Below are 54,363 nucleotides of genomic sequence, written 5' to 3'. Positions count from 1 at the left end.
TGGAGACCCAGCTGGCTCCGACCCTGTCGCACGGCGACGTCGTGATCCTCGACAATCTTCCGGCACACAAGAGTGCGAAAGCCGAGATGGCCGTCCGGGCCCGTGGCGCGTGGCTCCTGTTTCTGCCGCCCTACAGTCCGGACTTGAATCCGATTGAGCAGGTCTTCTCGCAGATCAAAGCGCACTTGCGCAAAGCCGAAGCCCGAACCATCGAGGCACTCTGGCGCGCCATCGGCGACATCTGCGATCTCGTGAAGCCTGAGGCGTGCCGCAACTACTTTACCGCCGCCGGATATGGATTCGTTTGAATGACCGCCGCTCTAGCGTTGAACTACGCATCCGAAGCTGTTGCGCAGCCCACGAAGAGCCCGATCCCGTCCCATGCAGAACAAATCGATGGATATCCCTTCCCTAAAAGCATTGCAGGGCTCTTGAGGGGACAGCGAACCGACTACGATGAGCCAGGACTGGGTTTCAGCGTTCGCTACGAAAGGCCGGGGGAAACCTGGGCCGATATCTTCATCTACGATTTGGGTGAGAGCCTGAGCTCTGTGAATGCGCGCAAGATGTCCCTCGATCAGAGGGATGCGGCCCTGCGGGACATCGATCATGGCGTCTCCTCAGGCTCCTACCAGAATGCAGCCCTCGTCGCGAAGTCGGAGACTACCTCTTACGCGAAGGCCCATGTGGCCATTACGCAAGGCGGCAAGACCCGAGACTCCTACGTGTTCGTCACCATCCACAAAGGCAATTTTATAAAGATTCGCCTTACCACGGCCGCCGATAACGCGGATGAGTTGGCGAGCAGGTTTGCCTCGGAATACGCCCGCATAATCGGCAGAAAATAAAGAGAAAGGGCGCCTTTGGCGCCCTTTTCATTGTTATTGAAACTCTCGCAAAGGTGGGGGCTACTCTTCCGCAGCCTCGCCGTCTTCGGCGACATCACCCTCGGCTCCATCGTCCTCTTCACCCTCGATATGCTCGACGGAGACGACCTTTTCCTTGTCCCTGGTCGAGAAGACGGTGACGCCCTGCGAGTTGCGGCCGACGATGCGGATGTCATCGACCGGCACGCGGATCAGCTGGCCGCCATCGGTGACGAGCATGATCTGGTCGGCGTTCTCGACGGGGAAGGAGGCCACCAGCTTGCCGTTGCGGCTGTTGACCGCCATGGCCGTGATGCCTTTGCCGCCGCGCCCGGTGATGCGATACTCGTAGGAAAGCGTCCGCTTGCCGTAACCGTTCTCGGAGAGCGTGAGGATGCACTGCTCCAATGCGCTCATCTCCGCGTAGCGTTCCTGCGACAACGCGAAGTTTCCGGCCTCGGTCTCCTCCGCATCGTCGGCCGCCGCATCGGCATCGGCCTGCTCGCCCATGACGGCGCGGCGCATCTTGAGATAGGCGGCGCGCTCTTCGCCGGTCGCCTCCACATGGCGCAGGATCGCCATGGAGATGATGTCGTCTCCCTCGGCGAGATTGATGCCGCGAACGCCCATGGAGTCGCGCCCCTTGAAGACGCGCACGTCCGTGACGGGGAAGCGGATGCACTGGCCCTTGGCCGTGGTGAGCAGTACGTCGTCGTTTTCCGAGCAGATCTGCACGTCGACGATGGAGTCGCCCTCATCAAGCTTCATGGCGATCTTGCCGCCCCGGTTGACCTGCACGAAGTCCGACAGCTTGTTGCGGCGGACCGTGCCCCGCGAGGTCGCGAACATCACGTCGAGCCTGTCCCAGGACGCCTCGTCCTCGGGCAGCGGCATGATGGTGGTGATGCGTTCGCCCTGCTTGAGCGGCAGCATGTTCACAAGGGCCTTGCCCTTGGCGTTCGGAGCGGCGAGCGGCAGGCGCCACACCTTCTCCTTGTAGGCCTGGCCTTCAGACGAGAAGAAGATGACCGGCGTATGCGTGTTCGCCACGAAGAGGCGGGTCACGAAATCCTCGTCGCGCGTCGCCATGCCGGAGCGGCCCTTGCCACCGCGGCGCTGAGCCCGGTAGGTCGACAGCGGCACGCGCTTGATGTAGCCGGCATGGGACACGGTGACGACCATGTCCTCGCGGGCAATCAGGTCCTCGTCGTCCACATCCGAATCCCAGTCGACGATCTGGGTCTTGCGCGGCGTGGCGAAGGCGTCGCGGACTTCCGTGAGTTCGTCCTTGATGATGCCCATGATGCGGGCGCGCGAGCGCAGGATCTCGAGGTAATCCGAGATTTCGGCCGCGAGCTTGGAAAGCTCGTCGCCGATCTCGTCCCGGCCGAGAGCCGTGAGGCGCTGGAGGCGCAGGTCGAGGATGGCGCGGGCCTGCGTCTCCGAGAGACGATAGGTGCCGTCGTCGTTGATCTTATGGCGCGGATCGTCCACGAGCGCGATCAGCGGCGCGATGTCCTGCGCCGGCCAGTCGCGGCCCATGAGGGCCTCGCGGGCGGCGTTCGGATCCGGCGCCGTGCGGATGAGGCGGATGACCTCGTCGATATTGGCGACGGCGGTGGCCAGGCCGCACAGCACGTGGGCGCGCTCGCGGGCCTTGTTGAGGAGGAACTTGGTGCGGCGGGAGACGACTTCCTCGCGGAAATCCACGAAGGCCTTGATCAGGTCCTTCAGGGTCATCTGCTCGGGACGACCGCCGTTGAGCGCCACCATGTTCGCACCGAAGCTCGTCTGGAGCGGCGTGTAGCGGTAGAGCTGGTTCAGCACCACATCGGGCATGGCGTCGCGCTTGATCTCGACCACGATGCGCATGCCGTCGCGGTCGGACTCGTCGCGCAGGTCGGCGATGCCTTCGATCTTCTTCTCGCGCACGAGTTCCGCGATCTTCTCGATCAGCGAGGCCTTGTTCACCTGATACGGGATCTCGGTGAAGATCAGCGCCTCGCGGTCCTTGCGGATCTCCTCGACCTCGGACTTCGCCCGCATGACGATGGAGCCGCGGCCCGTGGTGTAGGCGGACTTGATGCCCGAACGGCCGAGGATCAGCGCGCCGGTCGGGAAATCCGGGCCGGGGATGTGCTCCATCAGCTCCTCGGCGGAGATGTTCGGATCGTCGATAAAGGCCAGGCAGCCGTTGATGACCTCGCCCAGGTTGTGGGGAGGCATGTTGGTGGCCATGCCGACCGCGATGCCGCCAGCGCCGTTGACGAGCAGGTTCGGATAGCGCGCGGGCAGAACGGACGGCTCGTCCTTGGACTCGTCGTAGTTGGGAGTGAAGTCGACCGTGTCCTTGTCGATGTCGTCGAGGAGCGGCATCGCCGCCTTGGTGAGGCGGGACTCGGTGTAGCGCATGGCCGCCGGCGGGTCGCCGTCGACCGAGCCGAAATTGCCCTGCCCGTCCACGAGCATGAGACGCAGCGAGAAATCCTGCGCCATGCGCACCAAGGCATCGTAGATCGCGCTGTCGCCGTGAGGGTGATATTGACCCATCACGTCACCGACGATGCGGGCTGATTTCACGTATTTCTTGTCCGGCGTGTAGCCGTTCTCGTGCATCGAGTAGAGAATGCGCCGGTGGACGGGCTTCAGGCCGTCGCGCGCATCGGGCAGCGCGCGGCTCACGATCACGCTCATGGCGTAATCGAGATACGAGCGCTTCATCTCATCGACGATGGAAATCAGCTTGATGTCGCTGGCCGGCTGGTCCCCGCCGGGGCCGCCGGAGCGGATATCGTTCGGATCTGTCAAGGTTGGTCTTTCTTAAAACGGTCTGCCCTTTCGCGAGAGGCGGTTTCATATGCCGCTTCGTCAAGCCATCCGGCAGGCCCGCGAATCCAATTGAAATCAGGTTCTTAAATGGCGGTTTTTCGTTCTCTTTTCAAGGTTTAGCCAAGGTTTTCCAAAGGCTGGGGATCCCCTTCGCCGGGCGCATACTGCCGCATCGGACCGGAAGCGGCAAATGCCAGGGGCGGCAACACGATAACTTGCCCGGAAAGCATGGCCATGGCATTGCTTCCTTAAAGAAAACGAGGATTTTCAACCATGGATTGGGTTGTCTGGGGGATCGTGGCCCTCGTCGCGCTCTATGCGGTTTCCGCCTATAACGGCCTCGTCAGCCTGCGGGCCCGCGTCGCCCAGGCCTTTGCGGATATCGACGTCCAGCTCAAGCAACGCCACGACCTGATTCCGAACCTGATCGAGACCGTGAAGGGCTATGTGAGCCATGAACGGGAAACCCTCCAGGCCGTGGTCGAGACCCGCAATGCGGCCCTCAGGGCGCAGGGCCCCGCCGATCAGGCGGCCGCCGAAGGCGCCCTTTCGGGTGCGCTGGGGCGTCTTCTGGCGCTCGGCGAGGCCTATCCCGACCTCAAGGCGAGCACCAATTTCCAGCAGTTGCAGACGGATCTCGCCGCCATCGAGGACAAGCTCGCCGCCGCCCGTCGTTTCTTCAACAACGGCGTCGCTGAATACAACGCCGCCATCCAACACTTCCCGGCCGTTCTCTTCGCCGGTCTGATGGGCTTCAGGCCGCAGACCTTCTTCGACCTGGGCGAGGCCCAGCGTCAGGCTCTCGAAACGCCGCCGAAGGTTGCGTTCTAAAGCGGCTCCCGTGCTCTCCGCTTTCGGTCTCTACACCCATATCCAGGCCAATCGCCGGCGGTCCGCCCTGCTGATCGCCGGGCTTTTCCTGCTGTTCTACCTGATGACCTTCGGTCTCGCCCTCCTCTGGCAGGTCGCCCCCTGGCTGGAGGGCGGAACCGATTCCTTCGAGCCCCTGCTCCGGGCGGCAATGCGGGACAGCCTCTGGATCGCGCCGGCGGCGACGGCCCTGGCGGGGCTGTGGGTCTGGTGCGGTCTGCGCTTCAACACCTTCCTCCTCAATCTCACGACCGGCTCGTCTAGCCTCGAGCGGGCACAGGCTCCCCGCCTCTACGATCTCCTTGAGAACCTTTGCATCTCTCGAGGCATGACGCCTCCCCGGCTGCGGATCCTGGAGACCGAGGCTCCCAACGCCTTCGCCTCGGGAACCCGTGCCGAGCAGTACACGATCACCGTCACCCGGGGGCTTATCGACCTCCTGGACGACCGCGAAATGGAAGCCGTGCTGGCCCATGAGCTGACCCATATCCGCAACGAGGATGTGCGCACGATGGTCATCGCCGTGCTCGTGGTCGGGATCTTCTCCTTCATCGGCGAATTCGCCTATCGCTGGCTGCGGGACAGCTCGGGCTACTGGGGCTTCTGGGACCTCTCGACCCGTAGGAAGAGCCGTTTCGACACGGGCGGAACCGACAAGGAAACCAAGGAAAAGGGCGGACGTCTGGCGATCCTTCTGATCGCTGCCCTGTGCATCGCGGTCGCTTGGCAGCTGTCGCTCCTTGTCCGCTTCGCCCTCTCCCGCCGCCGGGAATATCTGGCCGATGCCGGCGCGGTCGAGCTGACCAAGAACCCGGACGCCATGATCGGCGCGCTCACGAAGATCCAGGGCAAGGGCGAACTCGCGAATGTCCCCTCGGGCGTCATGGAGCTGTGCCTGGACAATCCCCGCTCCGGATGGGCCGATCTCTTCGCTACCCATCCTTCCATCGAGAAGCGGATCGATGCGCTGGTGCGGTATGCGGGTGGACACACTGCTCTCGCGCCTAAGGCGGGCGAGGCTGCATAGCAGGAACCTCGCCCAGTACTCAGTCGCTCTCTCGTCTAACGAGAAACACTATCCACGCGGAGCTATACGCCAAGTCACATTGACGGAAGCTGTGAACTCCAGGGTCGCAGGTGGCACGATCTGCACCGTATAGGACCCTGCGGGCGAAGCGCGTTTTGCGGGCAAATCTGCATATCCGCCTGGAGCCTCGGCATCACCGTCCGTAACGGTAACGATTTCCTTCAATTCCAGATCGACGGGCTCCGCATAGGCCAGCGCCTGTTCCTTTGCATCAAGCATGGCGGCGCGACGGGCTTGATTGAGAGCCGCACGCTCCTGGCTAGCCTGGAACCTGACGGATTCGATCTGGAACAGACTGGCGTCGGCAAGTCTGGTAACGACCTCGTTCAGCTTATCCAGGGTCGAGGACTTCAGGGAGAACGTGGTCGTTGCCATGTAGCCGTCAACCACGGCTTCGTATCGCTGTGCCGGTCCCTGCGGGATAGGCCGCTGAACGCGGCGCTCATCCACCCTGAAACTGCTTCTCTCGACCTCTACCCCGAGGGTCTCAACGTCCTGAAGAACCTTGAAAGCTCGTGTCGCACGCACCTGATGGGGATTGCCGACGCTCTCGAGCGTCTTGCCCTCCGTCGTCACTGTGACTGTCACTCGAGCCAGATCAGGCTTTACTTCATAGCGCCCTTTCCCGAGTACGGTCATGACTGGATCGCGCCGTGAATCCTGTGGCGCACTCTGTGAGTAAGCAGAAGTCACTATGGCCGAGGCAGCCAGAGCCAATAAAAGACGGCGAACATACATGCTGTATCCTATGGGCACGCTTGGGATGCAGAAGAATCAAGTTATTATAACATTACTTTAAATAACCAGCCCCTTTGAAGTTCTCTTTCCTATTGGGCTCTCAGCAAAATCGCCGTCGTATCGTCGCTCTGCTTGAAGCGGGGATAGAGCTTTCCATCAGGATCGGCCTGGGTCTCGATCTCCCGGGCCTTGGCCGCCAGCGGCTCGAGGCCGATCGTGAGGGCGGCGTCCATCAGGCCCTTGGCGTCCATGGCCCCATAGAGATCCACCAGGGCGGAAAATCCGTCGCTGGCGAGCAGGATCGCGGAGCCCGCCTCGCACGGCGCGCTCTCGTGCCTGAGGCGGCCGACGGCCTCCGGGTTGAAGCTGAGCAACGCCGCCGGGACGCCGCTTCTTTTCTGCCGCTCGCGGCGCTCGCTGAGCCAGGCGAGGAAGACGGGTTCGGCGAGAATGTCGTTGGGCCGGGAGCCCGAGGCTTGCATCAGCTCGGCGGCCTTGGCGGATTCCGCCTCACGCAGGCCGGGGGCATCGCCGAGCGTCAGGACCGTTCCGTCGGGCCGGCGCACGTAAGCGGTGGTGTCGCCGAAGGTCCAGGCGTCGAGGATATCCCCGCTCCGCCGAACGAGGGTCATGGCGCCAAGCGGCCAGGAGACGAAATCCTCGTGCCGCTCCTGCGGAGCGACCGCCCGGTAGGCGGTGCGGGCCTCCTCCATCACATGGCGGAGCAGGGCCGGCCCGTCCTCGGCATGGGGCGCGAGATCGGACAGGCGCTCACTGGCGAAGGCGGCGAGCCAAGCGGCGTCGCTCTTGGGATGAACCACCGGCGCGGTGCCGGGAAAGATCGAGGTATCGATCACCCAGGCCCAGTCTCCGCACGCGCCGCAGATGTCCTCGTTGGGCTTGTCCGGGTGCCCCGGCCAGCTGATCCGATCCAAAACCGTGAACATCGTTGCCCTGCCCCTCGCCAAATCGGCCCCATGACCCCATAAAGCAAAGCTTGCAACAAGGTAAAGCCGATGCTGTTCGACTATATCTCCGCCGCCCTCGTGACCCTGCTCGTCACGCTCGACCCGGTGGCGCTCGCGCCGATTTTCGTCTCGCTGACCCGCGGAATGAACGCGGAGGAGCGCCGTCGCGTTGCCGTTCGGGCAAGCATGATCGCCTTCGGCATCCTGGCTTTCTTCGGCCTCGGCGGCGAGGTGCTGCTGCGTCTGCTCGGCGTCGGCATCCCGGCCTTCCGCATCTCCGGCGGTCTGCTGCTGTTCTGGATCGCCTTCGAGATGGTCTTCGAGCGCCGTAACGAGCGCAAGAAACACACTGCCGACGTGGCAATCACCGAGGATCACATCCGCAACGTCGCGGCCTTTCCCCTCGCCATTCCGCTCATGGCGGGTCCCGGCGCCATCACCGCCGTAATCCTGCTGGCGGGCCGCGCCAACGGAAACCTCCTGCACCTGAGCTCTCTGCTGGTCCTGATCGCTCTCGGAATCCTGAGCTGCCTCGTGGTGTTCTCCGCCGCCGAGCGCGTGGCCCGCTGGCTCGGCGTGACCGGCAATGTGGTGCTGACGCGCCTCCTCGGCGTGATCCTGGCAGGCCTCGCCGTGCAGTTCGTCATCGACGGCATGCTCGCCCTGGTGCGCCAGCCCTGAGCTTGCGCGCTACGCCTCTGTCGCAAAGGGGAGAAACGCCCGGGCTACGTGCTCGTAGACCGTGCGCTTGAACGGAACCACCAGTGCCGGCAGCCGCTCGAGCCGCTCCCAGCGCCACTCGCTGAATTCCGGCACCGCACCGCCGCGAATGCCCGCGACCTCTATTTCGCTCTCCTCGCCCAGGAAGCGGAAAGCCACCCATCGCTGGCGCTGGCCGCGAAAGGGAGACAACCGGTGCGGCAGCCCGGAATAGGGCGGGAAATCATACGTTACCCATTCGGACGTCTGCCCGAGCACATCCGCCTGAGTGACGCTCGTCTCCTCCCAGAGTTCGCGACGGGCAGCGGCCAGGAGATCCTCGCCCTCGTCGACGCCACCCTGGGGCATCTGCCATTCATGGCCTGGCGCGATGACCTCCGGGCCGTCGTCGCGCAGGCGCCGGGCAATCAGAACGAGGCCGGCCCGGTTGAAGAGCGCGATTCCCACATTGGGCCGGTAGCGCGGGGCGGGAGCAAGGTTCATGCCGGGACGTCCTCCTCGGCATTCCGTATCATGATGGACATTCCGTCCTCGAGTGTCTCGAAGAGCGACCATCCCTGTCTCTCGTAGAATGCCCGCCTGTGCGGGCCGGACAGCAGGTAAACCCGGCCAATCCCAGTCGCAAAGGCGAAGGCGCAAGCCCTTTCGACCAAGCTCGCCCCGATACCGTGCCGCCGGACTTCCGGCTCGACCCAGAGCGCCGCGATCCAGGGCGTGCAATGCGGCCTCGTCTCTTCGTCACAGGCGATGATGGACACGGTGCCGAGGAACCTCTCGCCCTCATGGGCGACCAGGGCCGTGGGGATAGAACCGGGTCCGAAACTCTCAGCCACGAGGCCTGTCAGAAGGCTCAAAGGATGCCCCTTGTCCTTCCAGAAAGCGCGCCAGACGCGGTCCGCAACCGCATCGGCGAATTCCGGACGATCGCGCAGATCGCTGAGCGTGACGGTGCTCAGGGCAGGAGGTCCAACGAACTGTTCAAGGATCGAATCGAACAACAGTTTAGGACAAAAACACTAAGCATCATCCATGAAAGCTCATGGATGATGCCGAAGCTTTTCTACTTCATGACGCCCATGGCTTTTTCCATGTGCATCATGCAGCCCTTCTCATCTTTCTTCATCATCATATCTTTCGCCATGGCCATCTCCTTCATGGCCATGTCTTTCTTGGATGCGTCCGTCATCTTCATCACGGAATCGTTGGCCATTTTCATGCCGGCTTCGTCGCATTTAGGCATCATGGCTCCCGACTGAGCGTATGCCGGCGGCATGAACAACAAAGCACCCGAGATCGCAAAAAGTATCTGCTTATTCATAGGCGTCCTCCTGACATTTCAGATCGATCTCTCATCGATAGAGGTCGCAAGCATGTGCGATGCACTGCGGCAGAATACATCTATAGCAATATCGGACTCTTTAGAACGATATTAAGTTCAAATTATCTTGATATCCCTCAAGGGAACAAACATGAATCAACTTCATCTCAGTAAAGATGATAGGCGATTTTACAAAGTCTCCAGCAGGCGCATCATGAGTTTTTGACGCGGCGCGATGGACGAGATCAGGCCGTATTCCTGAAGCGTATGAGCGCCGTCGCCGTCGATGCCGAGACCATCAAGGGTCGGGATGCCGAGCGCGGCCGTGAAATTGCCGTCCGAGCCACCGCCGGCGCGGGGAGCGGAGACGAGATCGAAACCGATCTCGGCGGCCAGGGCCTTGGCGTGGTCGAAAAGCTTCGAGGTTGCTTCCGTGCGCTCATAGGGCGGCCGGTTCATGCCGCCGGTGACGGTGACCTTGAAATCCGGATGCTGGGGCTTCAGGCCGAGAAGAGCCGCCGTCACCGCCTCGCCATCGGCTACGGTTTCCACCCGCAGGTCCACGGGGAAACGGCAATGCTGGGGAATGGTGTTCACCGCCGTGCCGCCGGAAACCATGCCGACGGTGGTGGTGATGCCCTTGGCGTAATCCGTCATGGCCTCGACGGCGAGGATCTGACGGGCCGCCTCGTAGATGGCGTTGCGCCCATCCTTGTGGCGCGAACCGGCATGGGCGGGCCTTCCCTCCACATGCACGTCGAAGCGTCCTACCCCCTTGCGGGCCGTGACGATCTGCCCGTTGTCACGAGCGGGCTCGGTGACGAGGGCATAGGCTGAGCGGCGGCCGAAATCCTCGATCATCGGACGGGTGATCGGCGAGCCAATTTCCTCGTCCGGCGTCACCAGGAAGACGAGAGGACGGGCCGCCGTGCCCTTCCGCGCCACGTCCTTGAAGGCCTCGAGGCAGAACCAGGCGCCGCCCTTCATGTCGTAGACGCCCGGTCCGTAAAGCCTGTCGCCCTCGACGCGCAGGGGCAGATCCTTCTCGATGGTGCCGACGGGATGCACCGTGTCGAGATGCGACATGATCAGGATAGCGGGCTCGTCGGTCCGGGGACCCGCCCGCAGCACGAGCACGTCGCCCAGCCCCTCCGTGCCCGGCACCCGCTCGACAGCCACAGGCGCGTCCTGCATCTGCGCAACCACGAGGTCCATCATCAGGTTGACCCCGGCCCGGTCGCCGGTCGGGCTTTCGGTGCGGATCCAGGTGAAGAGCGTGTCGAGAGATGCGGGGGTCATGAGAGGCTCGGGTCCAGGCGGCATGGAAAAGGCGGCTCAAGCCGCCTTTTCCACTCATACCACCCCTGGCCGGAGAGTCACGCGGTCAGGACGCATGACAGCCTTCCGCCATCGTCGTCGCCCCCATGATGAAGTCGTATTCAGATGATGAAATTCTTATCCCGCTGAGCCAACTTCAGCCGTATGGCCAGGGTAGCCGTCTTACTTTAGATGGCATACATATGAGTGCCCGGTTGGAGCCGTCGCCGCCAACGAGCATGTCGGCGGCAAATCCGCAAAATCTTGCCGGATGTCAGTGTTGCGGCGTATCCAAGGGAATGGACAACAGGACTTTTCCCGTGTCGTCCGTCACATCCAGCTGCCAGCCGCGCCAGTCGACCGCGTCGGCCTCGCCTTCCTGGCGCAACTCCTGGATCGCCTTGACCGCCTGGTAATGAGCCGCTTCGAGATCCGAGACTTCTATGCCTGTCTCATCCAGGATCCGGTCATGCATGTGCACGAGATGAAAATAACAATGCACGCAAAGCAACCTTGGTAGAATTTCTCAAAACTGAGCCCTGGCCCACTCCATGTCCGCGCCTAAAGGAGCAGTTTCCGTGCAGGGACGCAAGGTAAGTTTTCCGTTTTGCGGATCAATCCAGCCCTGCACCAAGAGCATATTCTCTCATATACAAGCGAAGCCATAACATTCTGTTAAGGATCAGAAGCCGCCTAACTACCAAGATTTCCCAATACTTACCTGAAAACGTTGACTTTTATAGCTGGGACAATCAGACAGGGCACCGGACATTGCGTGCCGCGTATCATGCAGAAAAGGCCGCCAACCATAGCGGCCCTTTCCCCATGTGCCCGGTCGCGCAATCGCTAGAAGGGAATGTCGTCGTCCAGGTCGTTGTAGCGGGAGCCGCCCCCGCTTCCTCCGCTGCTGCCACCGCCGAAGGACGGCGCCGGGCGTCGGTCCTGGGAGGGAGAGCGCCCGAAATCGCCGCCGCTTCTGATCTGGCCGGGCTCCTCGTCGGCATAGTCCGAGCCGCCGCCGCTCCCGCGGCTGTCCAGAATCGTCAGCTCGCCGCGGAAGCGCTGCAGCACCACCTCGGTGGTGTACTTCTCCTGGCCGCTCTGGTCGGTCCACTTGCGCGTCTGCAGCTGGCCCTCGACATACACCTTCGAGCCCTTCTTCAGGTACTGCTCAGCCACCCGCGCCAGGTTCTCGTTGAAAATCACCACCGAGTGCCACTCGGTCTTCTCTTTGCGCTCGCCCGTCGCCTTGTCCTTCCAGGTCTCCGACGTGGCAATCCGCAGGTTCACCACAGGCTCCCCGTTCGACAGACGACGCACCTCCGGGTCGCGCCCCAGATTGCCCACCAAGATCACCTTGTTCACACTGCCCGCCATCGGAGCCACTCCTCGTTCTCAGGAGGCTGTTCTGAAGCCGAAGGAGCCCCGGGGCAAGCTAAGGGCAGAGTTCTGCACAGGCCTGTCCCCAACTCATGGCGCCTAGTTTCTGAAAAGTCAGCCACACCAGTTTCGCGAAGATTTTACAGATTATGCAATCAATGATTGATAATAATATAATAACATGTCATTCACTTGCCATAATCTGGAGGACCGAATGACTACCTACCGCATCACCAAGAAACAGAAGACTCTTAAGGGGAGCAAGACGGACGATTTCTTCTTCGGCTCGAAATTCAAGGACAATTTCGATGGCCGCGACGGAGATGACTACATCTATGGAGGCGACGGCAGCGACAACCTGACCGGTGGCGATGGCAACGACGCCATCTATGGCGGACTCGGATCGGATAAGGCACTCGGCGGCCTAGGAAACGACGATCTTTATGGCAGCCTCGGCAATGACAAGCTCTATGGCGGCGTGGGCAAGGATTTCCTTATTGGCGACGAGGGCAATGACGCTCTTTATGGAGAGTTGGGCAACGACGTGCTCAATGGTGGAGAGGGCAACGACAAGCTCTACGGCGGAGACGAAAATGATGATCTGTCCGGGCACGAGGGTAACGACCGTCTCGACGGCGGCAAAGGTGATGACGACCTGATCGGCGGAGCCGGCAACGACTATCTGTCTGGTGGCGATGGCGACGACTTCCTCGACGGCACCGACCCCATTCCCAGCACGGACCCCACAATACCGTATGTGTCGAGCAAGGATAGGCTGCTGGGTGGCAACGGCAATGATACGGTCATAGTCGACGTCGGGGACAACGCGATAGGCGGTAAGGGCGTCGACACGCTCCGACTGAACCTCAGTGCGAGGTCGACCGATAACACTGTTCATTCGTTCAACTTCTCGAAAGTCACTGGCAATAGTGCCGCCGATATCGGCTTCCTAGGCATTAAAGCCGGGCAGTTCGAGAAGGTCAGCGCTTCTATCCTTGATATGGATGTCGGGAGCGTCGTCACGGGCTCAAAAGGCAATGACACGATCAATGGCTATGGCAAGTCCGGCGTGATCAACGGCGGCAAGGGTAACGACAATCTTCATGCTTTCGGATTCAACTTAGAAAATCCGGCTAATGGGATCGTCGTCAATGGCGGCGCAGGGGACGACAAACTGAGCGGCTCCGGCGACGTGACTCTCATCGGCGGCAAGGGAGACGACCAATTCATACTGACACAAGGCTCGGCAAGCACGATTGCAGACTTTTACGGGAAAGACGACGTCTTCTTCATACGCGCTAACAACTTCACTTACTACGATTCCAATCTGCAAAAAACTGTCTCTGCCACCTTCGATCCGACAAATCCGCTCATCGTCGGAACCGACCCCAAAGCCACCTCGGCTCTGGCGCAGTTTCTCTACGACACTGACGACGGCAAGCTTTACGTCGACGCCGATGGTTTAGGCGTGAATTCCGATCTCGAACTCGTAGCGACCCTGGCCAATAAGGTGTCTCTCAAGGCAGCAGACTTCGTTTTCGTGATCTGAGCTTGGCTCGCTCCCCCAAGGCCCGCCGATAGCGGGCCTTGGGCTGCCGCCCCCGATTATTGCTGGGGGATTTGATTCCGTGGGCTATGCTGAATCGCCGACTTCCGAACAGGCCGCAATCAAGGTGCTGGTTTCTCGTGCGACCATCTGCGATCTCAACGACTGCTTTTGCTTTATCCTCGATCTCAATGTGCCCTTTCATTGAATGGACAATGGCGGCGCGCAGCTCGACCCGAGCTTTATCTCACGCAACACCGGCATCCCGAACGTACCCCGAGAAGACGCCGACGAAAAGCGCCTTGACGATCAAGGTAATCTTCGCCTCCCCTAATTAGCCCAAACTCATCGAGAAGGGGTTCGAAGCCTCGCCTCCCCGAGCTAATTCCGACGCTGGCACTACCAGAACGAAACGATTGCGCAGGACATCCTTGCAGGGTCGTAGAGACAAGTCAGCCTTATCGCCAATACCCTCGTGACGCCCATGAGTGTACACGACAGGTTCCTATCTTACCTGCCTTGACTAGGACGCATCCGTTTCGGCTTATCGTTACGACAATGGAGCTCGATGCCGGCTACGCCGCCTCAGCTTAGAATCAAAACACGACGGAAATTGTTAGAAGTCTGAGGAGCGGGATACAAAGGCATTCGCTCCTTTTTCCAGTGCATCGTGCGGCCCCAGAGGTCCGCTCTCAACGATGCGCTTATATAAGAAAGGAGCAGCGGATCGATTCCAAAAGAGCCTATCTACTTTTGAGCCCGATGCTATAAATTCTACTCAGATAATGAAGAAGTCCTTGTAGGTCATATTGAGGTTCTTGGAGAGGGTGGCGACCTCTACCGCCTTGCCTTTTCCGGAGCCGTCGGCGTCATAGTACAGGAAGCCCTTGGCCTTGTCGTAGACGAGGTAGTCGTTCTTGTCCTTGGCCTTGGCGCCGACGGTGAAGAAGTCCTTCTTCAGCTGCGCGGGCTTCGTCTCGGAGCCTGCCTTGCCGAGCTTGGTGAAGACCTTGTTGTCGAGCCAGATCGCGTCGTCCTTCACCTTGAAGTCCGCGATCTTGTCCTTGTTGGAGCTTCCGTTCGGCTTGGTATCGAACACGAAGGCATCTCTCCCAGCGTCACCCTGCAGGGTATCGTTCCCCAAGCCTCCCCAAAGCGTGTCATTGCCTGCCCCGCCCTTGAATGCATCTCTCCCGGAGCCGCCTTTCAGCAGATCGGAGCCGGAACTTCCGCTGACTCTCTCAGAAGCAACATCGCGAACGGAAACGCTGAGCCATGTTTTATAGGAGCTTCCCCACGAATCCTTCACCTCGACAAGGATGCTGTGAGAGGCAGCCTGTTCGTAATCGAGGCGCACCCCATCCTTCACGCTCAGCACGCCCTTGCTGCTGAGGGAGAACCGACCGCCTGCGCTGTCGAGCAGAGAATAGGTCAAGCCTGGATCCGTCACGTATGACTGGACGACAAGCTGACCGATCTGAGTTGCCGCGGCCGCGCACTCGTTCACGGCGTTTCCGGACAGGCTCAGACCCGTGGGCGTCGTCGGCCCGACGGCCTGACCGGCGGCGGTAAAACGCTGCTGATATGTGCCCCAGCCGGCACCGTCCTGATCCATGGACTGCCAAGCGACGATCCAGCTTCCATCCTTCAGGGCCGTGACCGAGGTTGCGATCTGGTTACCGGCCGTGAAGGTATTCACGAGCCTTTCACCCTGAATCTTCGCGCCGTTTGCCGCAAAACGCTGTTGGTAGACATCGGCAGTTGCGTCACCGGTGGAACCGGATGTCCATGTGACGACCCAGCCGCCATCGGCGAGCGCCGTGACGAAGGAGGCACTTTGGTTTCCGGCTGTCGTTGTGTTGACCAGGATTTCGCCGCCGACCTTCTGGCCGTTAACGGCGTAGCGCTGCAGATAAATCCCGTTATCGGAGCCGTCCTGCCCGAATGAAGTCCAGGTCACGACCCAACCGCCATCCTTCAGAGCGGTCACCCTTGAGGACACCTGATCTCCCTCGATGGGAATGTTGACCCTGGTCTCATCATCAACCGTCCAGCCATCTGCATCATAGCGCTGTTGCTTGATGTCGAACCTGTTGGCAATAGTCCCTAGTTGTTCCCATGTTACGATCCAGCCCCCGTCGGCAAGCGCCGTGACAGAGGGCTTCCACTGAGTGTCGAGCGTGACTGTGTTTACAAGCTTTTCCGTTCCAATGGGGTAACCGTTCGCGCCATAACGCTGCTGGTAAACGCCAAAACCAGACCCATCTTGAAATTCTGAAGCCCACGTGACCACCCACCCTCCGCCGACGAGAGCCGTAACTGTCGGCTCCTGCTGATTGTTGGCCGTCGTGGTGTTGACGCGGGTCTCGGGGCCGACCTTGAGGCCATACTGGTTGTAGCGCTGCTGATAGATGCCGGAGCCGGCGCCATCGGGGCTCTCCCAGACCACGAGCCAGCCACCATCCGACAACCCGGTCACCTTGGGTACGGTCTGATTGTTCGCCGTCGTCCTGTTGACGAGGATCTCGCCCCCGATTGCGAGACCGTTCGCCGCGTAGCGCTGCTGGTAAATCCCGGTTCCGGAGCCATCCTGGCTCTCGGAGCGCCATGTAACGACCCAGCCCCCATCGCTCAACGAGGCAATGACAGGCTGGTCCTGGTTATTGGAAGTCGTTGTATTGATGCGGGTTTCGCCTGTGGGGGCAACAACAAGGGTCATCTTATCCTCATCATCTGGACAGACCATCCTGCTAACGCAACGTTATATGATTTGACAAGACGCATTCTTTGAGACCATCCCGCACATGGCAGGGTCACATCGGCAGCCCGAGAGGTGTAGATGGACCGGTCACGCCATCTCATGCACCGTTGATCCCGTACCCTCTTTGTTCTAGGATTCGAGACCTGGAATCATCCGCCGCATTGCGCTGGCGGACGGGTCGTCACATATCCGGGGGCCGGCCGCTCAGGGCCGATCTTCCTCACTTAAGGCTAAGCTGGCCATGGCTAAACTCGACGAATTGTTCAACCGCGCCAAGGCGGGCGATCCGGATGCGCGCGTGATCTCCGTGCGCGGGGCGCGGGAGCACAATCTCAAGAACGTCGACCTCATGGTCCCGCGGGACAAGTTCGTGGTGTTCACGGGGCTGTCCGGCTCCGGCAAGTCGTCGCTCGCCTTCGACACGATCTATGCCGAGGGGCAGCGGCGCTACGTGGAGTCCCTCTCCGCTTACGCCCGCCAGTTCCTTGAGATGATGCAGAAGCCGGACGTGGACCAGATCGACGGCCTCTCGCCCGCCATCTCCATCGAGCAGAAGACCACCTCGAAGAACCCGCGCTCGACGGTCGGCACCGTCACCGAGATCTACGACTACATGCGCCTGCTCTGGGCGCGCGTCGGCATTCCCTATTCCCCCGCGACGGGCCTGCCCATCGAGAGCCAGACCGTGAGCCAGATGGTGGACCGGGTGCTGGAGCTGCCGGAAAAGACCCGCCTCTATCTGCTGGCCCCCGTGGTGCGCGGCCGCAAGGGCGAGTACCGCAAGGAAATCGCCGAGTTCCAGAAGAAGGGCTTTCAGCGCCTGAAGATCGACGGCGAGTACTACGCCATCGACGAGGCCCCTGCCCTCGACAAGAAGTTCAAGCATGACATCGACGTGGTGGTGGACCGCATCGTGGTGCGCGCCGACATTGCCGCGCGCCTGGCGGATTCCTTCGAGACGGCGCTCGAGTTGACCGACGGCATCGCCGTCATCGAATATGCCGACGAGAAGGACGAGAAGGGACAGGCGAAGCGCATCGTCTTCTCCTCCAAGTTCGCCTGCCCGGTTTCCGGCTTCACGATCCCCGAGATCGAGCCGCGCCTGTTCTCGTTCAACAATCCCTTCGGCGCCTGCCCGACCTGCGGAGGCATCGGGCACGAGATGCGCATCGATCCCGCGCTCGTGGTGGACGAGAGCTTGTCCCTCAAGCGCGGCGCCATCCTGCCCTGGGCGAAATCCAGCTCCCCCTATTACGGCCAGACGCTGGAGGCGATCACCAAGCACTACAAGGCGTCCATGACGAAGCCCTGGGAGGAGCTGCCGGAAAAGGTGCGCGAGGTCATCCTCTACGGTTCTGACGGCGAGGCGATCCGTATGGCCTATGACGACGGCTTGCGGGCCTATGAAGTGCGCAAGCCCTTCGAGGGCGTGATCCCCAACCTCGAACGCCGCTACAAGGAAACCGAGAGCGACTGGGCGCGCGAGGAGATCGGCCGCTTCATGAGCGAGACGCCCTGCGACGCCTGCGGCGGCAAGCGCCTGAAGCCCGAGGCGCTGGCGGTGAAGATCGCAGGGTCCGACATCGGCGACGCCACGGCGCTGTCCGTGAAGGACGCGCACGAATGGTTCGGTGCGCTCTCGAAGAAGCTCACCAAGAAGCAGAACGAGATCGCCGGCCGCATCCTGAAGGAAATCCGCGAGCGTCTCACCTTCCTGGTCGATGTGGGCCTGGAATACCTCACTCTCGCCCGCTCCTCCGGCACCCTGTCGGGCGGCGAGAGCCAGCGCATCCGTCTGGCCTCGCAGATCGGCTCGGGCCTGACCGGCGTTCTCTATGTGCTCGACGAGCCGTCCATCGGCCTGCATCAGCGCGACAACGAGCGGCTGCTCGGCACATTGAAGCGCCTGCGCGACCTCGGCAACACGGTGATCGTGGTGGAGCACGACGAGGATGCGATCCTCCAGGCCGATTACGTGTTCGACATCGGCCCCGGCGCGGGCATCCACGGCGGCAAGATCGTCGCCGAGGGAACGCCGGACGAGATCATGGCGAATCCGAAATCCCTGACAGGGAAGTATCTCACGGGCGAGATGTCCGTGAAGGTGCCGGAAAAGCGCCGCAAGCGCGATCCGAAGCGCATGCTGAGAGTGGTCGGCGCGAAGGGCAACAACCTGAAAAACGTGACGGCGGAGATTCCGCTCGGCACCTTCACCTGCATCACCGGCGTTTCCGGCGGCGGCAAGTCCACACTCGTTATCGACACGCTCTACAAGGCCGTGGCGCGCAAGCTCAACGGCGCGCTGGAGCATCCGGCCCCGCACGAGCGCCTCGACGGCCTGGAGCACCTCGACAAGGTCATCGACATCGACCAGTCGCCCATCGGCCGCACGCCGCGCTCGAACCCGGCGACCTATGTCGGCGCCTTCACGCCGATCCGCGAATGGTTCGCAGGCCTTCCCGAAGCGAAGGCACGCGGCTACCAGGCGGGCCGCTTCTCCTTCAATGTGAAGGGTGGGCGCTGCGAGGCCTGCACCGGCGACGGCGTGATCAAGATCGAGATGCACTTCCTGCCCGATGTCTACGTCACCTGCGACGTGTGCAAGGGCAAACGCTACGATCGCGAGACGCTGGAGGTGAAGTACCGCGAGAAATCCATCGCCGATGTGCTCGATATGACGGTGGAGGAAGCCCGCGAGCTGTTCAAGGCCGTTCCGTCGATCCGCGAGAAGATGCAGACGCTGGCCCGCGTGGGCCTCGACTACGTGCATGTGGGACAGCAGGCTACGACGCTCTCCGGCGGCGAGGCGCAGCGCGTGAAGCTGTCGAAGGAGCTGTCAAAGCGCGCCACCGGCCGCACGCTCTACATCCTCGACGAGCCCACCACGGGCCTGCACTTCCACGACGTGGCGAAGCTTCTGGAAGTGCTGCACGAGCTCGTCGACCAGGGCAACACGGTGGTAGTGATCGAGCACAACCTCGAGGTCATCAAGACCGCCGACTGGGTCATCGACATGGGCCCCGAGGGCGGCGACGGCGGCGGCCGGATCGTCGCGCAGGGCACGCCCGAGGACATCGCCGCCTCCAAGGCCAGCCACACCGGCCGCTTCCTCAAGGAGGTTCTGGAGCGCAGGCCCTTGAAGAAGAACGCGGGCACGAAGGAAGCGTCCAAGAAGGAGCCGGCGAAAAAGAAGGTGACGCGGCAGGCGGCGGAATAAGCCTGCCGCGTTCTCAACGGGACGAGAGGCGCCCTAAAGTCTCCTCGGCCAGCAGCTTCGTCAACTCGCCGGCGGAAAGTTCACGGCTCAGGGGAGCCGCCTGCCCCGCCCACAGAGGCATGAAGTCTCCCGAACCGAGAGGCTCCGATTTCTGACGCAAGGGGGCGACCGCGCCGCCCGCGAGCGGGAATTCCGGCGCAAGCTCGGAGAGAGGGCCCGCCTCCCGCATGAGCCGGTTGACGATGCCGCGTGCCGGGCGACCGGTAAAAAGGTTCGTCAGCGCCGTCTTCTCCACCTCGGCGCTTTTCAAAGCCTGCCTGTGAACCGGGGATATCGTGGCCTCCGGGGTGAGCAGGTAGGCGGTGCCGATCTGCACCGCCGATGCTCCCAAGGCGAAAGCCGCCACGATGCCTCGTGAATCGGCAATTCCTCCGGCCGCGATGACGGGCACCTTCACCGCATCGGCCACCTGCGGCACCAGGGCCATGGTGCCGACCTGGGTCGACAGGTCGTCGCTCAGAAAGATGCCGCGATGGCCGCCGGCTTCGAAGCCCTGCGCGATGATGGCATCACATCCCTCGTCTTCGAGCCAGCGCGCCTCGTCGACCGTCGTCGCCGAGGACAGGACCCTGGCGCCCGTCTTCTTCACGCGTTCCAGCAAACCCCGCTGCGGCAAACCGAAGTGAAAGCTCACGACCTCCGGCCTGAACTCCTCGACCAGGCCTAGAAAAGCCTCATCGAAGGGCGCACGCGTCGAAGGGGGCGTCGGCATGTCCGGATCGAGCCCAAGCTCCAGATAATAATCCTTCAGGCGCCGTTTCCAGGCCGCCTCCCGTCCGGCATCGACGGCGGGCGAGCGATGGCAGAAGAAATTGACGTTGATGGGTTTCGACGTCTTCAACCGGATCCGGGAGAGTTCTTCCCTGGCCTTGTCGAGGCTGAGCATAGCGCAGGGCAGAGAGCCCAATCCACCGGCTTCCGAGACCGCAATGGCCATGTCGGACAAATTAGCTCCGGCCATGGGAGCCTGAATGATCGGAAGTTCGATTCTCAAGAGATCGAGAATTCGCCGGTCCTTCCACATGGCGGCTGCCTTTCCGTCGAGAGAGGGGCGCAACGGTGACGCCGATCGTCACCGCCGACACCCGCTTTGTGAAAGTCAGTGCTAAGCCATCCCCGGCGATATGAGAATACGCTTTCGGGGCATATGGGAGCGGGCCTCAGGCAGGCTCGAGCTTAGCGCCGGTCCGCTGCTCTCCGTCGAACCGCAGAGCGACGGCACCGATCCGCTTATCGCCCGGGCGTCTCGACGAGAGCCCCGACGATCCTCCGGACGACCGGCATCACGAGAAGGGCCGTCGGAAACGCAATTGCATAGGACAGCCCCCAGGCTTGAAGGATTCTCGGAACGATTCCTGCCTCCAGCCCGACTGCCTTGAGCGTTGCGATCGTCGAAACGACACCGGACATGAGCAGCGAGAGGATCAACGGGAACATGATGGCGTGGGTCTTTGCCGGGAGCTTCCGGAAGCCACGCTTGCGAACGATGGAGACAGACATGATTTCAGCCTTTCGTTAAGACATCCACGCCGGATCGATAGGCTTCACGGAGGCCGCCAGGCCAAGGCTGAAGAACTTCTGCGTATGGGGAAGCTTCATGTGCTCCTCCAGAGCCGCGGCATTGGCAAAGTCCTCGACGAGGAGGAACAACCCCGGATTGTCGAGAGCCTGGAAAAACATGAACTCGCGGCATCCCGGCTCCGGCCGGGTGGCCCGTTCCAGTTCGAGCAGCGCCGCGCGCATCTGGTCCGCAAGGCCGGCCTTGGCCTCGATGCGGACGATTTTGCGGATATTCGGTATGGAAGCGTGATGGGACATTCTCTCCTCCTTGAGGGTTTCTCTCTTTGCCCCGAGCGAGGCCTGTGCGAAATTCCGCAAAACTTCCCCCTGACTGTGAGAAAATCGGGAATGATCGACTGGGACGACCTTCGGCACTTCATCGCCCTCGCCGACGAAGGATCCTTGTCGGCCGCCGCACGGCGCCTGCGGATCGAACATGCGACGGTGGCCCGACGCGTGGCGGCTCTGGAAGCCGCTATCGGCGTCAAACTGGTCGACCGGAGGTCCGGGCGCTACACCCTGACCCCTGACGGGGAGCAGGTCGCAGAACATGCGCGGCGCATGGAGGCCGAGGCTTTCGCCATGGAGCGAACGGTCCACGCCCGCCAAGACGAGACCTTTACCGAGATCTCCGTGAGTGCGCCGCCGGTCATTGCCTCTCACGTGATCGCTCCGCATCTTGCGAAATTCATGTCGTCAAACCCGCGCCTGCACCTGCGCCTGATGGGCGAGAGCCGAACCGTTTCGCTGCCGCGACGCGAAGCCGACCTGGCCGTGCGATTGTCGCGTCCGGGCGAGATGTCGCTCGTCGCGCGGAAAATCGGGACGATCACCTACCGGCTTTACGGCTCGCCGGAATACCTCGCCTCAAGACAGGAGGATCGGTTCGGCTTCATCGGATTCGACGAAAGCTTGGAGGATGCGCCCCATCAGGTCTGGCTCAAGAAACTCGCCGGACCGCGCCCGATCGTCTTTCGAACGAACGAGATGGCGATCCAGCATGCCGCTGCCGTGGCGCATGTGGGCATCGCAGCCCTGCCGAGCTTCATGGGCAAGGTCGGCAACCTTCAGGATGCCGATCCCGAGGGAAGGTCCATCGCGCGGGATGTGTGGCTGACCTTTCACAAGGATCTGCGGGGCAACGCCGCCGTATCGGCCGTCGCGACCTTCCTCGCCGAATGCCTGCGGGCGGAAAAAGCCGAAGCCTGAGAGACCGGGAACGAGACCGCCAACGAAACTTCGCTTCTGCCATTAAGGGCCACGGCGTTTTCGCTTGTTCACCGACGATTTTGGGGCGATCATTGTGTCTTTAGCGATGGAGGGAACGATGACCGCCTCCGATGCTGCCTTTTCAGGCTCAATTCCCGAACTCTACGAACGCTATCTCGGCCCCCTGTTCTTCGAACCCTATGCGGAGGACATGGCTGCGCGGGTGAAAGACATCGCGCAGGGCCGCATCCTGGAGACGGCAGCGGGAACCGGCATCGTCACCCGCGCCCTCGCAAAGGTCCTGACGCCGCGTGTCGAAATCGTCGCAACCGATCTCAACCAGGCGATGCTCGACCACGCGCGCACGAAGCTGCAGGCTGCCAACGTCGCGTGGCGACAGGCCGATGCCCAGGCGCTGCCCTTCGAGGACAACAGCTTCGATGCGGTGGTCTGCCAGTTCGGCGTGATGTTCTTGCCCGACAAGCTCGCAGGCTATCGCGAGGCGCTGCGGCTGCTCAAGCCCGGCGGCCGCTTCCTGTTCAGCGTTTGGAACTCCCTCGACCGGAATGCCGTAAGCCGCGTCGTCTCGGATGCGGTCGCGCAGTTTTTTCCCGATGACCCGCCCCGCTTCATCGAACGGGTGCCGTTCGGTTATTTCGACCCCGACCGGATTCTCGGCGAAGTTCAGCAGGCAGGTTTCGAGACGGTCGACATCGATGTCGTCGACAAGATCAACCACGCTCCGTCCGCCCGGGAGCCGGCGACGGGTCTCTGTCAGGGCTCGCCGCTGCGCAACGAAATCGAGGCACGCGCCCCGAACCGTCTCGACGAAGTCACCGCCAAGGTTACAGATGCCCTCGCGCGCACGTTCGGGTCTGCATCTATCGAGAACCGCATGAGCGCCCTCGTGGTGACGGCCTATCGTTAAGGTGAAGCCCAGAGACCCTCAGGCACGACGCGAATTGCTTCCTCGGGCGCGTTCAATGCACCGTTTCGACGAGCGGCAGGGAATGGAGCAGCGTCCCAAGGGAGCAGACGATGTCGAGACGCCAGCCTGACCAGTCCTGCGCATCCTCGCCGATTTCCTGACGCAATTCCTTGATGGCAACGAGCGCCTGGGTCTTGGCGTTCTCGAGATCGCTCACATCGATCCCGGTATTGTCGACGATCTCTTCGTGATCGTTCACGAGGTGGAAGAAACACCGCATTTCAGAACCATCCACCCCGTTGCCCCAATGAATCAGCTACCGGGTTTCGGACGCGAAGTGAAGCGACCTTCCGGCTTGGCAGATCATTCGTCTTTAGGAGCAGCCCCCTCCTCCAAGGGGTGAAGCCCCTCCAAAGAGACCCAGCCGATATCCGGACGAGGCAGTGGGACCAGATAGGCCCGACCGGCTTCGATGCGGGCAACAGTGCAGGCGACCGCCCGTTGATCGCCCGGCGGACGGTAGACCACGGTCGCGCCTTCCTGGATCCGGTCGGGCTCTCCGGTGGGTTCCCCGGTGCTTCGCGGCCGCGTTTCCGACGATGCCGCAGCAGCAGCCATCCCAGCCCTCACCCGATCAAGGGCTGCAATCGCCAGCCTTGCCCGGTCCCGGTAACGTTCGCTGACGGGCCTCAGGAGCGCGCCGCGCGTGCGGCCCGGATACCAGGATGTGCCTCCGGCTTTGGCCAGTTCCTCCGCGACGGCTTCGATCTCTTCCTCTGTCATGACCGCCCCGACCCTACTTCCCTTGTAAACGATGACATACTCTGCCTGCGAGAACTTAACGCAGAGTAATGCGCAAATCGCATCTTGGGGATCCTTTTTCTCGAACGCGCCTTCCTCTTACAGGAAGGAGATGTGAACGAGACGGTCCTCTCGTCGGTCGCCGAAGAGAGCCAAAGCGTAGGCAGCCACTTGGCTTGGCCGGCGCCTTTTCAGCAGCTCCGCAAGCCATGTGGCGAGCAATTCGGCCTCTAGGGTGACGACAACTACGTTGGCACAGGCTTTTAGCCTCAGTCCGAACATGCTCAGACACGGCCACGGCTCCAAACAGAAAATTATCTTAAAATGGAAAATAATATCAATAAATAAAACATCATTATAAATATTCATATCTCAAATTTTGGCAATACCGTGCAATTATTATGCACATTGAGGCCATATCGAGAAAATAAACTGAAATAATACTTTTATTCGGAACAATTCGCGGCCCAAAAAATTCGTGTCTGGACAAAAGCATCGGAATAAACGTGGCCGCAAACCGCGATGCTCTCGATGTTTTTTGTTTGCCGTGCGTAGCTATTCACATGTTTACGAAAGGACCGAGAAGATGGCGACCTTCAATGGGACAGCGGAAGCCGACAGACTCGTTGGCACCAACAATGCGGATGTGATCAACGGCCTCGGCGGAAACGATATCCTTCTGGGCCGCGACGGTCGGGACAATATCTTTGGCGGAGCCGATAACGATTGGATTGCCGGGAATGACGGCAACGACGCCTTGCAAGGCGGCAACGGCATCGACTTCATCACAGGCGGCGACGGCCGCGATCTGATCCGAGGCGATGCCGACAACGACATACTGTTCGGCAACGACGGCAGGGATACGATCTATGGCGGGCTTGGAGACGACGCCGCTGCGGGAGACGCAGGCAACGACCAGCTCTATGGTGGCGACGGCACCGATTTTCTGTATGGAAATAGCGGCCAGGATCTCCTCAATGGACAGGCCGGCAACGACTTCCTCTCCGGCGGCGCCGACAACGACAGGATCATCGGCGGCGACGGGAATGACGCTCTCGATGGGAATGCCGGCAACGACCGTCTGAGCGGCAACGCCGGTGATGATCTTCTTTATGGCTCCAACGGAGCCGATGCGATCAACGGAGGTGCCGGTCAGGACGATCTCTGGGGCGGCAACGGAGCGGACCGGTTCATCTTCCAGTCCGTTACGGATACGGGCAGCACCAATGCCACCGCCGATTACATCGGCGACTTCTCGTTTGCCGATGGCGATCGCGTGGACCTGAGACGCATCGACGCCGATACCGACACGGCGGGCAACCAGACCTTCGACTTCATTGGGACAAGCGCCTTTTCCGAAGCCGGTCAGGTCAGGATCGCAACCAGCAACGGCGATACCTACGTTGCTCTGAACACCGACTCGGACACGGATGCGGAAGGCATCATCCACATCGAGCAGGTCGGCGTGACAGCCGATTGGTTCCTGCTCTGAAGGCTTCAAACGGCCTAGGCGGCTGCGCCATGACGGCGTGACGGCCGAACGCACTCGCGGGAGCCTCGCCTATAGGGTGAGGCTCCTGTCCTATAAAGGGAAAGGGGAGACACCGGCAATATCCTCAGTTTGTGTTGAACGCGATCCTCATGACTTTCCATTGAGGATAGCGGGAGACGATGTTTTGAGGGATGGCGAAAGGCGTGCATCGCTTGACGGCGTTTAATGCCGCCTGTGCCTGTGCGGAATCTGCCTGACCATGCAGCACCTTCGGCGACTGTTCCAAGGACCCGTCCTTGTTGAGCCTCACCTCGAGGGTGACACCTTCCCCACCTATGGCCGCCGCGGGAAGTAGGTAGCAATGCTTGATCTGCGTCATGAAGATCATCACGAGGTCCGACCGCTTGTCGGCCGTAGTGACACAACCCGCCAGGCCCAAGCCCAGCGCACCCAAAGCAAGAGCGAGAACCGGGGCACGAAACATGGAACGCTTCATCGCACCTTCCCTGCCGCTCTCCACACAATGAGCGTGTCGTCTCGAGCGAGCGAATACTGCACGATGTGCTATCATTAACGTCGGACTTATAGCAATATCATTTCATGTCTCCCGGCTATGCTCTTCCTTCGGCATCTCCGACGCCGGAGTGATATTCGCTCAGGCCGCCACTACAAGGTTCCGGCCTCTTTCCTTGGCCCGATAGAGCGCACGATCGGCCCGTTGCAGCAGGGCTTCGACGGTGGCGCCTGAGGCGGTTGCGCAGCCTGCGCTGACCGTCACCTCCTGATCCGATCCGAGCACCGCTCCTCCGGCCTGCGCGAAGGCATCGCGGATCCTCTCCGCCAGCACAGCGGCCTCTTGGGACCCGACCGCGAGGACGGCGGCAAACTCCTCCCCACCGAGACGGCCGAAGGTGTTCTTCGGCATGTGCTCCTCCAAGATCCGGGCGAAGAGTGACAGTATACGGTCGCCGGCATCGTGGCCGTGGCGGTCGTTGATCGCCTTGAAGTTGTCGAGGTCGAACAGGAGGCAGCTCGCAGGCTTTCCACCCAGCCGGTCGAGCAGGATAGAGGCGTTCTGGAAGAAGGCGCGACGGTTTGCGATGCCCGTCAAGGAATCGATGAGGGCCGCATTCTTGTACTCGAGCTTCAGCCGCTCCTTCGTCATGGACAACAACATAAAGGCCAGGGCCGGCCCGAAAACCACCAAGAACAGTGCCAGTTCCGACGACCAGCGCCTGGCAAAGCTGTCGATCCAGGCAACGGACGTGACGGAGAAGCCCAGCAGTGCCCTCAGGAAACTGAAAAACGAAAGGCAGGCGAGAAGAAGGACCACGATGCGCTGGGAAGAGGTCAGCGTCTGCTCTCTACGGCGTCCCAGCTCCCAGGCGGACAGGGCGGAATAGACCCCCGTCACGATGGAGACGAGAATGACGCGATAGCCGAGAGAATCGAAGATGAAGGGAAAGACGGCAATCCAGACGATTGCTCCGGTCAGCAGCGGAAGGAAGATGCCGCTGCGATTGTTGAAGATCCGGCAGCCGACATACAGGGCCCCATAGGACGATATCGTGAGCGTATTGGCCAGGAGCAGAACCGTGTAGCTGGGCTGCCCTCGTCCGAGATTGGCCCAGCCGACGGAGACCGTCAGCAGCCAGAAGCTGCTTCCCCACCAGATCATCGGATTCATTTTGGGAGGCTGCAGTCCCGAGAGGATCAGGAGCGTGCCTAGCACGGCCGACAGCAGAAGGAAGGCAACCGTCAGGGTGGCAGGATCAAGAACCATCGAAGATGCTGGCCTGTATGCGATCGGACTGCCGCAGAGGCTCCTCCCACGAAGAATTCCGTTACGGAACTTTCGCTAGGCTATCCCCTATCCCAGACCCGATGTCCAGCGGCATCTTCATCGCCGCTCCGTCGACGGAACGAAGGCTTGGCTGGAGCATTTTCCCTGGAAGCACCGCGGGAGAATCTGGGTCATGGGCATGTATCACCGTCACGGGGTTCAGAGCACGGCGGCCATTGCCGGCCACCCGCTTCATCACATGCTGGTCGCATTCCCCATTGCCTTCCTGATCGGTGCATTCGGGACCGATATCGCCTTCACGCTGACCCAGGACCCCTTCTGGGCCCAGGGGGCTTACTGGCTGCTGATCGCAGGCATCGTCACAGCGGTCGTCGCGGCAATTCCCGGCATGGTCGACTTCGTCACGATCGATCGCGTCCGCAACCTCTGGATCTCGTGGGCCCATATGGCGGTCAATCTCACGGTCGTCGCTCTGGCTCTCGTGAATGTCGGGGTTCGCCTCTACAATCCCATCGGGGGATTGCAGGAATGGGGAATCTGGCTGTCCGGCGCGCAAACGGCGCTGCTGCTGTTCAGCGGCTGGCTCGGGGGTGAGATGTCTTATCGCTATGGCATCGGCGCCATCCGCGACTACAGCCTCAAGGCCGAGCAATTCCATGTGGAGATCGACCGCCCGGATGTTGCTGCGGCCTATGGACGGCGGACCGGAACGGACAACGCGCAGAGCCGCTAGGCCCATGGCCTTGCCATTGGAGGCATGGCCGCTAAACTTGCGGCCGTTATGAAGCGCAGCGTTTTCGCCCTTATCGTTTCCGGCCTCGGGCTGGCAGGCCCGGCCCAGGCGGCCTCGCCCTGCCCGCCCGGCTTCGCCGTGCTTCAGGCCTCCGATACCTGCGTGCGGGTCAGCGGTACGGTCCGCGCGGATTCCCTCGTCACTTCGTCCCGCATGCGCGCGGCGGACAACTTCAGCACCCATGCGGGCGGACGGGTGCAACTCGACGTGCGGAAGCAGACCGAATACGGCCCCCTCCGCGCCGTCATCGCCGTCGGAAACCTGCGTCGGTAAACCCGGAACCATCCATTCCCCCCTTTTGTTGGCTGGAAGGACCGATAGGCATCCCGCCTATGCCCCGATCCCACCTACAGGAGGTTTTCATGCACGCGCATGAGATGATCGGCACCCATCCGCACGTGAAGGGCAAGACCAACGACGCCCTGATCCGCTGCATCGAGGAATGCTTCGACTGCGCCCAGACCTGCACGTCCTGCGCCGATGCCTGCCTGGGCGAGCCGATGGTGGCGCAACTCATCCAATGCATCCGCCTCAACATGGACTGCGCGGATATCTGCATGGCCACCGGCGCGATTGCCACACGGCGGACCGGCTCCAACGAGGAGGTGATCCGCCAGATGCTCCATGCTTGCATGACAGCCTGCCGCATCTGCGGCGAGGAATGCGGACGTCATGCAGGCATGCACGAGCATTGCCGCATCTGTGCCGATGCCTGCCGCCGTTGCGAGCAGGCGTGCCGACAAGCGATGGACAGCATAGGAGCGCGTCACTGAGGCAGCGGGTCTGGATCGCCGCATCATCGCCGGAGCGCGAGAGGGGCCGGTTGCCGGTCTCTCTCGTTTTTGAGGCGCGGATCCGTACGGTACAGCCCCGGTTCAGGCACCTTTCGTTATTGTAAACCCTCGGCCTATCGCGGGCGTCCCACCCACCGGGCGCATGCGCGGGGCGGGATCGATCCGGCCCAGCCCGGCGAAACCGGCCAATTCCTTGAAAAACACGCGTTTCTTGCGGCCTCGACCTCGGTTGAGCCCGACAGACGGATTGCTTTGCATAAGGATTAACGGACCATTAGGTCGGTATGCTACTAAAGCATAACTGACCTACATTATTACCACTCCTCTTCGGCACTGCACACAATTATATCAGCGCTGCACAAGCAAGAACCAAAGGCCACCGGTCACAGGGGCCGGTCACTATCAGGAGCTTCCCATGTTCGTGTCCTATATCCTCGCTAAAGTCCGCGCTTACCTGCGTTATCGCGAAACCGTCCGCGAGCTTTCGCTGCTCTCCGACCGCGAACTCGACGATCTCGGCATCTCCCGCTTCCAGATCGAGAGCATCGCTCGCGAGCACGCTGCCGCGTAATTCTCTGTTGCATCGCAACAAAAGGCCCGCGCCCGCCTCCAGGTGGGCGTTTGCTTTTTCAAAGGGGCTTATCGCCCGCCGGACACGGGGATATTGGCTCCCGTGATGTAGGACGCGGCGTCCGACATCAGAAACAGCACCGCCTCGGCAATCTCCTCGGGCTCCCCGATCCGGTTGAGGGGGATGTTGGGTCGCAGGCGCTCCAGCCGGCCCGCATCCTGGGTGCTGCGCGCATGGATTTCCGTCATCGTCATGCCGGGCGAGACGGCATTGACCCGGATGCCCTGAGGGGCCAGCTCCTTTGCCATCCCGATGGTCAGCGAGTCGATGGCTCCCTTCGAGGCTGCATACCAGACATACTCGTTCGGGCTGCCGAGAGAGGCCGCCACGGACGAGATGTTGACGATGGTCCTCGCCGCATCGCCGGAGGTTTTCGGCAGACGCCGGGCGGCCTCGCGGGCCACCCAAAGCGCGCCGATGACATTGGTGTCGATGCAGGAGCGGATCGTCTCGGCGGAGGCCTCCGCGAGCTTGCCGGACTTGCCCGTAATGCCCGCATTGTTGACAACATGGGAGAGAGGCCCCAAAGCGGCCTCCGCCTCGTCGAAGAGGCGCACCACATCGGCCTCCACGGCGACGTCGCCCTGGCAGGCCGTGGCCGCGGCGCCAGCGGCGCGACATTGAGCGACAGCGTCTTCCGCGGCCTCGCGCTCCGAGCGGTAGGTGATGGCGACATCGTAACCGCGACGGGCCGCGAGTTGCGCTACAGCGGCCCCTATGCCACGGCTTCCACCTGTAATAAGGACGACGGGACGCCTGGATTGCATGGCGTTCAAAGCCTTTTCGAACCTATCCAAAAGTAAACCGGCTCAGCTTGACCAGGGCTCCCGAGGGAGTCAACAAAGCCGCTCGGGAGATTGACCATGAGCACCATCGAACCCATCCATGTCATCGGCGGCGGCCTCGCCGGTTCGGAAGCCGCCTGGCAGATCGCCCAGGCCGGCGTGCCTGTCGTTCTCCACGAGATGCGCCCCGTGCGCGGCACCGATGCGCACAAGACGGAAGGTCTCGCCGAGCTCGTCTGCTCCAACTCGTTCCGTTCGGACGATGCCGAAACCAACGCGGTCGGTCTGCTCCATCAGGAAATGCGCCGCCTCGGCTCCCTCATCATGGCGAAGGGCGATGCCCATCAGGTTCCGGCCGGCGGCGCGCTGGCCGTCGACCGCGACGGCTTCTCCGCCGCTGTGACGGCCGCGCTGGAAGCGCATCCGCTCGTCACCATCGAGCGCGGAGAGATCGCAGGCCTGCCGCCGGAGGAGTGGTCCTCCGTCATCATCGCCACCGGCCCCCTCACCTCGCCCGCTCTGGCGCAGGCCATCCTCGACCTGACCGGCGAGACGTCGCTCGCCTTCTTCGACGCCATCGCGCCCATCGTCTATCGCGAGTCCATCAACATGGACATCGCCTGGTTCCAGTCGCGCTACGACAAGGTCGGGCCCGGCGGCACGGGGAAGGACTACATCAACTGCCCCATGACGAAGGAACAGTATGAGGCCTTCGTCGATGCGCTGATCTCAGGCGACAAGACCGAGTTCAAGGAATGGGAGGCCAACACGCCCTATTTCGACGGCTGCCTGCCCATCGAGGTCATGGCCGAGCGCGGCCGCGAGACCCTGCGCCACGGCCCCATGAAGCCCGTGGGCCTCACCGATCCGCGCAATCCCGACAAGAAGCCCTATGCCATCGTACAGCTGCGCCAGGACAATGCGCTGGGCACCCTGTTCAACATGGTAGGCTTCCAGACCAAGCTGAAGTACGGCGCTCAGGCCGAGATCTTCCGCATGATCCCAGGCCTGGAGAACGCCGAGTTTGCGCGCCTCGGCGGCATTCACCGGAACACATACCTGAACTCGCCCAAGCTTCTCGACCCGACCCTGCGCCTGAAGGCGATGCCGCGCCTGCGCTTCGCGGGCCAGATCACCGGCTGCGAGGGTTATGTGGAAAGCGCGGCGGTGGGTCTCATGACAGGCCGCTTCGCCGCTGCCGAGCGGCTCGGCCGCCCGATCCAGCCCCTGCCCCATACGACGGCGCTCGGCGCGCTCATCAACCACATCACCGGCGGGCACATCGAGACCATCGACGAGGGGCCGCGCTCCTTCCAACCCATGAACGTCAATTTCGGCCTCTTCCCGCCGCTGAACAGCGCTCCCAAGGCAGAGGAAGGCAAGCGCCTGCGCGGCTCGGCCAAGGCCATCGCAAAGAAGAAGATGCTGACGGACCGGGCGCGCACCGATCTCGAAGCGTGGCTCGCGGGCAGCGCCTTGCCTGCGGCGGCGGAGTAAGCTGCTCCGCTGTCATCCCGGATCGGCTTTGCCGTCCGGGATGACGATAAGTAGCGTGAGGCTAGAACGGCCCACGCCAGAGCGCCCAGATCCGGCGCCATTGCGGAATGTCCACCAGCGTGTGGAACGGGTCGTATGATCGCCGCTCCATCGCCCTGAGGTAAGGCTCGACCAGGGCAAGGGGCTGGAAAGCCGGCCTGGCGGCATCGGGAACGGTCGTCCGCAGGGCGCGCGCCTGATCGAGATGTCGGCGGGCGACGGCGCGCAGATCGGCGAGAGCGCCTTCGAGGCCGGGCCCGCCGCGCCCCGTGACGATGTCCTCCCGGACCACGCCGTGCCGGTTCAGGATGTCGGCGGGCACGTAGACCTGGCCCTGCCGCGCATGGATCGGAAACGCGCGTAGCAGACCGGTGATCGCATAGGCTACACCCGCATGGCCCGCCGCATCCGCCGTTCCGGGATTAGAGCCCGCGGCAAGAATGAGGCTCGAAAGCTGGATCAGACTGGACGAGGTCTCGCCGCAATAGCCCTCCAGGTCGTTCAGGCTCGGCATCGGATCGTCGTAGAGATCGAAGATGCGGGCGTCGATCAGATCGACGAAGGACTGCCTGGGCAGGCGGAATTGCACGATGGTGTCGTCGAGCGCCGCAGCGACCGGATTGGCCCGCACATCGCCCCGCGCCTCGCCCTGAAGGGCATCGCGCCACCATTGCAGGCGTATCTCGCCGACGAGGGCCTCGCGAACCGACTCGCGGACACGGGCAATCTCGAAATTGAAGGCATAGAGTGCGTGCAGGTGCGGACGCTTGTCGGCGGGCGCGAAAAGGCTCGCCCAATAACGGTCCGGATCGGCCTCGCGCACGAGAGCCTCGCAATGCGCGAAATTGGCAATGGCTTGGGTCATCGTCAGGGAACGGCGATCAGGGCGGCGCCGACCTTGCGGTTCTCCGCAAGCAGGATGTTGTAGGTGCGGGCGGCCGCTCCCGTCTGCATCACGTCGAGGCCGATCCCCGCTTCGCGAAAGCGCATCCGGAACGCGGCCGGAAGCGCCGCGATGTCAGCGCCCGTACCGAATAGCACGAGATCAAGCGCGTCGCCTTCGGCGAAGATCGGATCGAGCGCCGCATCGGTCAGGTCGGCCAATGAGGCCACCGGCCAAGCCATGATCCCCGAAGGCAGCGCGAGCAGGGAGCCGCGATGGGACATATCCGCGAAGCGGAAGCCGCCATTGCCGTAGGCATCGAACGGATGGCGTCCCGGAAGGAACCCGTCGTAAAGGCGGCCAGAGCCCATGACCTTACTCCGCTGCTGCGGCCTTGCCCTCCGGAACCTTCACGGCCTCCGAGCCGCGCAGACCGATATAGATGAGCATGGGAGACGAAATGCAGATGGCCGAATAGGTACAGATGACGACGCCGTAGAGCATGACCTGCGCGAAGCCCTGGATCGCCTGCCCGCCGAAGAGAACCAGCGCCAGCAGCGAGAGCGCCGTGGTGGTCGCCGTCATGATCGTACGGGACATGGTGTGGTTGATCGACAGGTTCAACAGCTCTTCCGCCGGCATCGTCTTGTAGCGGCGCATCAGCTCGCGGGTCCGGTCGAACACCACCACCGTCTCGTTGAGCGAATAGCCCACGATGGTCAGGATCGCCGCAATCGAGGTCATGTTGAACTCGTGACGCGTGATCACGAAGAAGCCGATGGTCAGCACGATATCGTGGAGCGTGCCGATGATGGAGGCAATCGCAAGCTCCCGCTCGAAGCGGAACCAGAGATAGAACAGCACCGCGATGACCGAGAGCACGATGCCGATGGTGCCGGACTGGACAAGCTCGCCCGAGACGCGCGGCCCCACCGTCTCGACACGGCGGAACTCGTACTCGGCGCCGAACGTGTCGCGCGCCTTTTGCACCACGGCGGCCTGCGCGGCCTCGCCGCCCTGCTGAATCGGGAAGCGGATCGAAACCTCGCCCGCGGTGCCGAATTCCTGCACCTCGACCTCGCCGAAGCCGAAGCCTTCGGCCGTGCCTCGGATTTTAGCGACATCGGCCTGACCCGACTTCGCCTGGATCTCCATGAGCGTGCCGCCCTTGAAGTCGATGCCGAAATTCAGACCGACCGTCATGAGCATGATCGCCGTCAGGATCGAGATGACGGCCGACAGCGGGAACGAGAAGCGCCTGAAGCGCATGAAGTTGAAATGGGAGTTTTCGGGCCAGAGGCGAACGAGGCGCACGATACGCACTCCTTAGAACGGAAGAGCTTTGGGGCGCATCCAGTGATACCAGAGCGCAATCATCATGCGCGTCAGGGTCACGGCGGTGAGAACCGTCGTCAGGATGCCGAGAATGAACACGACCGCGAAGCCGCGCACGGGGCCGGAGCCGAGGAAGAACAGGATCAGGGCGGCAATCGCCATGGTGCTGTTGGAATCCACGATGGTGGCGAAGGCCCTGTCGAAGCCCGCCTGGATGGCGGACACGATGGAGCGGCCCGCATGCGCCTCCTCACGGATGCGCTCGTAGATCAGCACGTTGGAGTCGACCGCCGTGCCGATGGTCAGCACGATGCCCGCGATGCCTGGCAGCGTGAGCGTGGCCTCCAGCACCGACATGAGGCCGAAGATGAGGCCCACATGGACGAGAAGCGCGATATTCGCGAAGAGGCCGAAGAGGCCGTAGGTCGCGAACATGAAGATGATCACGAAGATTGCCGCCACATAGGTGGCCATCTTGCCGGCCTCGATGGAATCGCGCCCGAGGCCGGGACCGACCGTGCGCTCCTCAACGATGGTGAGCTTGGCGGGCAACGCGCCGGAGCGCAGCAGGACGGCCAAGTTGTTCACCTGCTCGACCGTGAAGCTGCCGGAGATCTGGCCGGAACCGCCGGTGATGGGCGACTGGATCGTCGGGGCAGAGATCACCTGGTTGTCGAGAACGATGGCGAGCTGGCGCCCGAGATTCTCCGTCGTCGCCTGCCCGAAGCGCTGGGCGCCGCGGATGTTGAAGCGGAAGTTGACGATGGGCTGTCGGGTCTGCGGGTCGAAGGCTGGCTGGGCGTCCGTCAGGTCGCCGCCTTCGGCGATCACCCGGCGATCCACGGGAACCCGCTGTCCTCCGGCGTCCTGCATGGGCAGCATGTCCACGTCCGTCGCTCCGGGCTGGGCCAGAAGCCGGAACTCGAGGTTGCCGGTCTCGCCGAGCAGAGCTTTGAGCTGCTGCGGATCCTGGAGACCGGGCACCTGGACGAGGACACGGTCGGCGCCCTGGCGCTGGATGCTGGGCTCGGTGGTGCCCGTCGCGTCGACGCGGCGGCGGATAACCTCGATGGACTGGTCGACGGCGCGGCGCACGCGCTCGTTGATGCCGGCCTCCGTGTAGGTCAGCGTGATCACGCCATCGGGGGTCGTGTTGATGTCGATGGTATTGCCGCCGGTCTGCCCCAGCATCGCGTTGCCGACGGGTTGGGCGAGCTCCCGCAGGCGCGGCATGAGCCGCTCGCGGTCCGCTGCCTCGGGCACGCGGATCTGCACGCCGCGCTGAACGGTCTGAATGCCGTTCTGCGACGAAACGCGGGTATCGCGCAGGATACGGCGGACGTCGTCGCGCAAGAGCGTGATCTGGCCGCGCAGCAGATCCTGCGCATCGACCTCGAGCAGAACGTGGGAACCGCCCTGCAGATCGAGCCCCAGCACGATGGCGCGGGACGGAACGAGCCAGGACGGCACCCAGCTCGGGATGGCATTCAGGTAGGCCTGACGCTGTTCGCGATCCATCGCGCTCGGAACCGCCAGAAGCAGACCGATCAGGATGATCGCCACGGTGGCGATGATCTTCGATTTGGAGAAGCGCAACATCGTCGGCTCAACCTTTCTCACATACTCTGCCGCAGGAACCTGCGGCGAACCGGCCCATCCGCCTGGAACGGGCCGGCTTCGTCTTCATCAGGCCTTGACCGGCTCGCTCTTGGAGCGGACGTCGGAGATCATGGCGCGGGCCACCTTCACCTTGACGCCATCGGCGATCTCGACCTCGATATCGGCCGAATCCTCGGTCACCTTCGTCACCTTGCCGATGATGCCGCCCGACGTCACGACCGTGTCGCCGCGGCGCACGTTCTTGATCATTTCCTGGTGAGCCTTCACCCGGCGCTGCTGCGGACGGATGATGAGGAACCACATGATGACGAATATGAGGATGAACGGGACGAATTGAAGGATCATCTCCATTCCGCCCCCGGCGGGGGCCCCTTGTGCGAAGGCTGGTGAAATGAACAAGCGGCTCTCCATGGATAAAGGCGCGTGGCGGGCGTTTTCCGAGGCCCACCCGCGCCATGGGGGATTCAAAGCGTGGCGGACTATACCCATCGACTCCGCGAAATCAATGAAGTTGGAGGGCTTTCCCAAGCCTCATGCGGCCTCATGAGCCCCTCTTCCATGGACCGGAGGGCGGATTCTGGGGTAAGCACGACCTTCCCACCGTTTCTCGATGTCAGATCCGATGCCCGCCGACCTCACCTCCCCTGAATCCCTGGCCCTGCTGAAGCGCATCGCCGATGCCCTGGAGCGGCTGGCCCCGGCCGCCACGGCCCAACCCGATTTCGCGGCGGCCGACGCCTTCGTCTGGCAGGCCGCCGGGCGCAGGCTGTCCCCCGTCCCGAGGGTGAACCGGGTGGAGATGAGCCTTCTGCGCGGCATCGACCGGGTCCGTGACCTGCTGGCGGAGAATACCCAGCGCTTCGCCAGGGGGCTTCCGGCTAACAACGCCCTCCTCTGGGGCGCCCGGGGCATGGGCAAATCCTCCCTGGTCAAAGCGGTTCACGCGGAAATCAACCACACGAAGCCCGCAAGCGCCCGCCCCCTGAAACTCATCGAGATTCACCGGGAGGACATCGAGACCCTGCCCGAGCTCATGAGCCTCCTGCGGGCCGATCCCCACCGTTTCATCGTCTTCTGCGACGACCTCTCCTTCGATGCGGACGACACCTCCTACAAGTCGCTCAAGGCCGTGCTGGAGGGCGGGATCGAGGGACGGCCCGACAACGTGATCTTCTACGCCACGTCTAACCGCCGCCACCTCCTGCCCCGCGACATGATGGAGAACGAGCGCTCGACGGCCATCAACCCGGGCGAGGCGGTGGAGGAGAAGGTCTCGCTGTCCGACCGTTTCGGCCTCTGGCTCGGCTTCCACAAGTGCAGCCAGGACGAGTATCTCGACATGGTCTTCGCCTATGTGGAGCATCTGGGACTCGAGGCCGACCGCGACGCCATCCGCGCAGAGGCGCTGGAATGGGCCACCACCCGCGGGGCCCGCTCCGGGCGCACGGCCTGGCAATTCATCCAGGATCTCGCAGGGAGGCTCGGCAAGGCCCTCTGAAACGGCAAAGGGACGGTGGCTGAGCCCCACCGTCCCCTCCCATTGCCGGCCCGGCGAACCGAACCGGCGGATTTCTTCAGGCCGTCAGCCGCCGAGATACTTCATCGGATCGACCGGCGTCGCCCCCTTGCGGATCTCGAAGTGGAGCTGGGGCGAGGTGACGTTGCCGGTCTGGCCGGACGTGGCGATCACCTGACCGCGCTTCACCTGATCGCCGCGCTTCACGTTGAGCGAGCCGTTATGGGCGTAGGCCGAGACGTAGCCGTTCTCGTGGCGGATGAGCACGAGGTTGCCGTAACCCTTCACCTCGCTGCCCGCATAGGTCACGGTGCCGGCTTCGGCGGCCTTGACCGGGGTGCCCTCGGGAACGGCGATGTTGATGCCTTCATTGCCGCCATTCGCGCCGAAACCGGCGATGACTCGGCCGCGCGCCGGCCAGCGGAAATCGCCCGCCGGGACGCTGGCAGTCTGCTCGGGCTCGGGCGCCGCGGCCTTCGCCGTCTCAGGGGCCGGGGCTGGCGGCAGAGCCGCAGGCTTCACCGCTTCAGGCTGGGTGAGAGCCGCGACTTTCTGATCTTCGACGGGCTTCGGCGCGGAAACGAGAGGCTTGGGAGCCGAAACCAGCGGCTCCTGCGTCGCGGCGGCAACCTGCATGGGAGCGGGCTTGGCCGGCGCGGAGGCCTGCTCCGTCGCGTTCATGCCGGGACGGGTGCGCCTCACCGGCTCGGCGGACGCAACCGGCGTCGTTGCCGAAGGCGCCTTGGAGGGATCGACGAGACGGAACTTGGGCTGAGCGGCGGGCTGAACCGAAGCCGTCTGGGCCATCGGAACGGGGCGCGGCTGAACGGGAGCGCTAGCGATGCGGTTGGGCTGCGACAGAGGCTGGGGCTGCACCGGAGGCAGAGCCTGCGCCTGAACCGGAGCGGTCGGCATCGGAGCCGCCGCGTAGGAGGGAGCCGCCTGCGACTGGGGCGAAACGGAAGCCGTCGTTTCCATCCGCTCGCTGGAGGCGAAGGGATTGGAGAAGGGATTCTCTGCAAATCGCGACGTATCCGCACTGCAGGCGGCAGCGACGCTGCCGATCAAGCCCACCAGAGCGATCCGAGACACCGCAGACCAATGCTCAGAACTCACACGCAACCGCATTACTCAACCCCAACCGAACGCAACTCGATGGGGCGATTAAAAACCTGTTCAGGTTAAGCAACGGTTGACGGCATGCACTTTGTCGTAACCTTGTCCGACTTTTTTTCGATTCGGTCAGAGAGTTGCCGCAATCCCGGTGACCAGCGGGGAAATCCGCAAGGGAACGCCGAGATCCTGCGTCACCTCGCCTTCCGGACCGCGCTCGACCCGCACGAGGCGCGGTGCGCCCTCGATCGCAAGGGCGCCGACGAGGCGTCCGCCGGGGCCAAGGAGCGGCATCAGGTTTTCCGGCACCCGCGGGTGAGAACCATTCAGCAGGATACGGTCGAAGCGCTCGCGCACGCGTGTGGCCAGCCCATCGCCCACCTCCAGGCGAACCTTTTCCGTCTGGACGATCTTGAGGTGCTGGGCCGCGCTCTCCGCAAGGGTGCTGAACCGCTCCACCGTGGTCACTTCCGCGCCGAGCTTGGCGAGAAGCGCCGTCACGTAGCCGCTGCCTGTTCCGATTTCCAGCACCCGCTGGCCGGGCTGGACGCCGAGCGCCAGGAGCATGGCCGCGACCGTGGCCGGTCCGGTCATGGTCTGGCCGCAGGGCAGAGGCAGGGCGACATCGGTCCGGGCGAGATCCGTGAAGCGGCGCGGGGCGAAGACCTCCCGCGGCACGAGCTCCATGGCCCGCAGGAGCGCCGTATCGCGGATCCCCTTCGCTCTTAAGGAGAGGATGAAGGATGCGGCACCGATTGCCGCCTGCTCGCTGCGGATATCCGCCTCGGGCAGGAATGGCGGATCCCGGCTCATCGTGCCCGCGCCCTCGTCATCCGAAAGCCTGCGCGTAGCGGGTCAGCGTCGGCTCGTCCGTCATGTCGATGCGCAGCGGCGTCACCGCGATGCGCCGGTTGGCGATGGCCCAGAGATCCGTGCCGTTGCCGGGCGTGAAGGGCTGGCGCGCGAAGGCGATCCAGAAATAGGGATTGCCGCGCCCGTCCCGGCGCTCGTCCAGGCGCAGGAGTTCCTGGGTACGCTCGCCCTGATTGACGACAGCCGTTCCCTCGATCTCTTCCGGCTCGCAATCCGGGAAGTTCACGTTGACGAGGATGCCCTTGTCGATCCCGGCCTCGAGGATCTTGCGGACGACCTTGGGGCCGTGATGCTCGGCGCAGTGCCAGCGCGGTGCATTGCGCGTGCCCGGGCCGTAGGCCTGGGACAGGGCGATGGAGGGAATGCCGAGGATGGTGCCCTCGATGGCTCCCGCCACGGTGCCGGAATAGGTCACGTCCTCCGCCACGTTCTGCCCCCGGTTCACGCCGGAGAGCACGAGGTCGGGCTTCGCGTCCTGCATGAGGTGCCGGACGCCCATGATTACGCAATCGGTCGGCGTGCCCTTCACCGCGAAATGCCGGCTCGAGATTTCGCGCAGCCGCAGCGGATCGTTCAAGGACAGGGAATGGGCGACGCCGCTCTGATCCGTCTCGGGTGCCACGACCCAGACATCGTCCGACAGGTTGCGGGCGATGGCCTCGAGGGTCTTGAGCCCCGGAGCGTGGATGCCGTCGTCGTTGGTGCAGAGAATGCGCATGTCAGGCCTGTCGCTCGATGCGGGTGAGGCCGCCCATATAGGGCTGGAGCGCCGACGGGATTGTGACGCTGCCATCCTCGTTCTGGTAGTTCTCCAGCACGGCCACGAGCGTGCGGCCGACCGCAAGACCGGAGCCGTTGAGCGTGTGAACGAAGCGCGGCCCCTTGCCGTCGGCGGGGCGGTAGCGGGCGTTCATGCGCCGAGCCTGGAAGTCCGAGCAGACCGAGCAGCTCGAAATCTCGCGATACATGCCCTGCCCCGGCAGCCATACTTCGATGTCGTAGGTCTTGGTCGAGGAGAAGCCCATATCGCCGGTGCACAGCGTCATGGTGCGGAACGGCAGCTCGAGCTTCTTGAGCACGTTCTCCGCGCTCGTGAGCATGCGCTCGTGCTCGTCGGCCGAGGTCTCGGGCGTCGTGATCGAGACGAGTTCGCACTTCACGAATTGGTGCTGGCGGATCATGCCGCGCGTGTCGCGCCCGGCGGATCCCGCCTCGGCGCGGAAGCTCGGGGTGAGCGCGGTGAAGCGCAGGGGCAGCTCCTCTTCCGAGAGGATCTGCTCCCGCACGAGATTGGTGAGCGTCACCTCCGCCGTCGGGATCATGCCGTAGCGGGTGTCCTTGATCGCCTTGGCGATCGCGTCGCGCGGCTGCCCTTCGAGAGCGGCCTCCACGATCTGCTGGAGCGAATTGCCCGGGAAAGCCCAGAACTGGTCGTCCTCGAACTTGGGCAATTGCGCCGTGCCGAACATGGTGTCGTCACGCACCAGCAGCGGCGGGTTCACTTCCGTGTAGCCGTGCTCGGTGGTGTGGAGGTCGATCATGAACTGGCCCAGCGCCCGCTCCAGGCGGGCGAGGCCGCCCTTGAGCACCACGAAGCGCGAGCCGGAGAGCTTCGCCGCCGTCTCGAAGTCCATGAGCCCGAGCGCCTCGCCGATCTCGAAATGCTGTTTGGCGCTGTTCAGGGTCCGCGGCGTGCCGAAGCGATGGCGCTCCACGTTGCCGTGCTCGTCCGCGCCGACCGGCACGTCCTCCTTGGGGATATTCGGAATGGCCGCGAGGACCTCGAACAGGGCCTTCTCGGCGGCGCGTTCCGCCTCCTCGAGCTGCGGCATCGATTCCTTGATGCGGGCCACCTCGGCCATCAGGTCCTGCGCCCGCGCCTCGTCCTTCTTCGCCTTGGCCTGCCCGATCTCCTTGGACATCGCGTTGCGGCGTTCCGTGGCGGCCTGAAGGGCGGATACGGCAGCTTTACGGGCATCGTCGAGAGCGATCAGGCGCTCGGACAAGGGCTCCATGCCCCGGTTCCGGAGGCCTTGATCGAAAGCCGCGGGGTTCTCGCGGATGGAACGGATGTCGTGCATGGGATGAGGACCTGCTTCGTCAGCGGCCTTGCCCGAGAACACGGCCGCCCTCTTAATCGTGCCAAGGATGGCGGCCGGCTGGAGCCTTTCGGGCCCTACGCCTCTGCCGCGCGCGCGGCCTCGGCTTCCGCACGCTTCTTCTCGACCATCCGGACGGAGAAGATGGACGCCTCGTAAAGAAGCAAGGTGGGGACTGCAAGGGCGAACTGGCTGATCACGTCCGGAGGCGTCAGGACGGCGGCGATCACGAAGACGATGACGATGGCGTAGCGGCGCTTCGACTTCAGGAATTCCGAATCGATGATCCCCGCCCTGGCCAGCAGGGTCAGGATCACGGGCAGCTGGAAGCAGATGCCGAAGGCGAAGATCAGCGTCATGATCAGCGACAGGTACTCGCTGACCTTGGGCAGGAACTCGATGGTGGGCCCCGTATCCGTCGCCAGTTGCTGCATGCCGACCGAAAAGCGCATGAGGAGCGGCATGGCGATGAAGTAGACGCAGGCCGCGCCGATGGTGAACAGGACCGGGGTCGCGATCAGATAGGGCACGAAGGCCCGGCGCTCGTTCTTGTATAGGCCCGGCGCCACGAACTTGTAGATCTGGATGGCGATGATCGGGAAGGCCAGGAGCCCGGCCCCGAAGGCCGCCACCTGGATCTGCGTGAAGAGATATTCCAGGCCGTGGGTGTAAACGAGGTGCGCCTTTTCGGGCGAGCCGACCGCCAGCACATAGGGCCAGACCAGCGCGTTGTAGATATACTTCGCGACGGCAAAGCAGAGGAAGAACATCACGACGAACGCGGCCAGAGCCTTGATCAGCCGCGAACGCAGCTCGGTCAGGTGTTCGATCAGAGGCGCGCGCGAAGCCTCGACCTCATCCTCTTCAATGGGGGTGGTCATCGAGCTTTCGCGTCCGGTTCTTCTGAAAGTTGCTTGGCAAGGGCGGCCTGCTGAGCCTCGTACTCGGCCTCGCGGCGGAGGGACTCGGCAATTTCCGCAGCCGGATCGCCGATGGGCGGAGGCGGCAGTTCGACGAGCGGATCGACGGGATCGGGCGTCCGCCCCTCGATTGCGGCCTGGACATTGGCGTCGGTGGCGGCCTGAGGCGTCTCCTGCGCAACCGGCTGGGTTTCAACCGGCTGAGCAGAATCCTGAAGCGGCTCGGTCTCCGGAGCCTTCGCAGGGGCTTCGATGGTAGTCTTGAGCTCGTCCCGGATCGTCTGGATCGGATTGAAGCTGGTGTTGAGCGACGAGACGGAGTCGTTCATGCCCTGGAGCTGCTTCTTGACGTCGTCAAGCTCGGCCTCCCGCATGGCCTCGTTGAACTGACCCTGGAACTCCGCCGCCATGCGGCGAAGCTTCCCCGTCACCTGCCCGACGGTGCGCAGCGCCTTCGGCAGATCCTTCGGGCCGATCACGATCAGCGCGACTGCGCCGATCACCATGATCTCACCCCAGCTCATGTCCAACATGACGCGGCCTCGAACCTGCCTCTTAGGTACTTACGCAGACTGGCGCGCCGCATGCCCCGGCGCGCATCCCGCAGCTTAGCCGACCTTGTGATCCGTGGTGGCGGTGCCCGTCGCGGCTCCGGCCTGATGGTCGATGGTCCGAACGGGCTCGGAGGGCTGCACGGGCTTGGACTGGGTATCGTCCTCCGCCATGCCTTTCTTGAAGGCTTTGATGCCCTTGGCAACGTCGCCCATCATGTCGGAAATCTTGCCGCGTCCGAACAGCAGGACGACGATCAGACCTACGACGATCCAGTGCCAAATACTCGTGCCACCCATGGCATTCCTCCTGCGCCCGGAGGGCGCGGCGTTTCAGATGAAGATCTTGCCGTCAACCTATGCGTCGGAGGCGGCGAAAACAAGGACATCCTTCGTATCGACTTCGATACCCACATCCTGTCCTTCCCGGACCCCGGCGGGATCGTGGACCCGGGCCTGGAGAGGCCGGTCGACGCCCTGCACGTCGATGTGGATCAGGTCGACCTCGCCGAGGAACCGGCGCGAAACCACCCTCCCTGGCAGGCAGAAGCCGGCGGGCTTCAGCTTCAGCCCTTGCGGCCGCACGCAGACGATGGCGGGGCCGTCCTGCAGATACGGCGCCGGGAAGACACCGACGGGACAGTTCACCTGGCCGTTGCGGACCACCCCTTCGAGCTCGTTGAAATCGCAGAAGAAACGGGCGGCGAAGAGATTGGCCGGACGGCGGTAGATCTCCTCGGCCTCGCCCTGCTGGATGATCCTGCCCGCCCGCATCAGCACGATCCGGTCGGCGATGCGCATGGCCTCCTCAGGATCGTGCGTCACCACGATGGTGGTCGCGCCGGTTTCCCGCAGGATGGCGATGGTCTCGTCGCGGATGGCATCGCGCATGCGCCGGTCGAGATTGGAAAACGGCTCGTCCATCAGCAGCACGCCGGGGCGGGGCGCGATGGACCGCGCCAGCGCGACCCGCTGCTGCTCCCCGCCCGACAGGGTATGCGGATACTCGCCGGCATAGTGTTCGAGGCCGACCCGCGACAGGGCCCGCCGGGCGGCAATGTCGGCCTCCGCCGCCGAGAGGCCCTTGAGGCCGAACATGATGTTCTGCAGGATCGTCATGTGCGGGAACAGGGCATAGTCCTGGAACATCAGCCCGATGCCCCGCCTCTCCGGCTCCACGAAATCCTTGGGCCCGCTGACCTCGCGACCGTCCATGAGGACCCGGCCGGAGGTCGGGGCCTCGACCCCTGCGGCAATGCGCAACAGGGTGGTCTTCCCGCATCCGGAATGGCCGAGCAGGCAGACGATCTCCCCGGGCTCGATGGTGAGCGACACGCCGTCGAGGGCCCGCTGGCTGCCATAGACCTGAACGATGCTCTCGAATTTGAGCTGCGCCGGGATCGAGGCGCCCGCCGTGCCGCGCTGACCCCACCGGGGCAGACGGAAACGGTCCAGGGCGGAGCCGGCAGGCTTCTCGGTCATTCCTCGGTCGCCTCGGTGGCCTCGGTCTGGTGCATGTCGAGCGGGTGCAGGAGATCGTCCTCGAGCGGATCCTCATCCTCGCGCAGGGTTTCCGCATCGGAGGGCGTCGGCACCGAGAAGTCGGAGGGAACGCGCCCCTCCAGGAAGCCTGCGCCCTTGAGCTCCTCGAGGCCCGGCAGGTCCTCGATCACGTCGAGGCCGAAATGTTCCAGGAAGGCGGGCGTCGTTCCATAGGTCACGGGACGGCCGGGCGCCTTCCGGCGGCCTCTCAGTCGGATCCAGCCCGTCTCGAGCAGGGTATCGAGCGTGCCCTTGGACGTGGCGACGCCGCGGATCTCTTCGATTTCCGCGCGGGTCACTGGCTGGTGATAGGCGATGATCGCCAGCGTCTCCATGGCGGCGCGGGAGAGCCTGCGCTGCTCGACCACGTCGCGCGCCAGGACGAAGGACAGGTCGCTCGCCGTGCGGAAGGCCCATTTACCCGCGACCCTGACCAGATTGACGCCCCGGGGCGCATAAAGCTCCGTCAGGTCGAGCAGGATCTTCTCCACGTCCGCGCCTTCCGGCAGGCGGCCGCCCAGCTCCTCGGTGCTCAGGGGCGCGGCGGAGGCGAACAGCAGCGCCTCGGCGATGCGCATGGCCTCGCCGTGATCGGGCACATGGCTGACCTCCGGGCTGCCCTCGTGGGCCTCGCCTTCCATCATCTCGCTTGCTTCTTCCTGCATCTCAAGCTCCTGCCTCGGCCGGGTCGGCGACGGGCTTGACCCAGACCGGAGCGAAGGCCTCGTCCTGCCGGACTGTGAGCTTGCCCTCGCGAACCATTTCCAGGGTCGCGGACAGGGCCGAGGCCAGAACGGTCGGGCGCATGGAGGGCTCGACCATGTATTCCATCAGATAGGTATCGAGGGTCACCCAGTCGTTCAGGTGACCGACGAGACGCTCCAGGGCCTCGCGGGCATCGAGCAGGGACCAGACGGTCCGCTTGTGCAGGGACACCCTGGCGTTGAACTTGATCTGCCGCTGCTGGGCATAGGCCTTGAGCAGATCGTAGAGGCTCGCCTCGTAGCGGGCATCGCGGTTGACGATGACGGGCTCCGGCGCCCCGCGGGCGAAGACGTCGCGGCCCAGCCAGGCGCGCTCGCCCATTTTCTTGGCCGCCTCGCGGATCGCCTCCAGGCGACGCAAGCGCAGGGCCAGGGCGGAGGCCAGCTCCTCGGCGCTCGGCTCCTCGCCCTTCGGCGGCTCGGGCAGCAGCAGGCGCGACTTGAGATAGGCAAGCCAGGCCGCCATGACGAGGTAATCGGCCGCGAGCTCCAGGCGCATGCGGCGGGCCGCCTCGATGAAGGCGATGTACTGCTCGGCCAGGGCCAGGATCGAGATGCGGTGCAGGTCCACCTTCTGCCGGCGGGCCAGCTCGAGGAGCAGGTCGAGAGGGCCTTCGAAGCCGTCCACGTCAACGAGCAGAGCGGGTTCGCTCTCGCCCCGCTCGTTCAGCTCGACCTCCTCGAAGGGTAAGGGATTTGCCATGGACCGTACTCAACTCATCTGAGCGAAAAGCTTCATAAGCTTTAGGCAATCATCGCAAGAGCAGAATCGAGTCTGGCCCTGGCATCCACAGGATCCAAAGGCTCCGGATCGTGGGCGATGCGCGCTAACGCAGCGTGAGCGCGACGGAGGGATACGCCCTCCAGAACGGGCGCGGCCTCGGCCACGGCGCTCATCTCCTCCATCCTGCCGTTGCAGTGGAGAGCCATGTCGCAACCGGCCGCGAAGGCGGCCTCGGCCCGCTCCCGGAAGGAGCCGGAAAGGGCGTGCATGGACAGGTCGTCGGTCATCACCAGTCCGTCATAGCCGATATGCCCCCGGATGATCTCCTGCATGACGATGCGAGAGGTTGTCGCGGGGTTTTCCGGATCGAGGGCCGTGTAGACCACGTGCGCAGTCATCGCGAGGGGCATGTCGGTCAGCATGCGGAAGGGGGCGAAATCGTGCCTCTCCAGATCCTCGCGGGAAGCCTCGACGATGGGGAGCGCCAGATGGCTGTCGGCGCCCGCCCGGCCATGGCCCGGCATATGCTTGATCACCGGCAGGACGCCGCCCGCGAGGAGGCCCTCGGCGGCGGCCCGCCCGAGGATCGCCACCTGGGCAGGCGTCTTGCCGTAGGCCCGGTCGCCGATCACGTCGTGCGCGCCCGGCGAGGGCACGTCGAGGACGGGCAGGCAATCCACCGTGATCCCGGCCTCGCGCAGGTCGTGGGCGATCAGGCGCGCCCCGAGTCGCGCGATCTCCCGCTGCACGAGCGGATCGTTGGCGTGCAGGCGGCCATAGGTGCTGCCGGAGGGATATTTCGGCCAGTGGGGCGGGCCCAGGCGCTGAACGCGCCCCCCTTCCTGATCGACGAGGATCGGGGCATCGGCGCGCCCGACGGTCTCGCGCAGGGCGGCGCAAAGCGCCCTCACCTGCTCGGGGCTATCCACGTTGCGGCGGAACAGGATGAAGCCCCAGGGCTGCGCTTCCTTAAAGAAAGCGATCTCGTCGGGGGTGAGTTCGAAGCCGGAGCATCCAGCAATGAAGGCGCGGATTGTCATACCCGCGCCTTACGTCCCCTGCTCGGCAGGGTCAAGAAATCTCGGGGGTTGAGCCCGCTCAGTTCTTCGCCACGAAGCACTGCCCGCCCTGGCCCTGCAGCTTGGAGCAGAGCGAAGAGGCCTCCTCCTTCGACATGGGGCCGACGCGTACCCGGTAGAGAGTGCTGCCGTTCACTTCGGCCTTTCGGATCATGGCGGGGAAACTTCCAAGATCGGCATACTTGCGCTGGAACGAGGCGAAGACGGACTGAGCGGAGGCCTCGGAATTGGCGACGCCCAGCTGAACGGAGAAGCCGCCGCCCGAGGTCGTATCCGCCGCGACCGGTGCGACGGGCTGAGCCGAAGCCACCTGCTGCGGCGCGGGGGTGCTCGCAGGTGTGGCTGCAACCGGCTTGGGTGCCGGTGCCGCGGCGGGCGTGGCCGGCGCTGCGACGGGAGTGCTCGCCGCAGGCCTGGGCTGGGCCGGGCTGGGCGCAGCCTGCGCGGGAGCCGGGGCGGACTGCGCCTGAGGCGGCAGGGTCATGGCTGCCGGAGCCGCAGGCTGGGAAGACGGAGCCTCCCCGGCGACGGTGCCGTCGGGACGGATCGTGACGGTGCGGACCTTCTTCGGCTCGCCGAGGTTCAGGCTGGCGGTCTGCTGGTGCTTGACCGCTCCGCCGGGAACCGTGCCGCCCGTGGCATCGGCCACGGCGTTGCCGTTCATGCGCACGGCCTGCTGCACGTCGACCGGCTGCTCCTCGCGGTTCACCACCTTGGTGGCGGTATTCTGGTTGGCGCGCTCGTAGATCTGCTTGTTCTGGTTCGGAATCTCGACCCCGCCCGGATTCTGGGGCTGAACCTTGATGGGCTCGTTGTTCGCCTTGATCAGCGGAGGCTCGCCTCCGGTGATCGCCGAGGAGCCCGAGGCCAGATAGGCAGCACCGCCTCCTATCGCCAGGGCGCCGACGACCGCCGCGATCACGATAGGCCCTTTGCGGGAACGGCTCTTTTCGACGGGCGGGTAATCCAGGGGTTCGGGCTGGCCGTAGCCCTGGTCGGCATACTGAGACGCCTGATCGGCATAGTAATCCTGCGCGTAGGCCTCGCTGCCGTAAGCGCCCCCATCCTGGTGGGAGGGCTGATGGCCATAATCCGGCTCGGGGCTGCGAGCATGGCTCGGCGCATAGGCGCTATGATCGTAAGCCGGCGCGGCGTGGCTGGCCTGAGGCGCGCGCGAAGGGACCTCGCGGGCCATCGGCGTCACATTGTCGCGGACGGCAAAAAGATCGTCGATCGACGACCCTTGAGCGTGCTGACGGCCCGATCCGTCACTCGCCAGGATCGACTGGAAAGGATCGTCCTGCCCCACAATCCGGGCCAATTCGGCCAGCGGATCGCTCCGGGAGGCCGAGGCCTGCTGGGCCTGCGGGGTACCCGCCTGGGCGAGCTGCCGTTCGATCTCCCCGAGATCGACGGCAAAACGGGGCTTCACTGATTCGCTCATGCGCCGGTTCTCCAGTTACGCGACAAGAGCACCTGTTGCTCCGCCGGCACGACGTGACAGGACCTGGCGCGTAAGCTCCTAAGCGGCTGATCCGCCTTAAAGAATACTATCGCATTTCGTCAGGTGCCGTAACGCCCAGGATTGCGAGACCAGATGCGAGCACACCCTTCAGGGCATGCACGAGAGCGAGCCTCGCTTGTGTTGAATCTTTATCAGTTAGATTAACAAAGCGTAATTGCGGCAAGTCTTTGCCCTTGTTCCATAAGCTATGGAACGCGCTCGCCAGATCATACAGGTAAAACGCGACCCGGTGAGGCTCGTGAGCTTCCGCCGCGGCCTCGATCATCCTCGGAAATTGAGCGATGCGATGGATGATGTCCATTTCCGCTTCGTCACTCAGCACCGAAAGATCGGCTTTCGCGAGCTCCGCCGCCGAGAAATCGCCCCCCGGGAACGCCTCGGCCGCCTGCCGGAACACGGAGGCGCAGCGGGCATGGGCGTATTGGACATAAAAAACCGGATTGTCCTTGGACTGCTCGACGACCTTGGCGAGGTCGAAGTCCAGGGTCGCGTCGTTCTTGCGGAAGATCATCATGAAGCGGGCGGCATCCCGGCCCACCTCGTCGACGACCTCGCGAAGCGTCACGAAGTCGCCCGAGCGCTTCGACATCTTCACCGGCTCGCCGCCCCGGAGGAGCTTCACGAGCTGGCAGAGCTTCACGTCGAGATCGGCCCGGTCGTCGGAGACAGCCTTCACGGCGGCCTGCATGCGCTTCACATAGCCGCCGTGGTCCGCGCCCCACACATCGATCATGGAGGCGAAGCCGCGCTCGAACTTGGAGCGGTGATAGGCGATATCCGAGGCAAAGTAGGTGTAGGAGCCGTCAGACTTGAGCAGCGGGCGATCCACCTCGTCGCCGAAGGCGGTGGCGCGGAACAGCAGTTGCTCGCGATCCTCCCAGTCCTCGTCCTTCTGCCCCTTGGGCGGCGGCAGGCGGCCCATATAGACCAGATCGCGGCCGCGAAGCTCAGTAATGAGCTCCTTCACCTGATCCACCGGACCGGTCTGCAGGCTGCGCTCGGAGAAGAACACGTCATGGTGGATGTTGAGCGCCGCGAGGTCGTCGCGGATCATGTCCATCATGGCGTCGATCGAGGCCTCGCGAACGAGGGGAAGCCATTCGGCCTCGGGCTTGTCGAGAAGCGTCCGGCCGTATTCCCCGGCAAGGCGCTCGCCGACGGGCTTCAGGTAATCGCCCGGATAAAGACCTTCAGGAATGGTCCCGATGTCGTGGCCCAGGGCCTCCTTGTAGCGGAGATAGGCCGACCGGGCGAGCACATCGACCTGCGCCCCGGCATCGTTGATGTAGTATTCGCGGGTGACCTTGTAGCCGGCGAAATCGAGCAGCCCGGCGAGCGCGTCGCCGAAGACCGCGCCGCGGCAATGGCCAACATGCATCGGTCCGGTCGGGTTGGCCGACACGTATTCCACGTTCACGGGAGCGCCCTCCCCCTGCCCGCTGCGGCCGAAACCGGCGGCATCGACGACCGCCGCGCGCAGAACCTCGTGCAGCACTTGAGGCGCGAGGCGGATGTTGATGAAGCCGGGACCGGCGATCTCGACCTTGGTGACGCGCGGGTCGTCCTGAAGGTCGGCGACGAGAAGCTCGGCCAGGGCGCGCGGATTCATGCGCGCCTCCTTGGAAAGCACCATGGCGGCGTTCGTGGCGAGATCGCCATGGGAGGGGTCGCGCGGCGGCTCGACCACGACACGGCTGACATCCAGCCCCGCAGGGATCTTACCCGCCTCGGCCAGCCGGCCGAGCGCATCCGCTACCCGTTTTTCAAACAGCCCGAAAATGTTCATGGTACTTTGTCTCGATGGGGCCAGGCCCCGGGTTTCTTGAAGCTGCGCCTAACGCAGGTCCGGCGTCACGTCAAACAGGCGTCGGTGCTCGAGGATCGCATATCGGTCCGTCATGCCTGCGATGTAATCCGCCACTCGGCGAGCGAGGCGCGGCTCGTCGTCCCTGGGCAGATCGGCCTGCCATTCCTCCGGCATCAGCTCCGGTTCGGCCTTGAAGCGCCGGAACAGGTCGCGCAGCACCGCATCGGCCTGGGCCCGGACCCGCATCACATCCGGGTGGCGGTACATGCGCGCGTAAAGGAAGCGCTTGATCGAGGCATCGGCCTCCTTCATGGCCTTGGAGAAGCAGACGACCGTATCGCCCGCCTGCCGGATGTCCTCGGCCTTGCCGGGAGACAGCGCCGCGAGCCTGCGATCCCCCTCCGCCACCACGTCCTCCACGAAGCGGGTGATCACGCGCCGGGTCAGCTCATGGATCCGCCGGGACAGGTCGAGCGCCGGGTAACGGGTATCGATCTCGGTCAGGAGCTCGTTGAGGAACGGCACCTCGCGCAGATCCTCGATCCTGAACAGCCCGGCTCGCAGGCCATCGTCGATGTCGTGGGCATCGTAGGCGATATCGTCGGCGATGGCCGCCGCCTGCGCCTCGCCGCCGGCATGGGTGGACAGCTCCAGATCCTGCTGGGCGTTGTATTCGAGAATCGCCAGCGGGACGCCCGGGGCGGCATAGCGCAGGGTCGGCCTGCCCTCGGCGTCGAGGAGCGGGCCGTTATGTTTGACCAGGCCCTCCAGGGTCTCCCAGGTCAGGTTCACCCCGTCATATTCCGCATAGCGGCGCTCCAGCCGGGTCACGACGCGCAGGGCTTGGGCATTGTGGTCGAAGCCGCCGAAGCCCGCCATGCACTCGTCCAGCGTATCCTCGCCCGTATGGCCGAAGGGCGTATGGCCGAGGTCGTGGGAGAGCGCCAGGGCTTCGGCCAGGTCCTCGTCGAGGCCCAGGGAGCGGGCGAGCGCCCGGGCGATCTGGCTCACCTCGATGGTGTGGGTCAGCCGGGTCCTGAAATGGTCGCCCTCATGATAGACGAAGACCTGGGTCTTGTGCTTGAGTCGCCGGAAGGCCGAGGAATGGATGATCCGGTCCCGGTCGCGCTGGAACTCGCTGCGGGTCGGGGAGACCGCCTCGGGGAAAAGCCGGCCGCGGCTCCCGCGGGGGTCGCAGGCGTAAGGGGCTCGCCATCGTTCGCCAAAGGGCCGCACAATCATCCCCGGGTTGAAGCCTTGTCAGCGCGCACTTACCTTGCTCTTAACATCTTGTGCAAGAATTACGTCCTCATGAGGACTGGAACTGCCCATGACCGGAATTACCCTGACAGACCGCGCCGCCCGCCGCATCAACGAGATCATGGCCACCGAGGCCGCAGGCTCCCATTTGAGAATCAGCGTCAACGGAGGCGGCTGCTCGGGCTTTCAATACGCCTTCGACGTGGACCGGACCCGGCAGGCCGATGATCTCGTGATCGAGAAGGACGGCGCCGTCGTGGTGGTGGACGAGGTCTCCATCCAGTACATGGACGGCTCGGTCATCGACTTCGTGGACGACCTCATCGGCCAGTCCTTCAAGATCGAGAACCCCCACGCCACGGCTTCCTGTGGCTGCGGCACCTCGTTCTCGTTGTAAAAGCCTGCTCCGACCCCCTATTGTCCCCTGAGCGCCGACCGGACCCGGATGAGGGAACGGGCGCGACTGGCTTGGGGACAGATATGGGACTTCGTTACCGCACCGGCATATGCGCGTTCGCCCTGCTCGCAGGATCGACGGTCATGTCGTTCGAGCCCGCCGTGCTGCGCGACATCGCAAGCGAGAGCGGCGGAGGGCGCATCGCCGTCGGGGCGGTCAGGGTTTCGCTCTGGAACGCAGCCTTCGCCCAATCCGCCGAGAGCGTCAGCCTCGACAATGTGCGCGTGACCCTCGGCACGAAGACCTATGAGGCGAAGCGCATCGAGCTGACCGGGATCCGCTCCTCGCGTGCGGAAATCGAGGCGCTGTTCGCCCCCGGTTCGACGGAGCCGCTGGAAAGCCGCCTGAAACGCATCACCGCAAGGCAGATCTCGATTCCCGATCTTCAGGTCAGGCAGAGCTTCGGCAAAGGGACACAGACGAGCACCTACCGCAACACGGTTCTGAAGGACATCGTCGAGGGCCGCATCGCTTCTGTCATCGTCGAGACATCGGCGGCTCAATCGAACACCGGCGAGAACAACGTGCTCGTCAGCTCCGGCCGCACGAGCATCGAGGCGTTGGACCTGCCGGCACTTGCGCGGCTCTATGAGACAAAGGCCGAGGGAGCATCCGCTCCGCTGATGAAGATCTATGGAGGTTTCTCGGTCGAAAATCTCGAACTCACGGACTCGACATCCGGCATCGTCGTCAAGGTGGCCTCCCTTGGCGGCAGGGACGTCTCGGGCCGCCAGACGAAGGATTCCTGGAACGGCACCGAAGCTCTCTTCAACGAAATGGCCGAGCGCCAGGATCTTTCCTCCGAGGACCAGGCTCGCCTGCTGCCGGCGATTGCCGATATGATGGATGCGTTCCAGATCGGCTTTCTGGAAGCCACGGGCATCGAGGTGACGCCCACGGGCAAGGGGGCATCGGGGCAAGCGCGGATCGCCCGGATCGCCTATACGGGCGGCACGCAGACCCAGCCCGCGGATGTGCGTTGGGAAGGCTTCGAGTTCTCCGACGACAAGAATAGAATCAAGCTCGATTCCATGAGCGTCACCGGCTTCTCGTTCCGCCAGACGCTCGACGGTCTGAGGACCCTTCAGGTCAAGTCTCTCGACGATCTGGACGAGGCGACGGCACGCAGCCTCGTGCCGACCCTCGGGACCTTGCGCCTGTCAGGTTTCTCGTTCGACGGCGTCACCGACAGCGATGGCAGGAAGGCCAGGGTCCAGGCTGCGCTAAAAGGCTTCGAGCTCACGGCGGACAAGGCCGTGAACGCCGTTCCGACGAATATCCGCATCGGATTGCAGAACTTCACGATGGCGCTGCCTTCAAACAGCAAGGACGACAGCATCAGAGAGCTTGTGGCTCTCGGCTACAAGAACATCGATATCTCGGTCCTGGCCGCTGCCGCCTGGAACGAGACGACGAACGAGATCGTGCTCCACGAGGTATCGTTCCAGGGAGAGGACATGGGCTCCATCGTCCTCAGCGGCCTGATCGGCAATGTCGGCAAGGATGTCTTCGACACTGACACCGCTATCGCCAGCGTGGCCTTGATGGCAGGCAGGGCGAAGTCCCTCGATCTCGTCGTCGACAACAAGGGGCTGTTCGAGCGTTACATGGCCAAGGCCGCGAAGGAACAGAAATCCACGCCCGAGGCTTTGCGCCGAACCTATGCGACTGCCACGGCCTTCGTCGTGCCTGCGATGATCGGGAATTCCGAACAGGCTCAAACCCTGAGCCAGGCCATCGGGCGCTTCATCGCGAAGCCCGGCAGGCTGACGGTCAATGCACGATCCAAGGATTCCTCCGGCATGAGCCTGCTCGATTTCGTGATGGTTCCGGAGCCGGCCGCCATCGTCCAGAAATTGGACATCACGGCCAAGGCGGAGTAGCGGGCACGCGTTCACCGGGGTCGCGGTCGCTGTGCCGTCGCGACCAGCTGCCGCTACCTCGTCCGACATTGCTCTATCCTTCTGGGTGACTTGTAGCGGTAGCCTTCGAGGCTCACCATCGAGCGGCCTGCTGCGCCCTGTTCAGTCAACACCGTCACCGAGGCGTACCGCAGAGGCATAATCATCATTTCCATCCATGGGGGCGGCGCTTTTTAGCACTTAGCTATTGATGGAGGATGCTCATGAAACGGTCGACTTTCGTCACCGCCGCGGCGCTTGCCTTCGCGGTTTCGGCTCCCCTGCTCGGCATGACAACGGCACCGGCCTTCGCCCAGGACTGGGCCGACGATGCCGATCATGAGGGGAACTGGCACCAGGACAGGCGCGAACGTCTCATGGACC

The 54,363-nt window shown here is 63.5% G+C and carries 56 protein-coding genes (1 of these 56 running past the window's edge); 19 read left to right on the top strand and 37 right to left on the bottom strand.

Annotation, left to right across the window (positions count from 1 at the left end; genetic code table 11):
• On the top strand, window positions 1–308 hold a 308-nt coding region (locus L879_RS0119795), incomplete at its 5' end, for a transposase (RefSeq protein WP_027315945.1).
• Complete coding sequence (locus tag L879_RS0119790) at window positions 309–848, top strand: hypothetical protein (RefSeq protein WP_027317615.1); 540 nt, start codon at window positions 309–311, stop codon at window positions 846–848.
• A 60-nt stretch (window positions 849–908) separates the two neighbouring features.
• Here the strand turns inward: L879_RS0119790 and gyrA are convergent, their stop codons facing one another.
• Window positions 909–3,587, bottom strand: coding sequence for a DNA gyrase subunit A (gene gyrA, locus L879_RS0119785; protein WP_245265280.1), 2,679 nt, complete (start codon window positions 3,585–3,587; stop codon window positions 909–911).
• 381 nt (window positions 3,588–3,968) lie between these two features.
• Here gyrA and L879_RS0119780 point away from each other — a divergent pair, with 381 nt between their 5' ends.
• A complete protein-coding gene (locus L879_RS0119780) occupies window positions 3,969–4,526 on the top strand; it encodes a LemA family protein (protein WP_027317613.1) in 558 nt (185 codons plus the stop codon).
• Between the two features lie 10 nt (window positions 4,527–4,536).
• A complete protein-coding gene (locus L879_RS22435; RefSeq protein ID WP_051435464.1) occupies window positions 4,537–5,592 on the top strand; it encodes a M48 family metallopeptidase in 1,056 nt (351 codons plus the stop codon).
• Between the two features lie 48 nt (window positions 5,593–5,640).
• Here the strand turns inward: L879_RS22435 and L879_RS0119770 are convergent, their stop codons facing one another.
• Together L879_RS0119770 and L879_RS0119765 are read right to left on the bottom strand one after the other, a co-directional pair.
• A complete protein-coding gene (locus L879_RS0119770; RefSeq protein ID WP_027317612.1) occupies window positions 5,641–6,291 on the bottom strand; it encodes an SIMPL domain-containing protein in 651 nt (216 codons plus the stop codon).
• Between the two features lie 188 nt (window positions 6,292–6,479).
• On the bottom strand, window positions 6,480–7,337 hold the full coding sequence (locus tag L879_RS0119765; RefSeq protein WP_027317611.1) for a PP2C family serine/threonine-protein phosphatase: 858 nt from the start codon (window positions 7,335–7,337) through the stop codon (window positions 6,480–6,482).
• Window positions 7,338–7,406: 69 nt separating this feature from the next.
• Here L879_RS0119765 and L879_RS0119760 point away from each other — a divergent pair, with 69 nt between their 5' ends.
• Window positions 7,407–8,039 (top strand): MarC family protein, encoded by a 633-nt coding sequence (locus L879_RS0119760; RefSeq protein ID WP_154664276.1) that lies wholly within the window; start codon window positions 7,407–7,409, stop codon window positions 8,037–8,039.
• A 9-nt stretch (window positions 8,040–8,048) separates the two neighbouring features.
• On the opposite strand, the gene L879_RS0119755 is transcribed toward L879_RS0119760, so the two are convergent.
• The 6 genes from L879_RS0119755 to L879_RS0119730 form a co-directional block, all read right to left on the bottom strand.
• Window positions 8,049–8,561, bottom strand: coding sequence for an RNA pyrophosphohydrolase (locus L879_RS0119755; protein ID WP_027317609.1), 513 nt, complete (start codon window positions 8,559–8,561; stop codon window positions 8,049–8,051).
• On the bottom strand, window positions 8,558–9,076 hold the full coding sequence (locus L879_RS0119750; protein ID WP_245265275.1) for a GNAT family N-acetyltransferase: 519 nt from the start codon (window positions 9,074–9,076) through the stop codon (window positions 8,558–8,560). The genes L879_RS0119755 and L879_RS0119750 overlap by 4 nt, the downstream gene beginning before the upstream one ends.
• Window positions 9,077–9,138: 62 nt before the next feature.
• A complete protein-coding gene (locus L879_RS0119745; protein WP_027317607.1) occupies window positions 9,139–9,396 on the bottom strand; it encodes a hypothetical protein in 258 nt (85 codons plus the stop codon).
• A 189-nt stretch (window positions 9,397–9,585) separates the two neighbouring features.
• Complete coding sequence (locus L879_RS0119740; RefSeq protein ID WP_027317606.1) at window positions 9,586–10,695, bottom strand: M20 family metallopeptidase; 1,110 nt, start codon at window positions 10,693–10,695, stop codon at window positions 9,586–9,588.
• Between the two features lie 292 nt (window positions 10,696–10,987).
• A complete protein-coding gene (locus L879_RS22430) occupies window positions 10,988–11,215 on the bottom strand; it encodes a DUF6894 family protein (protein ID WP_035460202.1) in 228 nt (75 codons plus the stop codon).
• A 344-nt stretch (window positions 11,216–11,559) separates the two neighbouring features.
• Window positions 11,560–12,090 (bottom strand): single-stranded DNA-binding protein, encoded by a 531-nt coding sequence (locus L879_RS0119730; RefSeq protein WP_027317605.1) that lies wholly within the window; start codon window positions 12,088–12,090, stop codon window positions 11,560–11,562.
• 217 nt (window positions 12,091–12,307) lie between these two features.
• On the opposite strand from L879_RS0119730, the gene L879_RS24545 reads away from it, so the two are divergent.
• Window positions 12,308–13,642: a calcium-binding protein gene (locus L879_RS24545; RefSeq protein ID WP_027317604.1), complete on the top strand. Its 1,335-nt coding sequence runs from the start codon at window positions 12,308–12,310 to the stop codon at window positions 13,640–13,642.
• Window positions 13,643–14,417: 775 nt separating this feature from the next.
• Here L879_RS24545 and L879_RS24540 read toward each other — a convergent pair.
• Complete coding sequence (locus L879_RS24540) at window positions 14,418–16,358, bottom strand: hypothetical protein (RefSeq protein WP_027317603.1); 1,941 nt, start codon at window positions 16,356–16,358, stop codon at window positions 14,418–14,420.
• Between the two features lie 283 nt (window positions 16,359–16,641).
• Here L879_RS24540 and uvrA point away from each other — a divergent pair, with 283 nt between their 5' ends.
• Window positions 16,642–19,617: an excinuclease ABC subunit UvrA gene (gene uvrA / locus L879_RS0119715; protein WP_027317602.1), complete on the top strand. Its 2,976-nt coding sequence runs from the start codon at window positions 16,642–16,644 to the stop codon at window positions 19,615–19,617.
• 13 nt (window positions 19,618–19,630) lie between these two features.
• Here the strand turns inward: uvrA and L879_RS0119710 are convergent, their stop codons facing one another.
• The 3 genes from L879_RS0119710 to L879_RS0119700 all read right to left on the bottom strand — a co-directional run bounded on the left by L879_RS0119710 (window position 19,631) and on the right by L879_RS0119700 (window position 21,495).
• On the bottom strand, window positions 19,631–20,701 hold the full coding sequence (locus tag L879_RS0119710) for an NAD(P)H-dependent flavin oxidoreductase (protein WP_027317601.1): 1,071 nt from the start codon (window positions 20,699–20,701) through the stop codon (window positions 19,631–19,633).
• A 206-nt stretch (window positions 20,702–20,907) separates the two neighbouring features.
• Window positions 20,908–21,177: a DUF2798 domain-containing protein gene (locus L879_RS0119705; protein WP_035460200.1), complete on the bottom strand. Its 270-nt coding sequence runs from the start codon at window positions 21,175–21,177 to the stop codon at window positions 20,908–20,910.
• Between the two features lie 15 nt (window positions 21,178–21,192).
• Complete coding sequence (locus L879_RS0119700; protein WP_035460198.1) at window positions 21,193–21,495, bottom strand: putative quinol monooxygenase; 303 nt, start codon at window positions 21,493–21,495, stop codon at window positions 21,193–21,195.
• Window positions 21,496–21,585: 90 nt separating this feature from the next.
• On the opposite strand from L879_RS0119700, the gene L879_RS0119695 reads away from it, so the two are divergent.
• Together L879_RS0119695 and L879_RS0119690 are read left to right on the top strand one after the other, a co-directional pair.
• Entirely contained in the window at window positions 21,586–22,446 is an 861-nt protein-coding gene (locus L879_RS0119695; RefSeq protein WP_027317598.1) for a LysR family transcriptional regulator, read from the top strand.
• 118 nt (window positions 22,447–22,564) lie between these two features.
• Window positions 22,565–23,374 carry a class I SAM-dependent methyltransferase gene (locus L879_RS0119690; protein ID WP_027317597.1) on the top strand — a complete coding sequence of 270 codons (810 nt, stop codon included), beginning with the start codon at window positions 22,565–22,567 and terminating at the stop codon, window positions 23,372–23,374.
• 52 nt (window positions 23,375–23,426) lie between these two features.
• Here the strand turns inward: L879_RS0119690 and L879_RS0119685 are convergent, their stop codons facing one another.
• Together L879_RS0119685 and L879_RS0119680 are read right to left on the bottom strand one after the other, a co-directional pair.
• Window positions 23,427–23,654 (bottom strand): DUF6894 family protein, encoded by a 228-nt coding sequence (locus L879_RS0119685; protein WP_035460196.1) that lies wholly within the window; start codon window positions 23,652–23,654, stop codon window positions 23,427–23,429.
• An 83-nt stretch (window positions 23,655–23,737) separates the two neighbouring features.
• Complete coding sequence (locus L879_RS0119680; protein WP_027317595.1) at window positions 23,738–24,157, bottom strand: hypothetical protein; 420 nt, start codon at window positions 24,155–24,157, stop codon at window positions 23,738–23,740.
• A gap of 604 nt (window positions 24,158–24,761) precedes the next feature.
• Here L879_RS0119680 and L879_RS23820 point away from each other — a divergent pair.
• On the top strand, window positions 24,762–25,667 hold the full coding sequence (locus tag L879_RS23820) for a calcium-binding protein (RefSeq protein WP_051435462.1): 906 nt from the start codon (window positions 24,762–24,764) through the stop codon (window positions 25,665–25,667).
• A 124-nt stretch (window positions 25,668–25,791) separates the two neighbouring features.
• On the opposite strand, the gene tolA is transcribed toward L879_RS23820, so the two are convergent.
• On the bottom strand, window positions 25,792–26,163 hold the full coding sequence (gene tolA, locus L879_RS0119665) for a cell envelope integrity protein TolA (RefSeq protein ID WP_161634688.1): 372 nt from the start codon (window positions 26,161–26,163) through the stop codon (window positions 25,792–25,794).
• A 159-nt stretch (window positions 26,164–26,322) separates the two neighbouring features.
• Window positions 26,323–27,450, bottom strand: coding sequence for a GGDEF domain-containing protein (locus L879_RS0119660; RefSeq protein ID WP_027317592.1), 1,128 nt, complete (start codon window positions 27,448–27,450; stop codon window positions 26,323–26,325).
• A gap of 193 nt (window positions 27,451–27,643) precedes the next feature.
• On the opposite strand from L879_RS0119660, the gene L879_RS0119655 reads away from it, so the two are divergent.
• The 4 genes from L879_RS0119655 to L879_RS23405 all read left to right on the top strand — a co-directional run bounded on the left by L879_RS0119655 (window position 27,644) and on the right by L879_RS23405 (window position 29,629).
• Window positions 27,644–28,204, top strand: coding sequence for a DUF2231 domain-containing protein (locus L879_RS0119655; protein ID WP_027317591.1), 561 nt, complete (start codon window positions 27,644–27,646; stop codon window positions 28,202–28,204).
• 48 nt (window positions 28,205–28,252) lie between these two features.
• On the top strand, window positions 28,253–28,537 hold the full coding sequence (locus L879_RS0119650; protein WP_027317590.1) for a porin: 285 nt from the start codon (window positions 28,253–28,255) through the stop codon (window positions 28,535–28,537).
• Between the two features lie 89 nt (window positions 28,538–28,626).
• The gene (locus L879_RS0119645) at window positions 28,627–29,037 is read left to right on the top strand and encodes a four-helix bundle copper-binding protein (RefSeq protein ID WP_027317589.1); all 411 of its coding nucleotides are present in this window, start codon (window positions 28,627–28,629) and stop codon (window positions 29,035–29,037) included.
• A gap of 436 nt (window positions 29,038–29,473) precedes the next feature.
• Window positions 29,474–29,629, top strand: coding sequence for a DUF1127 domain-containing protein (locus L879_RS23405; RefSeq protein ID WP_084021173.1), 156 nt, complete (start codon window positions 29,474–29,476; stop codon window positions 29,627–29,629).
• 68 nt (window positions 29,630–29,697) lie between these two features.
• On the opposite strand, the gene L879_RS0119635 is transcribed toward L879_RS23405, so the two are convergent.
• Complete coding sequence (locus L879_RS0119635) at window positions 29,698–30,456, bottom strand: glucose 1-dehydrogenase (protein ID WP_035460281.1); 759 nt, start codon at window positions 30,454–30,456, stop codon at window positions 29,698–29,700.
• Between the two features lie 96 nt (window positions 30,457–30,552).
• Between L879_RS0119635 and trmFO the strand changes: the two genes are divergently transcribed.
• Window positions 30,553–31,971, top strand: coding sequence for a methylenetetrahydrofolate--tRNA-(uracil(54)-C(5))-methyltransferase (FADH(2)-oxidizing) TrmFO (gene trmFO / locus L879_RS0119630; RefSeq protein WP_027317587.1), 1,419 nt, complete (start codon window positions 30,553–30,555; stop codon window positions 31,969–31,971).
• A gap of 61 nt (window positions 31,972–32,032) precedes the next feature.
• On the opposite strand, the gene L879_RS0119625 is transcribed toward trmFO, so the two are convergent.
• The 5 genes from L879_RS0119625 to yajC form a co-directional block, all read right to left on the bottom strand.
• A complete protein-coding gene (locus tag L879_RS0119625) occupies window positions 32,033–32,875 on the bottom strand; it encodes a phytoene/squalene synthase family protein (protein WP_027317586.1) in 843 nt (280 codons plus the stop codon).
• A gap of 2 nt (window positions 32,876–32,877) precedes the next feature.
• Window positions 32,878–33,264 (bottom strand): Mth938-like domain-containing protein, encoded by a 387-nt coding sequence (locus L879_RS0119620; protein WP_027317585.1) that lies wholly within the window; start codon window positions 33,262–33,264, stop codon window positions 32,878–32,880.
• A 4-nt stretch (window positions 33,265–33,268) separates the two neighbouring features.
• Window positions 33,269–34,207 carry a protein translocase subunit SecF gene (gene secF, locus L879_RS0119615; RefSeq protein WP_027317584.1) on the bottom strand — a complete coding sequence of 313 codons (939 nt, stop codon included), beginning with the start codon at window positions 34,205–34,207 and terminating at the stop codon, window positions 33,269–33,271.
• Window positions 34,208–34,219: 12 nt separating this feature from the next.
• Complete coding sequence (gene secD / locus L879_RS0119610; RefSeq protein ID WP_027317583.1) at window positions 34,220–35,827, bottom strand: protein translocase subunit SecD; 1,608 nt, start codon at window positions 35,825–35,827, stop codon at window positions 34,220–34,222.
• Between the two features lie 87 nt (window positions 35,828–35,914).
• Entirely contained in the window at window positions 35,915–36,247 is a 333-nt protein-coding gene (gene yajC, locus L879_RS0119605) for a preprotein translocase subunit YajC (protein WP_027317582.1), read from the bottom strand.
• 211 nt (window positions 36,248–36,458) lie between these two features.
• On the opposite strand from yajC, the gene L879_RS0119600 reads away from it, so the two are divergent.
• Window positions 36,459–37,346: an ATP-binding protein gene (locus L879_RS0119600; RefSeq protein WP_035460194.1), complete on the top strand. Its 888-nt coding sequence runs from the start codon at window positions 36,459–36,461 to the stop codon at window positions 37,344–37,346.
• Window positions 37,347–37,430: 84 nt separating this feature from the next.
• Here L879_RS0119600 and L879_RS0119595 read toward each other — a convergent pair whose 3' ends face one another.
• From L879_RS0119595 to L879_RS0119525, 14 genes are all read right to left on the bottom strand, one after another.
• Window positions 37,431–38,456 (bottom strand): M23 family metallopeptidase, encoded by a 1,026-nt coding sequence (locus tag L879_RS0119595; protein WP_245265274.1) that lies wholly within the window; start codon window positions 38,454–38,456, stop codon window positions 37,431–37,433.
• 150 nt (window positions 38,457–38,606) lie between these two features.
• Window positions 38,607–39,290: a protein-L-isoaspartate O-methyltransferase family protein gene (locus L879_RS0119590; protein WP_051435460.1), complete on the bottom strand. Its 684-nt coding sequence runs from the start codon at window positions 39,288–39,290 to the stop codon at window positions 38,607–38,609.
• Window positions 39,291–39,306: 16 nt separating this feature from the next.
• Window positions 39,307–40,068: a 5'/3'-nucleotidase SurE gene (gene surE, locus L879_RS0119585; protein ID WP_027317578.1), complete on the bottom strand. Its 762-nt coding sequence runs from the start codon at window positions 40,066–40,068 to the stop codon at window positions 39,307–39,309.
• A gap of 1 nt (window position 40,069) precedes the next feature.
• On the bottom strand, window positions 40,070–41,431 hold the full coding sequence (gene serS, locus L879_RS0119580; protein ID WP_027317577.1) for a serine--tRNA ligase: 1,362 nt from the start codon (window positions 41,429–41,431) through the stop codon (window positions 40,070–40,072).
• 95 nt (window positions 41,432–41,526) lie between these two features.
• Window positions 41,527–42,330, bottom strand: a complete 804-nt coding sequence (gene tatC, locus L879_RS0119575) for a twin-arginine translocase subunit TatC (protein WP_027317576.1) — start codon at window positions 42,328–42,330, stop codon at window positions 41,527–41,529.
• Complete coding sequence (tatB, locus tag L879_RS0119570) at window positions 42,327–42,902, bottom strand: Sec-independent protein translocase protein TatB (protein ID WP_027317575.1); 576 nt, start codon at window positions 42,900–42,902, stop codon at window positions 42,327–42,329. Before tatB ends, tatC begins: the two co-directional genes overlap by 4 nt.
• Window positions 42,903–42,977: 75 nt before the next feature.
• Window positions 42,978–43,220, bottom strand: coding sequence for a twin-arginine translocase TatA/TatE family subunit (locus L879_RS0119565; protein WP_027317574.1), 243 nt, complete (start codon window positions 43,218–43,220; stop codon window positions 42,978–42,980).
• Window positions 43,221–43,277: 57 nt separating this feature from the next.
• A complete protein-coding gene (locus tag L879_RS0119560) occupies window positions 43,278–44,402 on the bottom strand; it encodes an ABC transporter ATP-binding protein (protein WP_027317573.1) in 1,125 nt (374 codons plus the stop codon).
• Window positions 44,399–45,103, bottom strand: coding sequence for an SMC-Scp complex subunit ScpB (gene scpB / locus L879_RS0119555; RefSeq protein WP_051435468.1), 705 nt, complete (start codon window positions 45,101–45,103; stop codon window positions 44,399–44,401). The genes L879_RS0119560 and scpB overlap by 4 nt, the downstream gene beginning before the upstream one ends.
• Before the next feature lie 25 nt (window positions 45,104–45,128).
• The gene (locus L879_RS0119550; RefSeq protein ID WP_027317571.1) at window positions 45,129–45,929 is read right to left on the bottom strand and encodes a segregation and condensation protein A; all 801 of its coding nucleotides are present in this window, start codon (window positions 45,927–45,929) and stop codon (window positions 45,129–45,131) included.
• 41 nt (window positions 45,930–45,970) lie between these two features.
• On the bottom strand, window positions 45,971–46,990 hold the full coding sequence (nagZ, locus tag L879_RS0119545; protein WP_027317570.1) for a beta-N-acetylhexosaminidase: 1,020 nt from the start codon (window positions 46,988–46,990) through the stop codon (window positions 45,971–45,973).
• A gap of 58 nt (window positions 46,991–47,048) precedes the next feature.
• Window positions 47,049–48,473: an SPOR domain-containing protein gene (locus L879_RS22420; protein WP_051435459.1), complete on the bottom strand. Its 1,425-nt coding sequence runs from the start codon at window positions 48,471–48,473 to the stop codon at window positions 47,049–47,051.
• 106 nt (window positions 48,474–48,579) lie between these two features.
• On the bottom strand, window positions 48,580–50,340 hold the full coding sequence (argS, locus tag L879_RS0119530) for an arginine--tRNA ligase (RefSeq protein WP_027317569.1): 1,761 nt from the start codon (window positions 50,338–50,340) through the stop codon (window positions 48,580–48,582).
• Between the two features lie 48 nt (window positions 50,341–50,388).
• A complete protein-coding gene (locus L879_RS0119525) occupies window positions 50,389–51,603 on the bottom strand; it encodes a deoxyguanosinetriphosphate triphosphohydrolase (protein ID WP_027317568.1) in 1,215 nt (404 codons plus the stop codon).
• Window positions 51,604–51,691: 88 nt separating this feature from the next.
• Between L879_RS0119525 and erpA the strand changes: the two genes are divergently transcribed.
• The 3 genes from erpA to L879_RS0119510 all read left to right on the top strand — a co-directional run.
• A complete protein-coding gene (gene erpA / locus L879_RS0119520) occupies window positions 51,692–52,018 on the top strand; it encodes an iron-sulfur cluster insertion protein ErpA (protein WP_027317567.1) in 327 nt (108 codons plus the stop codon).
• 143 nt (window positions 52,019–52,161) lie between these two features.
• Window positions 52,162–53,961 carry an aq_1923 C-terminal domain gene (locus tag L879_RS0119515; protein WP_183501333.1) on the top strand — a complete coding sequence of 600 codons (1,800 nt, stop codon included), beginning with the start codon at window positions 52,162–52,164 and terminating at the stop codon, window positions 53,959–53,961.
• Between the two features lie 242 nt (window positions 53,962–54,203).
• Window positions 54,204–54,363 carry the beginning of a hypothetical protein gene (locus L879_RS0119510; protein WP_084021194.1) on the top strand. The gene runs 239 nt beyond the window's last position, so 160 of the gene's 399 nt are visible here — the first part of the coding sequence; the start codon lies at window positions 54,204–54,206; its stop codon lies off the right edge, out of view.

It is taken from the genome of Microvirga flocculans ATCC BAA-817, from assembly GCF_000518665.1.
Lineage (GTDB): Bacteria > Pseudomonadota > Alphaproteobacteria > Rhizobiales > Beijerinckiaceae > Microvirga > Microvirga flocculans.
The sequence above is the reverse complement of the archived record's forward strand: the minus strand, read 5'-3'. Positions and strand labels throughout refer to the sequence as shown.

Coding starts and splice junctions, on each gene's coding strand:
- L879_RS0119790 (WP_027317615.1), top strand. CDS start 309: ATGACCGCCGCTCTAGCGTTGAACTACGCATCCGAAGCTGTTGCGCAG.
- gyrA (WP_245265280.1), bottom strand. CDS start 3,587: ATGAAGCGCTCGTATCTCGATTACGCCATGAGCGTGATCGTGAGCCGC.
- L879_RS0119780 (WP_027317613.1), top strand. CDS start 3,969: ATGGATTGGGTTGTCTGGGGGATCGTGGCCCTCGTCGCGCTCTATGCG.
- L879_RS0119770 (WP_027317612.1), bottom strand. CDS start 6,291: ATGACCGTACTCGGGAAAGGGCGCTATGAAGTAAAGCCTGATCTGGCT.
- L879_RS0119765 (WP_027317611.1), bottom strand. CDS start 7,337: ATGTTCACGGTTTTGGATCGGATCAGCTGGCCGGGGCACCCGGACAAG.
- L879_RS0119760 (WP_154664276.1), top strand. CDS start 7,407: ATGCTGTTCGACTATATCTCCGCCGCCCTCGTGACCCTGCTCGTCACG.
- L879_RS0119755 (WP_027317609.1), bottom strand. CDS start 8,561: ATGAACCTTGCTCCCGCCCCGCGCTACCGGCCCAATGTGGGAATCGCG.
- L879_RS0119745 (WP_027317607.1), bottom strand. CDS start 9,396: ATGAATAAGCAGATACTTTTTGCGATCTCGGGTGCTTTGTTGTTCATG.
- L879_RS0119740 (WP_027317606.1), bottom strand. CDS start 10,695: ATGACCCCCGCATCTCTCGACACGCTCTTCACCTGGATCCGCACCGAA.
- L879_RS0119730 (WP_027317605.1), bottom strand. CDS start 12,090: ATGGCGGGCAGTGTGAACAAGGTGATCTTGGTGGGCAATCTGGGGCGC.
- L879_RS24545 (WP_027317604.1), top strand. CDS start 12,308: ATGACTACCTACCGCATCACCAAGAAACAGAAGACTCTTAAGGGGAGC.
- L879_RS24540 (WP_027317603.1), bottom strand. CDS start 16,358: ATGACCCTTGTTGTTGCCCCCACAGGCGAAACCCGCATCAATACAACG.
- uvrA (WP_027317602.1), top strand. CDS start 16,642: ATGGCTAAACTCGACGAATTGTTCAACCGCGCCAAGGCGGGCGATCCG.
- L879_RS0119710 (WP_027317601.1), bottom strand. CDS start 20,701: ATGTGGAAGGACCGGCGAATTCTCGATCTCTTGAGAATCGAACTTCCG.
- L879_RS0119705 (WP_035460200.1), bottom strand. CDS start 21,177: ATGTCTGTCTCCATCGTTCGCAAGCGTGGCTTCCGGAAGCTCCCGGCA.
- L879_RS0119700 (WP_035460198.1), bottom strand. CDS start 21,495: ATGTCCCATCACGCTTCCATACCGAATATCCGCAAAATCGTCCGCATC.
- L879_RS0119695 (WP_027317598.1), top strand. CDS start 21,586: ATGATCGACTGGGACGACCTTCGGCACTTCATCGCCCTCGCCGACGAA.
- L879_RS0119690 (WP_027317597.1), top strand. CDS start 22,565: ATGACCGCCTCCGATGCTGCCTTTTCAGGCTCAATTCCCGAACTCTAC.
- L879_RS0119685 (WP_035460196.1), bottom strand. CDS start 23,654: ATGCGGTGTTTCTTCCACCTCGTGAACGATCACGAAGAGATCGTCGAC.
- L879_RS0119680 (WP_027317595.1), bottom strand. CDS start 24,157: ATGACAGAGGAAGAGATCGAAGCCGTCGCGGAGGAACTGGCCAAAGCC.
- L879_RS23820 (WP_051435462.1), top strand. CDS start 24,762: ATGGCGACCTTCAATGGGACAGCGGAAGCCGACAGACTCGTTGGCACC.
- tolA (WP_161634688.1), bottom strand. CDS start 26,163: ATGAAGCGTTCCATGTTTCGTGCCCCGGTTCTCGCTCTTGCTTTGGGT.
- L879_RS0119660 (WP_027317592.1), bottom strand. CDS start 27,450: ATGGTTCTTGATCCTGCCACCCTGACGGTTGCCTTCCTTCTGCTGTCG.
- L879_RS0119655 (WP_027317591.1), top strand. CDS start 27,644: ATGGGCATGTATCACCGTCACGGGGTTCAGAGCACGGCGGCCATTGCC.
- L879_RS0119650 (WP_027317590.1), top strand. CDS start 28,253: ATGAAGCGCAGCGTTTTCGCCCTTATCGTTTCCGGCCTCGGGCTGGCA.
- L879_RS0119645 (WP_027317589.1), top strand. CDS start 28,627: ATGCACGCGCATGAGATGATCGGCACCCATCCGCACGTGAAGGGCAAG.
- L879_RS23405 (WP_084021173.1), top strand. CDS start 29,474: ATGTTCGTGTCCTATATCCTCGCTAAAGTCCGCGCTTACCTGCGTTAT.
- L879_RS0119635 (WP_035460281.1), bottom strand. CDS start 30,456: ATGCAATCCAGGCGTCCCGTCGTCCTTATTACAGGTGGAAGCCGTGGC.
- trmFO (WP_027317587.1), top strand. CDS start 30,553: ATGAGCACCATCGAACCCATCCATGTCATCGGCGGCGGCCTCGCCGGT.
- L879_RS0119625 (WP_027317586.1), bottom strand. CDS start 32,875: ATGACCCAAGCCATTGCCAATTTCGCGCATTGCGAGGCTCTCGTGCGC.
- L879_RS0119620 (WP_027317585.1), bottom strand. CDS start 33,264: ATGGGCTCTGGCCGCCTTTACGACGGGTTCCTTCCGGGACGCCATCCG.
- secD (WP_027317583.1), bottom strand. CDS start 35,827: ATGTTGCGCTTCTCCAAATCGAAGATCATCGCCACCGTGGCGATCATC.
- L879_RS0119600 (WP_035460194.1), top strand. CDS start 36,459: ATGTCAGATCCGATGCCCGCCGACCTCACCTCCCCTGAATCCCTGGCC.
- L879_RS0119590 (WP_051435460.1), bottom strand. CDS start 39,290: ATGAGCCGGGATCCGCCATTCCTGCCCGAGGCGGATATCCGCAGCGAG.
- surE (WP_027317578.1), bottom strand. CDS start 40,068: ATGCGCATTCTCTGCACCAACGACGACGGCATCCACGCTCCGGGGCTC.
- serS (WP_027317577.1), bottom strand. CDS start 41,431: ATGCACGACATCCGTTCCATCCGCGAGAACCCCGCGGCTTTCGATCAA.
- tatC (WP_027317576.1), bottom strand. CDS start 42,330: ATGACCACCCCCATTGAAGAGGATGAGGTCGAGGCTTCGCGCGCGCCT.
- tatB (WP_027317575.1), bottom strand. CDS start 42,902: ATGTTGGACATGAGCTGGGGTGAGATCATGGTGATCGGCGCAGTCGCG.
- L879_RS0119565 (WP_027317574.1), bottom strand. CDS start 43,220: ATGGGTGGCACGAGTATTTGGCACTGGATCGTCGTAGGTCTGATCGTC.
- L879_RS0119560 (WP_027317573.1), bottom strand. CDS start 44,402: ATGACCGAGAAGCCTGCCGGCTCCGCCCTGGACCGTTTCCGTCTGCCC.
- scpB (WP_051435468.1), bottom strand. CDS start 45,103: ATGGAAGGCGAGGCCCACGAGGGCAGCCCGGAGGTCAGCCATGTGCCC.
- L879_RS0119550 (WP_027317571.1), bottom strand. CDS start 45,929: ATGGCAAATCCCTTACCCTTCGAGGAGGTCGAGCTGAACGAGCGGGGC.
- nagZ (WP_027317570.1), bottom strand. CDS start 46,990: ATGACAATCCGCGCCTTCATTGCTGGATGCTCCGGCTTCGAACTCACC.
- L879_RS22420 (WP_051435459.1), bottom strand. CDS start 48,473: ATGAGCGAATCAGTGAAGCCCCGTTTTGCCGTCGATCTCGGGGAGATC.
- argS (WP_027317569.1), bottom strand. CDS start 50,340: ATGAACATTTTCGGGCTGTTTGAAAAACGGGTAGCGGATGCGCTCGGC.
- L879_RS0119525 (WP_027317568.1), bottom strand. CDS start 51,603: ATGATTGTGCGGCCCTTTGGCGAACGATGGCGAGCCCCTTACGCCTGC.
- erpA (WP_027317567.1), top strand. CDS start 51,692: ATGACCGGAATTACCCTGACAGACCGCGCCGCCCGCCGCATCAACGAG.
- L879_RS0119515 (WP_183501333.1), top strand. CDS start 52,162: ATGTCGTTCGAGCCCGCCGTGCTGCGCGACATCGCAAGCGAGAGCGGC.